51 protein-coding genes and 2 tRNA genes (2 of these 53 cut by a window edge) are annotated in these 57671 nt (G+C 40.9%); 30 read left to right on the plus strand and 23 right to left on the minus strand.

The genetic code is table 11. From position 1 onward, the window contains the following. The 8 genes from G3O08_RS05715 to miaB form a co-directional block, all read right to left on the minus strand. Window positions 1-2060: the 5' portion of a SusC/RagA family TonB-linked outer membrane protein gene (locus G3O08_RS05715; protein ID WP_163283772.1), read on the minus strand. 1069 nt of this gene lie to the left of the window's left edge; 2060 of the gene's 3129 nt are visible here — the first part of the coding sequence; it begins with the start codon at window positions 2058-2060; its stop codon lies off the left edge, out of view. Between the two features lie 257 nt (window positions 2061-2317). Continuing rightward, a complete protein-coding gene (gene groL, locus G3O08_RS05720; RefSeq protein WP_163283774.1) occupies window positions 2318-3964 on the minus strand; it encodes a chaperonin GroEL in 1647 nt (548 codons plus the stop codon). A gap of 279 nt (window positions 3965-4243) precedes the next feature. Next, window positions 4244-4540 (minus strand): co-chaperone GroES, encoded by a 297-nt coding sequence (locus tag G3O08_RS05725; protein ID WP_163283777.1) that lies wholly within the window; start codon window positions 4538-4540, stop codon window positions 4244-4246. A gap of 156 nt (window positions 4541-4696) precedes the next feature. Next, a complete protein-coding gene (secG, locus tag G3O08_RS05730; protein WP_163283779.1) occupies window positions 4697-5038 on the minus strand; it encodes a preprotein translocase subunit SecG in 342 nt (113 codons plus the stop codon). 5 nt (window positions 5039-5043) lie between these two features. Next, window positions 5044-5943, minus strand: coding sequence for a hypothetical protein (locus G3O08_RS05735; protein ID WP_163283781.1), 900 nt, complete (start codon window positions 5941-5943; stop codon window positions 5044-5046). 24 nt (window positions 5944-5967) lie between these two features. Beyond that, window positions 5968-6477: an LPS assembly lipoprotein LptE gene (gene lptE, locus G3O08_RS05740; protein WP_163283783.1), complete on the minus strand. Its 510-nt coding sequence runs from the start codon at window positions 6475-6477 to the stop codon at window positions 5968-5970. Window positions 6478-6481: 4 nt separating this feature from the next. Beyond that, entirely contained in the window at window positions 6482-7732 is a 1251-nt protein-coding gene (locus tag G3O08_RS05745) for a sigma-54 interaction domain-containing protein (RefSeq protein ID WP_163283785.1), read from the minus strand. A gap of 191 nt (window positions 7733-7923) precedes the next feature. Then, window positions 7924-9351, minus strand: coding sequence for a tRNA (N6-isopentenyl adenosine(37)-C2)-methylthiotransferase MiaB (gene miaB / locus G3O08_RS05750; protein WP_163283787.1), 1428 nt, complete (start codon window positions 9349-9351; stop codon window positions 7924-7926). 190 nt (window positions 9352-9541) lie between these two features. Between miaB and topA the strand changes: the two genes are divergently transcribed. The 11 genes from topA (at window position 9542) to G3O08_RS21825 (ending at window position 23682) form a co-directional block, all read left to right on the plus strand. Beyond that, window positions 9542-11941: a type I DNA topoisomerase gene (gene topA / locus G3O08_RS05755; protein WP_163283788.1), complete on the plus strand. Its 2400-nt coding sequence runs from the start codon at window positions 9542-9544 to the stop codon at window positions 11939-11941. An 11-nt stretch (window positions 11942-11952) separates the two neighbouring features. Beyond that, window positions 11953-13122, plus strand: a complete 1170-nt coding sequence (locus G3O08_RS05760) for a formimidoylglutamase (RefSeq protein ID WP_163283790.1) — start codon at window positions 11953-11955, stop codon at window positions 13120-13122. Window positions 13123-13282: 160 nt separating this feature from the next. Continuing rightward, the gene (locus G3O08_RS05765) at window positions 13283-14245 is read left to right on the plus strand and encodes a PorP/SprF family type IX secretion system membrane protein (protein WP_163283792.1); all 963 of its coding nucleotides are present in this window, start codon (window positions 13283-13285) and stop codon (window positions 14243-14245) included. 84 nt (window positions 14246-14329) lie between these two features. Beyond that, window positions 14330-15679: a T9SS ring complex lipoprotein PorK/GldK gene (gene porK / locus G3O08_RS05770; RefSeq protein ID WP_163283794.1), complete on the plus strand. Its 1350-nt coding sequence runs from the start codon at window positions 14330-14332 to the stop codon at window positions 15677-15679. Window positions 15680-15737: 58 nt separating this feature from the next. Then, a complete protein-coding gene (gene porL, locus G3O08_RS05775) occupies window positions 15738-16526 on the plus strand; it encodes a type IX secretion system motor protein PorL/GldL (RefSeq protein WP_163283796.1) in 789 nt (262 codons plus the stop codon). Between the two features lie 40 nt (window positions 16527-16566). Then, complete coding sequence (gene porM / locus G3O08_RS05780; protein ID WP_163283798.1) at window positions 16567-18249, plus strand: type IX secretion system motor protein PorM/GldM; 1683 nt, start codon at window positions 16567-16569, stop codon at window positions 18247-18249. Window positions 18250-18259: 10 nt separating this feature from the next. Next, window positions 18260-19117, plus strand: a complete 858-nt coding sequence (porN, locus tag G3O08_RS05785; protein ID WP_163283800.1) for a type IX secretion system ring subunit PorN/GldN — start codon at window positions 18260-18262, stop codon at window positions 19115-19117. Window positions 19118-19188: 71 nt separating this feature from the next. Beyond that, window positions 19189-21090 carry an ABC-F family ATP-binding cassette domain-containing protein gene (locus tag G3O08_RS05790; protein ID WP_163283802.1) on the plus strand — a complete coding sequence of 634 codons (1902 nt, stop codon included), beginning with the start codon at window positions 19189-19191 and terminating at the stop codon, window positions 21088-21090. Continuing rightward, window positions 21080-22381, plus strand: coding sequence for a polysaccharide deacetylase family protein (locus G3O08_RS05795; RefSeq protein WP_163283804.1), 1302 nt, complete (start codon window positions 21080-21082; stop codon window positions 22379-22381). Before G3O08_RS05790 ends, G3O08_RS05795 begins: the two co-directional genes overlap by 11 nt. After that, window positions 22382-23521, plus strand: a complete 1140-nt coding sequence (locus tag G3O08_RS05800; protein ID WP_163283805.1) for a glycosyltransferase — start codon at window positions 22382-22384, stop codon at window positions 23519-23521. Between the two features lie 5 nt (window positions 23522-23526). Further along, window positions 23527-23682 carry a malate:quinone oxidoreductase gene (locus tag G3O08_RS21825; RefSeq protein WP_163283926.1) on the plus strand — a complete coding sequence of 52 codons (156 nt, stop codon included), beginning with the start codon at window positions 23527-23529 and terminating at the stop codon, window positions 23680-23682. Between the two features lie 367 nt (window positions 23683-24049). Here G3O08_RS21825 and G3O08_RS05810 read toward each other — a convergent pair. Beyond that, window positions 24050-24122, minus strand: a tRNA-Met gene (locus G3O08_RS05810). A gap of 298 nt (window positions 24123-24420) precedes the next feature. On the opposite strand from G3O08_RS05810, the gene era reads away from it, so the two are divergent. Together era and der are read left to right on the plus strand one after the other, a co-directional pair. Beyond that, window positions 24421-25305, plus strand: a complete 885-nt coding sequence (era, locus tag G3O08_RS05815) for a GTPase Era (protein WP_163283807.1) — start codon at window positions 24421-24423, stop codon at window positions 25303-25305. Continuing rightward, window positions 25305-26609, plus strand: a complete 1305-nt coding sequence (der, locus tag G3O08_RS05820) for a ribosome biogenesis GTPase Der (RefSeq protein WP_163283809.1) — start codon at window positions 25305-25307, stop codon at window positions 26607-26609. Before era ends, der begins: the two co-directional genes overlap by 1 nt. Before the next feature lie 174 nt (window positions 26610-26783). On the opposite strand, the gene metK is transcribed toward der, so the two are convergent. Both metK and gldA read right to left on the minus strand, forming a co-directional pair. Further along, the gene (gene metK / locus G3O08_RS05825) at window positions 26784-28082 is read right to left on the minus strand and encodes a methionine adenosyltransferase (RefSeq protein ID WP_163283811.1); all 1299 of its coding nucleotides are present in this window, start codon (window positions 28080-28082) and stop codon (window positions 26784-26786) included. A 136-nt stretch (window positions 28083-28218) separates the two neighbouring features. Beyond that, a complete protein-coding gene (gldA, locus tag G3O08_RS05830) occupies window positions 28219-29121 on the minus strand; it encodes a gliding motility-associated ABC transporter ATP-binding subunit GldA (RefSeq protein ID WP_163283813.1) in 903 nt (300 codons plus the stop codon). A 112-nt stretch (window positions 29122-29233) separates the two neighbouring features. On the opposite strand from gldA, the gene rsgA reads away from it, so the two are divergent. From rsgA to G3O08_RS05845, 3 genes are read left to right on the plus strand one after another with little or no spacing between them, the layout of a single operon-like run. Beyond that, on the plus strand, window positions 29234-30157 hold the full coding sequence (gene rsgA, locus G3O08_RS05835; protein ID WP_163283815.1) for a ribosome small subunit-dependent GTPase A: 924 nt from the start codon (window positions 29234-29236) through the stop codon (window positions 30155-30157). Beyond that, entirely contained in the window at window positions 30157-30609 is a 453-nt protein-coding gene (dtd, locus tag G3O08_RS05840; RefSeq protein ID WP_163283817.1) for a D-aminoacyl-tRNA deacylase, read from the plus strand. The genes rsgA and dtd overlap by 1 nt, the downstream gene beginning before the upstream one ends. Before the next feature lie 2 nt (window positions 30610-30611). Beyond that, the gene (locus tag G3O08_RS05845) at window positions 30612-30941 is read left to right on the plus strand and encodes a nucleotide pyrophosphohydrolase (protein ID WP_163283819.1); all 330 of its coding nucleotides are present in this window, start codon (window positions 30612-30614) and stop codon (window positions 30939-30941) included. 235 nt (window positions 30942-31176) lie between these two features. On the opposite strand, the gene G3O08_RS05850 is transcribed toward G3O08_RS05845, so the two are convergent. The 3 genes from G3O08_RS05850 to atpD all read right to left on the minus strand — a co-directional run bounded on the left by G3O08_RS05850 (window position 31177) and on the right by atpD (window position 35845). Continuing rightward, window positions 31177-33465: an NADP-dependent malic enzyme gene (locus G3O08_RS05850; RefSeq protein WP_163283821.1), complete on the minus strand. Its 2289-nt coding sequence runs from the start codon at window positions 33463-33465 to the stop codon at window positions 31177-31179. 486 nt (window positions 33466-33951) lie between these two features. Beyond that, a complete protein-coding gene (gene atpC / locus G3O08_RS05855) occupies window positions 33952-34188 on the minus strand; it encodes an ATP synthase F1 subunit epsilon (protein ID WP_163283823.1) in 237 nt (78 codons plus the stop codon). A gap of 154 nt (window positions 34189-34342) precedes the next feature. Continuing rightward, complete coding sequence (gene atpD, locus G3O08_RS05860; RefSeq protein ID WP_163283825.1) at window positions 34343-35845, minus strand: F0F1 ATP synthase subunit beta; 1503 nt, start codon at window positions 35843-35845, stop codon at window positions 34343-34345. A 180-nt stretch (window positions 35846-36025) separates the two neighbouring features. Between atpD and G3O08_RS05865 the strand changes: the two genes are divergently transcribed. From G3O08_RS05865 to G3O08_RS05890, 6 genes are all read left to right on the plus strand, one after another. Further along, entirely contained in the window at window positions 36026-36979 is a 954-nt protein-coding gene (locus tag G3O08_RS05865) for a bifunctional riboflavin kinase/FAD synthetase (RefSeq protein ID WP_163283827.1), read from the plus strand. Next, complete coding sequence (locus tag G3O08_RS05870) at window positions 36921-37496, plus strand: leucine-rich repeat domain-containing protein (RefSeq protein ID WP_163283829.1); 576 nt, start codon at window positions 36921-36923, stop codon at window positions 37494-37496. Before G3O08_RS05865 ends, G3O08_RS05870 begins: the two co-directional genes overlap by 59 nt. Window positions 37497-37498: 2 nt before the next feature. Beyond that, window positions 37499-37765, plus strand: a complete 267-nt coding sequence (locus G3O08_RS05875) for a YkoF family thiamine/hydroxymethylpyrimidine-binding protein (RefSeq protein WP_163283831.1) — start codon at window positions 37499-37501, stop codon at window positions 37763-37765. Continuing rightward, a complete protein-coding gene (gene pnuC / locus G3O08_RS05880) occupies window positions 37758-38330 on the plus strand; it encodes a nicotinamide riboside transporter PnuC (protein ID WP_163283833.1) in 573 nt (190 codons plus the stop codon). The genes G3O08_RS05875 and pnuC overlap by 8 nt, the downstream gene beginning before the upstream one ends. Then, a complete protein-coding gene (locus G3O08_RS05885) occupies window positions 38330-38851 on the plus strand; it encodes an AAA family ATPase (RefSeq protein WP_163283835.1) in 522 nt (173 codons plus the stop codon). Before pnuC ends, G3O08_RS05885 begins: the two co-directional genes overlap by 1 nt. Before the next feature lie 541 nt (window positions 38852-39392). Beyond that, window positions 39393-41843, plus strand: coding sequence for a TonB-dependent receptor (locus G3O08_RS05890; protein WP_204336789.1), 2451 nt, complete (start codon window positions 39393-39395; stop codon window positions 41841-41843). A gap of 155 nt (window positions 41844-41998) precedes the next feature. On the opposite strand, the gene G3O08_RS05895 is transcribed toward G3O08_RS05890, so the two are convergent. Together G3O08_RS05895 and G3O08_RS05900 are read right to left on the minus strand one after the other, a co-directional pair. Continuing rightward, entirely contained in the window at window positions 41999-42916 is a 918-nt protein-coding gene (locus G3O08_RS05895) for a sensor histidine kinase (RefSeq protein WP_163283837.1), read from the minus strand. Window positions 42917-42931: 15 nt separating this feature from the next. Next, entirely contained in the window at window positions 42932-43369 is a 438-nt protein-coding gene (locus G3O08_RS05900) for a hypothetical protein (protein ID WP_163283839.1), read from the minus strand. Window positions 43370-43453: 84 nt separating this feature from the next. Between G3O08_RS05900 and G3O08_RS05905 the strand changes: the two genes are divergently transcribed. Next, a complete protein-coding gene (locus tag G3O08_RS05905; RefSeq protein WP_204336790.1) occupies window positions 43454-44218 on the plus strand; it encodes a class I SAM-dependent methyltransferase in 765 nt (254 codons plus the stop codon). 50 nt (window positions 44219-44268) lie between these two features. Here the strand turns inward: G3O08_RS05905 and G3O08_RS05910 are convergent. After that, window positions 44269-44341, minus strand: a tRNA-Phe gene (locus tag G3O08_RS05910). A 55-nt stretch (window positions 44342-44396) separates the two neighbouring features. On the opposite strand from G3O08_RS05910, the gene G3O08_RS05915 reads away from it, so the two are divergent. The 7 genes from G3O08_RS05915 to G3O08_RS05945 all read left to right on the plus strand — a co-directional run bounded on the left by G3O08_RS05915 (window position 44397) and on the right by G3O08_RS05945 (window position 52070). After that, the gene (locus G3O08_RS05915) at window positions 44397-45140 is read left to right on the plus strand and encodes a type III pantothenate kinase (protein WP_163283841.1); all 744 of its coding nucleotides are present in this window, start codon (window positions 44397-44399) and stop codon (window positions 45138-45140) included. After that, window positions 45112-46488 carry a PorV/PorQ family protein gene (locus tag G3O08_RS05920; protein ID WP_163283843.1) on the plus strand — a complete coding sequence of 459 codons (1377 nt, stop codon included), beginning with the start codon at window positions 45112-45114 and terminating at the stop codon, window positions 46486-46488. Before G3O08_RS05915 ends, G3O08_RS05920 begins: the two co-directional genes overlap by 29 nt. A 16-nt stretch (window positions 46489-46504) precedes the next feature. Then, complete coding sequence (locus G3O08_RS05925; protein WP_163283845.1) at window positions 46505-47833, plus strand: tetratricopeptide repeat protein; 1329 nt, start codon at window positions 46505-46507, stop codon at window positions 47831-47833. Between the two features lie 91 nt (window positions 47834-47924). Beyond that, entirely contained in the window at window positions 47925-48425 is a 501-nt protein-coding gene (lptC, locus tag G3O08_RS05930; RefSeq protein WP_163283847.1) for an LPS export ABC transporter periplasmic protein LptC, read from the plus strand. Beyond that, the gene (locus G3O08_RS05935; RefSeq protein WP_163283849.1) at window positions 48397-48633 is read left to right on the plus strand and encodes a hypothetical protein; all 237 of its coding nucleotides are present in this window, start codon (window positions 48397-48399) and stop codon (window positions 48631-48633) included. Before lptC ends, G3O08_RS05935 begins: the two co-directional genes overlap by 29 nt. Window positions 48634-48661: 28 nt before the next feature. Then, window positions 48662-49924 carry a hemolysin family protein gene (locus tag G3O08_RS05940; protein WP_163283851.1) on the plus strand — a complete coding sequence of 421 codons (1263 nt, stop codon included), beginning with the start codon at window positions 48662-48664 and terminating at the stop codon, window positions 49922-49924. A gap of 55 nt (window positions 49925-49979) precedes the next feature. Further along, complete coding sequence (locus G3O08_RS05945) at window positions 49980-52070, plus strand: peptidylprolyl isomerase (RefSeq protein WP_163283853.1); 2091 nt, start codon at window positions 49980-49982, stop codon at window positions 52068-52070. A gap of 118 nt (window positions 52071-52188) precedes the next feature. Here G3O08_RS05945 and G3O08_RS05950 read toward each other — a convergent pair whose 3' ends face one another. From G3O08_RS05950 to mreC, 6 genes are all read right to left on the minus strand, one after another. Then, complete coding sequence (locus tag G3O08_RS05950; RefSeq protein WP_163283683.1) at window positions 52189-52797, minus strand: hypothetical protein; 609 nt, start codon at window positions 52795-52797, stop codon at window positions 52189-52191. Next, window positions 52794-53132, minus strand: a complete 339-nt coding sequence (locus G3O08_RS05955) for a PadR family transcriptional regulator (RefSeq protein WP_163283855.1) — start codon at window positions 53130-53132, stop codon at window positions 52794-52796. The genes G3O08_RS05950 and G3O08_RS05955 overlap by 4 nt, the downstream gene beginning before the upstream one ends. A gap of 164 nt (window positions 53133-53296) precedes the next feature. Beyond that, window positions 53297-54616: a rod shape-determining protein RodA gene (rodA, locus tag G3O08_RS05960; protein WP_163283857.1), complete on the minus strand. Its 1320-nt coding sequence runs from the start codon at window positions 54614-54616 to the stop codon at window positions 53297-53299. Window position 54617: 1 nt separating this feature from the next. Then, window positions 54618-56426, minus strand: coding sequence for a penicillin-binding protein 2 (gene mrdA, locus G3O08_RS05965; RefSeq protein ID WP_163283859.1), 1809 nt, complete (start codon window positions 56424-56426; stop codon window positions 54618-54620). Next, complete coding sequence (mreD, locus tag G3O08_RS05970; protein WP_163283861.1) at window positions 56423-56950, minus strand: rod shape-determining protein MreD; 528 nt, start codon at window positions 56948-56950, stop codon at window positions 56423-56425. Before mreD ends, mrdA begins: the two co-directional genes overlap by 4 nt. Further along, window positions 56940-57671 carry the 3' portion of a rod shape-determining protein MreC gene (gene mreC / locus G3O08_RS05975; RefSeq protein WP_163283863.1) on the minus strand. The gene runs 105 nt beyond the window's last position, so 732 of the gene's 837 nt are visible here — the last part of the coding sequence; its start codon lies off the right edge, out of view — the gene reads right to left on this strand; the stop codon is at window positions 56940-56942. Before mreC ends, mreD begins: the two co-directional genes overlap by 11 nt.

Consider the following 57671-nt stretch of genomic DNA (forward strand, 5'->3'; position numbering starts at 1 on the left):
CCATCAGTATAAGTGGGAGTGTTATAGTATGTGCGTGTATTATATGGCGAAGCAGGAATACCCACTTGAGCAAATGAATACCGAACTTTACCAAACGAAAGCCAGTCAGGTTTTGAATCCCATATCTCTGTGAAAACGATGGAAGTACTAACCGAAGGATAGAAAAAATTGTTGTTATCTAATTCAAAAGATGACGCCCACTCATTTCTTCCAGTTAAGGTAAGGTAAAACCAACGATCATATTCAAACTCTACATTTCCAAAGAAGGCAAATGTTCTTAGGTTTTCGGTGAATTGTGAAGAGTATAAATCTGAAGTATTCGCCAGATTGTAAAAGTTCGGTATAGACATAATTCGACCTCTCGCGAAGACATCATCAAAATTATTCATAGTGAAGTTGTGTCCAACCTGAGCGGTTATATTCATCTTTTCAGTGAGCGATTTAGTATAACTCAGTATAAAGTCACCGTAAACTTGAGAACTTGTCAAGCGGTTTTCATTAATCTGACCAACTTGTCCGATATCATCGTTGTTTGAAGAAACTGCAAATATTTGAGTTCTTTCATCAGAGTATGAATCAATTCCAATACGGTAAGTTGCATTCCAGTTTTCTGCGAAATCCCATTTCACAAAGAAGTTACCGATCATTCTGTTTACGTCAGATGTAAAAGGATTTTCATAAACTGAATAAAGCGGATTGTCATAAGCGAAGAAATAAGAATTGTTATAGCCTAAGTTTGGAGTTCGGTAGTTCCGAACATCAAAATTGATAGGCATTCTGAACAACCCTAAACTTACACCTGATAAATTACTCCCATTTTGAGCCATGGTGCTGCTAGACTTTATGTAGTTAGCAGTTCCACCGAAAGAAAGCTTGTCAGTAAGATTCAAATCGGCAGTTAGGCGTACAGATGTTCTGTCAAAGTTGGTGTTGGGCACCATTCCTTCTGTTCTCGTATCTCCAATAGAAAGGCGTACAGCTGCGTTTTTAGAACCGCCAGATACTTCGACATTGTTATTAAAAGAGACACCGGTTTGGTAAAAGTTTTCAATATTGTCATAAGTTTCTAAGTCAAGGCTTGCAGCCGTAGGACCCCAGCTTCCCGATGTCCCGTATCCAATATCATCATTCGAAATGAAATAGGGAGCATTATCAAAACGCTCATCCGGTCCTGGATCTGCTGGTGGAGTGTAATTTCCGCCATTTCCTGAGACATATGTGTCTTGGAAGTCAGGAAGTTTGTTTACGGTAGTTAGTTCAACAGAACTTGAAACTCTAACACCAACTCCTTTACCCATCTTTCCTCTTTTGGTAGTGTAAATAATCGCTCCATTACCAGCTCTGGCTCCGTAAAGGGCTGCTGCAGCTGGTCCTTTCAAAATTGTTACCGACTCAACGTCATTCGGATTTATATCTATAGCTCTATTCGAGTTATTTACACCTTGTAGGTTGGAGTTGAAAGGGTAGTCTCTCGGTGAAGACTGTGTAGTGCTGTTGTCGATTGGAACACCATCAACAACAATTAGAGGTTGATTTTCACCAGTAAAAGAAGATGGGCCACGAATTAGTATTTTACTTGAAGCACCTGGTGTACCACCCGAACCTGTAACCTGGATTCCTGGAGCCTTCGCTGCCAAACCCTGAATTACATTTTGTTCTCCGGAACGACTCAATTCTTCACCGCTAACATCACTTACAGCATATCCAAGCGCTCGTTTTTCCCTCGAAATACCAAGAGCAGTAACAACAAACTCATCGAGATCAACTCCAGTTAACAATGAAACATTGTATACATTGGATTCTCCAATGTTAACCTTTTTGTCAGTCATACCAATGAAACTAATGACGAGCGTTTTGCCGACTTCGGTTTCAATGCTATACTTTCCATTAATGTCGGAGACGACTCCGGTGGTGGTACCTTCAATGACTACAGTTGCTCCAGGCAAGGACTCTCCCGAATCTTCTGAAGTAACAGTACCTGTTACGGTTTTTGACTGCCCAAAGAGCCAAGCTGATGATATTATCATCAGACCTGTGAGCAGCATTTTGCTAATTTTCATAGGCTAATTTTTTGGTGGATTTAGTGTTAATTTAGTCATCTGCACGCTTGCCGATGGAGTTAATTTAGCGTGAATGTAGAAATTATTAGGACAAATTAACACGAACTACCAAAAAAAATTAATTTTTGATTACAAATACTTAACAATGGAGTGCCTTAACTCATTTAGTATGAATGCATACGTTTGATAAAGGATAGTCTAAAAAAAATGCCCCGCATTTGCGGGGCATTTCAAAATTTGGAAAAAAAATGATGATCTTACATCATTCCGGGCATTCCTCCGCCCATTCCTCCCATGCCACCCATTCCGGCAGGAGAAGAGCCTTCTTCTTCAATGTCTGATATTACACATTCAGTAGTCAGCAACATTCCGGCAATTGATCCGGCGTTTTCAAGAGCTACACGTGCAACTTTGGTAGGATCGATTACTCCGGCAGCCAATAGGTTTTCAAACACATCGGTGCGGGCATTGTACCCAAAGTCATCTTTTCCATCGCGCACTTTCTGCACTACTACAGAGCCTTCGCCTCCGGCATTGGCTACGATTTGACGAAGCGGCTCTTCAAGCGCACGTCGCACAATCTGAATACCTGTGTTTTCGTCTTCATTCTCGCCAGTTAAATCTTTAAGACTTGCCAAAGCGCGAATGTACGCAACACCACCACCGGGAATAATTCCTTCCTCTACTGCTGCGCGAGTTGCATGAAGTGCATCGTCCACACGGTCTTTCTTCTCTTTCATCTCTACTTCCGTGGCAGCACCTACATATAGTACAGCTACACCACCGGCAAGTTTTGCAAGACGCTCTTGAAGTTTTTCCTTATCGTAGTCAGATGTTGTTGACTCAATTTGAGCTTTAATCTGATTTACACGTCCTTCAATGGCCGATTTTTCGCCTGCACCATTTACCAGAGTGGTATTGTCTTTATCAATAGATATTTTTTCGCAAGTACCAAGATCTTCAAGGGTAGCATCTTCCAGTTTGCGTCCTTGCTCTTCTGAAATTACATTACCACCGGTAAGAACGGCCAGATCTTCGAGCATTGCTTTTCTTCTATCTCCAAAGCCGGGCGCTTTAACTGCAGCAATTTTAAGCGATCCGCGTATTTTGTTTACCACAAGGGTAGCAAGAGCTTCGCCTTCTACATCTTCCGAAATAATTAGAAGCGGACGACCAGTCTGTGCTGCTTTTTCCAATACGGGAAGAAGGTCTTTCATATTAGAAATCTTCTTGTCGTATATAAGGATGTACGGATTCTCAAGCTCTGCAACCATCTTTTCAGTATTGGTTACAAAGTACGGAGAAAGGTAACCGCGGTCAAACTGCATACCTTCTACAATATCAACGTAGGTTTCAGTTCCTTTGGCTTCTTCAACGGTTATTACACCTTCTTTTTTTACTTTGGCCATAGCCTCAGCAATCAGTTTACCAATGGTGTTGTCGTTGTTTGCAGAAATAGTGGCAACCTGCTCAATTTTTGAGTTATCATCGCCTACTTCACTCGATATTTTGTGGAGATTTTTAACTACGGCTCCAACAGCTTTGTCTATTCCACGTTTTAAATCCATTGGGTTTGCACCTGCAGCTACGTTTTTCAAACCAGTAGTTACCATAGCTTGCGCCAATACGGTAGCTGTGGTCGTTCCATCACCGGCCATGTCGGCAGTTTTAGAAGCAACTTCTTTTACCATTTGAGCACCCATGTTTTCAATCGGGTCTTTAAGCTCAATTTCTTTAGCTACCGTAACACCATCTTTGGTTATCATAGGTGCGCCAAATTTTTTGTCAATAATTACATTTCGACCTTTTGGTCCCAATGTTACTTTTACAGCGTCAGCTAATGCATCAACTCCCTTTTTCAGTTTGTCGCGTGCAGCAACGTCAAATGTTATTTTCTTAGACATATTATTTACTTTTTATAATGTGTTTGTTATTGTTGTCTTTTTGATGGGAAATTTAATTCTATTTATACGATCCAGTTTCTGGATTAAAAAGTTCAATTTCCTATTTAATAGACTCTATGAGAGATTTGTATGTCTGAGCTAAAAAGTTCAATAAGCAAGTCTTCAGAACAAGCCGAAGGCATGAGCGCGCATTCTTTTAAAGACAATAAGTTGATATTTATCAATGATTGTTTAAGAGGGTGTGCAACGCCGTTAGTGGACTTTGTAGACAGACACTACTTAGTTTTTGCCGACTATTCCAAATATGTCAGCCTCTCTCATAATGAGAAACTTTTTGCCATCAAGCTTAATTTCGGTTCCGGCGTATTGGCCATAAAACACATTATCGCCTGCTTGAATTTTTGGCTTCTTTCCTTTCTCATCTTCGTCGCTAACAGAAATTACAGTTCCTTGTAGCGGTTTTTCTTTTGCGGTATCCGGAATATAAATTCCGCTGGCAGTTTTCTCTTCTGCAGGAGCAGATTCTACAACTACTCTGTTTTGAGATCCTGCAATTGGTTTAAAATTTATTGACATGGGTTTTAATTTTAAGATTTGATCTAATCTCTTTCATATAATGTGCCAATGGTAAATTGGGTGCCTGATTTACGCATTTTGGCATAGATCAAAAAAAAATGTCAGTGTGAAGTGACACACTGACATTTAATACAGTTTATTTAACTTAATTTCTTTTTAATCGCCAGATTCCTGATCGTCAAGCGGCATTTCTGCTGCCCCTTGATCTGCCGGTTGCTGCTGTTGCATTGGTTCAGCCTCTTGATAAATAGGAGCGGTAGATTTTACCACATTGCCGCGCTGCTGAATGCCAGCCGAAACAAGGCATAGTACAAAAAGCCCAATAGCTAGCGACCAAGTGCTTTTCTCCAAAAAGTCGGCTGTGCGTTTTACACCACCTATTTGGTTGGCAGATTGAAAACTAGAGTCAAGCCCACCACCTTTAGGATTTTGAATAAGGACTATAAGCGCCAAAAGAACGCATACAATTATGATGAGTACAAAAATGAAAACTTGCATAACAATTATTTTATTTGATCTTCCGCCTTTTTTTCAAGGTCTGCAAAGTAAATGCTTTTTTCTGGAAATTTCAACTTTAGATTTTTATAAGCTTTTGCAGCCTTTTTAAAATCTCCCTGGCGCTCATAAATCTTCGCAAGTGTTTCAGTTACAAATGATTCGTCTTCTACTAAACTCATTTTGCCCATTTGAGATGGCGAGAAGAAAGCGGTTTTAACAGGCGATATTTGGGGACTTTCCTGAATGAATTTGTCTATAATTTGCCTTTCTACAGGTGGGATTTTGCCTTTCGACTGGAAAGGAGTGCGTGTGTACGGCGAATCTTTTTGAAGCAACCAAGCTCCAAAACTCAAAGGCTCTGCATCCGCTTTTTCAGCTGAGGACCCTAGCTTGGTTTTATTTTCAGTATCTGAAGCCAATTCATGCAGGCGCATATCGCTTTCTATCTCGCCAAGGTGCGAAATAGCTTCACGCATAATCTGAACTTCGAGCGCCTCAGTTTTAAAGTGATCCTTGTTGAAGTTGTCATTTTCAATTGCAACCGAATGAGTTTCAGTGTTCTCTTCATGCAACTGGTCATCATCCGATTCGTTATCAGGTATTGCTTGTTCCGGTATTGGAAGAGTTGGCAAAGAAATTTCTTCTATTGTCTCTTCTTCCACTTCAGCAGAGCTGGCTTCAATTCTGCTTAGCAAATTCTCTTTTACTATATAATCGTATAGTTTAGACCGGTCTTGAATGGCAATGGCAGCGCGGTTGAGCTGGTTCTTAAAATCTATGCTGTCCTGCTCTTTGAGATCTATTGCACTTAGCACTTGAAATGTAGCGCAATACGGGTATTTATCTGCAAGCTTATGCAATCCTTGTGCATCGCCGATGCCCTGCACCCTGCGCGCATCAATCATTGCTATGATTTCTCTCTGCTGCATTTACCAGGCGCCAAGTGATGCGTCAAAAATATCTTGCGTAAGCTGACTGTTAATGTCAGTAATCAAATCTTTTTCTACTGTTGTTAAATCCTGACTAGAATTGTAGTCGGCAAACCGACTGAACGTTTTTTCAAAGTTCTTTTCACGCTCAAAAGTATTGATATACTTGATTTTAAGAGAAATAGTAAGCCGGTTTACACTTGTTACTTCCTCAGACGAAATGGCGGCATTGCCTATTTGGTATTGCGTTACAACTCCTTCGTATTGCAAATCACCGCGTTTTTCGGCAAGATCAAGCGATGTTTGCGAAAGCATTAAATCTTTCAAACTTTCTGTAATATCTAAATTGTAAGACGCAGGAGCAAGGGGCGTTGCCATTTGAAATTGCTTTACAGAAAATGTTTTTGCTTCCGCAGGAATATCTGCTCCGGTAAAAGAGTAGCCCACTGTGCACATCTGCATCGCCGGAAGGCAAAGAAGTACTATTAGTAAGATGAAAATGCGCTTCATGAAATTATTTCAAATTGTACTCTTTTATTTTTCGATAAAGGGTTCGCTCTGAGATTCCCAGCTCCTTTGCCGCATTTTTTCGGCGATTGTTATGCCTTCTCAATGCTTTTTGAATCAGCTCGCGCTCTGTGTCTTCCAGCGAAAGCGACTCTTCATATTCTTCGTGGTCAGCAATTTCTGTACCATTGTCTGGCTTCCCATATACATATGGCTGAGCCCTCTCGGAAGTAATAATCGCCGCTTCTTCCTCCGAATCCTGCGGTGAATCCTCGAAAAGTCTTTTTAGTGCAGCCGGATTGCTCGTATTTACCGAAGTGCCTCCTCTAGTCTGGTTTTGAAGAAGTTCTAAAACAATCGTTTTTAAGTCGCTTATGTCCTGACGCATTTCAAAAAGAAACTTGTATAGAATCTCCCTTTCGGTAAAGTCTCCACCGGCTTTGTGTTGATCTACAATCGCAGGTAAGTTACTTTTGTCAATATCGGGAAGATATTGTTTCAGTACTACAGCGCTAATACTCTGCGCAGCCTCAATTACTGATAATTGTTCAGTAATATTCTTTAGCTGCCTGATATTTCCGGGCCAGCGATAGTTTTCGAGAAGGCGTTCTGCATCATCTTCGAGTCTCGTGGTTGGCATTTTATATTTCTCAGCAAAGTCAACAGCAAATTTTCTGAAAAGCAAAGCAATATCTTCCTTTCTGTCGCGCAATGGCGGAAGGTAAATAGGTACCGAATTGAGACGATAAAATAAATCTTCGCGAAATTTTCCGTTGCGAATAGCCACGTTCATATCCACATTAGTGGCAGCAACAATTCGTACATCTGTTTTAATGACTTTTGAAGATCCCACACGAATAAATTCGCCAGACTCTAACACACGTAATAAGCGTGCCTGGGTTTGAATGGGCAGCTCTCCAACTTCATCAAGGAATATCGTACCGCCATTGGCCACTTCAAAGTATCCTTTTCGGGAATCGTGAGCGCCTGTAAATGAACCTTTTTCATGACCAAACAGCTCTGAATCAATAGTTCCTTCGGGAATCGCACCGCAGTTTACTGCAATATATGGCCCGTGCTTTCGCGCTGAAAGTTGGTGGATAATCTGCGGCATCGTTTCCTTACCAGTTCCACTCTCTCCATTAATAAGGACAGAAATATCAGTAGGAGCCACTTGGGTGGCAATATCAATGGCTCTATTTAGCGCCGGAGAATTACCAATTATTCCAAATCGCTGTTTTATCTGTTGAGTATCCATTAATGGTTCTTGGTTCTTAGTTCTTGGTAAAAAGGAATTACGAGATGCGAATTTCATCCGGGGCTTCGAGTTTGGTAACTGAGGCTCTCGACTTTCATCCACCTAACAATCTAATTCGTAATTAACCCATTCGTAATTCGTAATTCATTTTTCGTAATTCGTAATTCGTAATTAATCTAATTCGTAATTGATTAAACAACGTCTCCCATAAGTGTAGCCGAAGTGCAATCTGTAACTTTTACATTTACATACATGCCCGGCTTAAAGTCTCCTTTATCAAAAATTACAACAGCATTCTGGCTATTTCGTCCAAAAAGGTGTTCATCCGATTTTTTTGAAAAACCTTCAACCAATACTTCAAAGATTTGACCCACGCTTACCAAATTTCGCTTCAGCGAACTTGCTCTTTGAACGGCTACAACCTCTTCAAGCCGCGCTTGTTTAACTTCTTCAGGCACGTCATCTTCAAACTTTCTTTCGGCTAGTGTTTTTGGGCGCTCAGAATATTTGAACATATAGGCATATTCGTAATCAACTTCTTTCATAATCGATATCGTATCTTGATGATCCTGGTCAGTCTCTCCGCAAAATCCCGAAATCGTATCGGTACTAATTGCGCATTCAGGCATAATTCTGCGGATGGCGTCAATTCGTCCCATATACCATTCGCGTGAGTATCCGCGGTTCATTCGTTTCAATACTTCTGTGCTTCCGCTCTGCACAGGGAGGTGAATGTATTCGCAAATATTTTTGTACTTCGCCATGGTGTGAAGTACATCATCAGTCATATCTTTTGGGTGCGATGTAGAAAACCGAATACGAAGAAGAGGATTTACCAAAGCCACTTTTTCAAGCAATTGGGCAAAATTTACGGTTTCGGCATTGGGATCTGTTATTTCTCCTTTTTTGGTAATGTTCCATCTATATGAATCTACATTTTGACCTAGAAGAGTCACCTCGCGGTAGCCTTCCTGAAAAAGGTAGGATGCTTCGCGCACAATAGATTCCGGATCGCGACTTCTTTCGCGGCCACGCGTAAAAGGCACCACACAAAAGGCACACATATTATCGCAACCGCGCATAATAGAAATAAAAGCCGTAACCCCATTGCTGTTGAGCCTTATGGGATTAATCTCTGCATAGGTTTCCTCACGCGAAAGCAATACATTTACCGCTTTTCGTCCATCGGTTATTTCTTCGATAAGTCCCGGCAGCTCGCGATAGGCATCGGGGCCTACCACCATATCTACAAGATGTTCTTCCTCGAGAAGTTGCGATTTTAAACGCTCGGCCATGCAGCCCAAAATTCCAATCAGGAAATCGGGCTGGCGCTTTTTTATTCCATTAAAATGGTTTAGCCTGTTTCGGACCCTTTGCTCTGCGTTGTCGCGAATAGAGCAGGTATTGATCAATACCAGATTAGCTTCTTCGGCATTGCTTGTGGTTTCATATCCTTCTTTTGCCAAAATGGAAGCTACAATCTCACTATCAGCAAAATTCATCTGGCAGCCATAGCTTTCCAAATAGAGTTTCTTGCCATTTTTCTTCCATTCACCTTCTACAGTTGTAGCTTCTCCCTGACGGGTTTCGTCTAATACTTTATTTGAACCAGTAAGCATATTTTTTCTGAATTTAAAGGGGCAAAGGTACTTAATTTTGGCTTGTTCTGCCAAAATGACACGTTGATTTTCTAAGGCTGAAAATGAGAATTATAGCTACTCTTATTTTCAAAATTACCGTGATTAAAATTAAAGTGCTTTACTTTGTGCGCAAGAATCCCTTGAAACTATACCTTAAAAAGCTCCTTATATGTCAAAGAATTTAGTAATTGTTGAGTCACCAGCTAAGGCAAAAACGATAGAAGGATTTCTCGGTAAGGATTTTACCGTAAGATCGAGTTTCGGCCATGTGCGAGACCTTAAGAAAAAAGGTCTTTCGGTAGATGTGGACAATAATTTTGAGCCGGAATATGAGGTGTCGCCAGATAAGGTGAAGGTAATTGCTGAGTTAAAAGCGCTAGTAAAGAAAAGTGACGTAATATGGCTCGCAACTGACGAGGATCGAGAGGGGGAAGCTATTTCGTGGCATCTTGAAGAGTCATTAAACTTAAAAGATAAAGACACCAAGCGCATAGTTTTTCATGAGATTACAAAAAATGCGATTGCAAAAGCCATCGAAAATCCTCGAAAGATTGATTATCGCCTCGTAGATGCCCAGCAGGCGCGCAGAATACTCGACAGATTGGTGGGATTTGGAATTTCGCCCATTCTCTGGAAAAAAATAAAACCTTCGCTTAGCGCAGGGCGTGTACAATCTGTAACCGTACGCCTAATTGTGGAACGCGAACGCGATATTCAAAATTTTAAAGAGGAAGTATCGTATAGAGTAACCGGAGTGTTTGACATTAAAGGCAAATCGTTTAAAGCAGAGCTTTCAAAACGTTTTAAAGCGCTGGAAGAAGCGCGCGAATATATGCAGGCATGTGTTGATGCATCGTTTAGCGTTGGTGATCTGGAAGTAAAGCCGGCAAAGAAATCGCCAGCGGCACCATTTACCACATCTACTTTGCAGCAAGAGGCCGGACGAAAACTTGGTTTTTCGGTAGCTCGCACCATGACTGTAGCTCAAAAACTCTACGAAGAAGGAAACATAACCTATATGCGTACCGACAGTTTAAACCTTTCGGACACTGCTATAAATGCTGCCAAAGCCGAAATATCATCTAGCTATGGGGCAGAGTACTCCAACCCGCGAAAGTTTACTGCAAAAACCAAAGGAGCGCAGGAAGCTCACGAGGCTATTCGACCAGTTGATATGTCTCGTAAAGCTGTAAAAGGCGACAGCAGTGCCCAGCGGCTTTACGATCTTATCTGGAAAAGAACGCTGGCATCGCAAATGGCCGATGCCCAGCTTGAAAAAACCAAGGTGACCATTGATGCAAAAGGAAGTAACATTCTCAATACAGCCAGTTTTGTAGGTCGAGGTGAAGTAATAAAATTTGACGGTTTTCTAAAAGTATATATGGAAGGAACCGATGATGATCAAGAAGAGAAAGAGGCAGAAGGATTGCTGCCGGCAATGAATAAGGGAGATAGCCTCGGCAGACAGATTATTACTGCCACACAGCGCTTTAGCAACCATCCGCCGCGATACTCTGAAGCCAGCTTGGTAAAGAAACTTGAGGAACTCGGCATTGGCCGACCTTCTACGTATGCACCAACAATTAGTACCGTACAAAAGCGCGGATATGTTGTAAAAGAAGATCGTGAAGGTCATCAGCGCCAGTACAATCTTATAACACTTGACAATAAAGGTCTCAATGAATCTGTTGCCACAGAAACAACGGGCACAGAAAAGTCAAAACTCTTCCCCACAGATATTGGCATTGTTGTCAATGATTTTCTGGTTGAGAATTTTGATAAAATAATGGACTATGATTTTACGGCTTCGGTAGAAAAGCAATTTGATGATATTGCTGAAGGCCAATTGAAATGGACCACAATGCTCAAAGATTTCTATACAGGTTTTAATACCAGCCTGGAAGACGTTCTGGAAAATAGTGATCGCGCTACTGGTGAGCGCGAATTGGGCGAAGATCCAAAAACCGGAAAGCCGATTATTGCACGAATAGGTCGATACGGCCCGATGGTTCAAATTGGTAGCCCCGACGATGAAGAAAAACCGCAATTTGCAAGTCTTCGTGCAGAGCAAAGCATCACGAATATTACACTTGAAGAGGCACTGGACTTGTTTAAGCTTCCGCGAAAAGTGGGTATGTATGAAGATGCAGATATCACAGCAGCAGTGGGTCGATTTGGCCCTTACCTTCGTCACAAAAGTGCGTTTTACAGTATTAAGGAAGCAGATGGCGATGATCCTTTAAGTATAAAATTGGACAGATCTATAGAAGTAATTGAGGCTAAACGAAAGGCTGATAGAGAAAAGCTTATAAAAACTTTTGACGAAGATGCCGATATGCAGTTGCTCAACGGCCGCTGGGGGCCATACTTAAAAGTGGGTAAAAACAATTTCAAACTTCCAAAAGATACGGAACCTACCGAGCTGAGCTATGACGACTGCTTAAAGATAATGAAGGAAGCTCCCGAAAAAAAAGGTAGAGGAGCTAAAGCTGCCGCGCCAAAAGCTGCTGTAAAAAAGCCTGCAGCGAAAAAGAAAACGACAGCTAAAAAGAAACCCAAAAAGAAATAAGCTGACGCAGTATGAATTGGACTGACGATTTTGCTTACTTATTACAACCAGTGGGTATGCAGCCAGGCGCTGAAGGGAGCTCTCCACAATTATTAGCCAATTATATAGATGCTCATAGGGAAAATCATTTTCCCGATTTAGATGGAATAGATCTGGTAATACTGGGCGTCAACGAGTCACGCCGATCAGATAGCGTTACTATTCAAAGGGGAGCCGACGCCATTCGCGAAAAGCTTTATGCCCTTTATCAACACGGCCCTGATATTAAAATTGCAGATGTTGGAAATATTGATGCTGGCGAAACTCCACATGATACAGACCATGCCGTTAAGACAGTGGTCAAAAACCTAGTAGACAGGAATATTGCCGTAATTATACTAGGCGGATCTCAGGAGCTTACCTTTTCAAATTACGCAGCTTACGAAGTGTTGGAATCTACAGTAAATCTTGCGGTAATAGATTCTTCAATAGATCTCGGAGAGTTTCGTGAAGAGCTTTCTCCTTCAAATTATTTGAGTAAAATCGTACTTCACGATCCCAGCTATCTTTTTAATTTAAGTGTTTTGGGATATCAAACTTACCTTTCAGAGCCTGAAAGCATAAATTTAATTGAGAAGCTTTTCTTTGATGCGCATCGGCTTGGCACCCTTGCGGGCGATTTAAAAACTACCGAGCCACTTTTAAGAAATGCCGATATTGTAAGTTTTGATATAAATTCCATTCAAAACTCGTCAGCCCCGGGCACAGGCCAGCCCAATGGCTTTTCGGGAGAGCAGGCATGTCAAATGGCTCGATACGCCGGTATAAGTGATAAAACAACTTCCATAGGTTTCTATAATTACGATGTGGCGAAAGATACGCTCGGCCAAACAGCCATGCTTATAGCTCAGATGGTTTGGTGTGCCATTGATGGGTTTTGTTACCGGCAGAGAGAATTTCCACTGTTTAGCAAAAAAAATTTTTTAGAGTATAAAGTGCATCTTCCAGACGGCAAAGATGAGATGATTTTTTACAAAAGTAAGCGTACAGATAAGTGGTGGATGAACGTTCCTTATGCCGGTGGAGATCAGGGGAGATTGAGCAGACATCACTTAGTGCCATGTAGTTACAGCGATTACGAACAGGCCGGGCGAGGTGATGTTCCCGATATGTGGTGGCGTACTTATCAGAAGTTGGGTTAACGAATTTTAAGGCTTAGGAATCCTTTCCAAACTTGAAATTATAAACCCAACTTCGTTAAAAATTTTTGTGAGTATAAGAATTTAGCTATTTTAGCTGCGAGCTTAGCGTCAAATGACCCCAAAAATGGGGTTGTTTTTGTTAGTGAAATCAATTAACTGCATGAAAAAAATCTACTTACTTTTAATCGTAGCGAGCCTTGGCTCCGCGAGTCTATTTGGGCAGCAAGACCCCCAGTTTACCCAGTTTATGTATGATCGTCTTTCCATTAATCCCGGATCTGCCGGTAGTCAGGATGCGCTCTGTGCAACCCTGCTCGGACGGCAACAATGGTCTGGATTTACCGGTCAGCCAAATACAGCACTGTTGAATCTATCCGGTCCTATAGAGTCTATTAAGAGTGGTGTGGGTTTAAGTGTGTATCTCGACGAAATAGGTCCGCAGACCACAACTTCTGCAAGATTGAGCTATGCATACCACATAAAAGTAGGTGGAGCAACTAAGCTTGGCCTCGGTGTTTCGCTGGGTTTAATTAGCAGTTCATTAAACTATGATTGGATAGCCTACGATTTTAATAGCAATGGCAATGCCGGTATAGGAACCGGTATTGGCGACGATGGCATTCCAATAGGCGATCAGGCAGCAACTACTTTTGATGCATCATTTGGTGCATATCTATACAATCCTAAATATTATGTAGGTGCTTCTGTTGTTCATTTAAATGAAGGCGACCTTTCTGAAATGAATATACAAGTAGCTCGGCACCTGTATTTTATGGCAGGTTATAACTTTGAGCTAACTCCAAAACTGGTACTTACTCCACACGTTTTGGCGAAAACAGATTTGGCTTCTACACAATTAGATGTAAACGCCACCGTTATGTATGCCAATACTTTTTGGTTTGGGGTAAGTTATCGGCTTGAAGATGCCATAGCACCCATGGCTGGGTATCAATACGAATTTCCAAGTGGAAAAAGCACCTTGAGAATCGGATATTCGTATGATTATACAACTTCGGAATTGAATAATTATAGTACTGGTAGTCATGAGCTTATGCTCAGCTACTGCCTGAAGCTTGCCAAGCCTTTACCAAAACGTGTTTACAAAAACCCACGGTTTTTATAAAAGAACTTGAAACCATCTTGAATAAAGAACCGTAAACCACGGTTGCTGTAATTATTTTTAATGAGGATTAATAACCTGCACGATATGAAAAATTTGATTTTTTTCCTGGCCATAGGGGCTACTCTATTGAGTTGCGCCGGCGGCAATCGAGGTGAACTGGTTGGGGTACAGCCGCGAGAAGACTGGATTCAGTACAATCCTTACGGAATGAACTATATCCACTTCGGAAGTTATGTAATGGGTCCTGACGATCAGGATGTACCTTACGCCAACATCAACAATAAAAAACGTGTTACTGTATCTGCGTTCTATATGGACGATACCGAGATCAGTAATAACGAGTACCGACAGTTTGTACACTGGGTGCGCGATTCCATTGCGCACAGATACCTCGGCGAGGCCGGTATTGGTGAGCACGTTGTTGAAGAAGATGAGTACGGTGAAATTATTGATCCCCCTACCATTAACTGGGATGAAAGAATAGAATGGGAGGGAGAAGATGAGCGCGAAGAGCTCGCAGACCTGTTTCTTCCGGAGTACGAGCGTTTTTACCGTCGTAAAGAAATCGATACCCGTAAACTTAAATTTGAGTATTACTGGATAGATCTTCAGGCTGCCGCCGTGAAGGCAAACCGCGATCTTGACCTCTCATATACCAATATAAAGGGTCAGAACAACGCTATAAAGGGTCACTCTGATAGAAGTCAATTTATTATTCGTGAAATTATAAATGTTTATCCTGATACATTGGCATGGGTGCACGATTTTACCTACGCCTTTAACGAACCTATGACAGAAATGTATTTCTGGCATCCGGCATACGATGATTATCCGGTAGTAGGAGTTACCTGGAATCAAGCGAAAGCATTTAACGTGTGGAGAACACAATTAATCTCTACATGGAAACTGAATAACGGTGAAACCTTCGTTCAGCGCTTTAGATTGCCTACAGAAGCTGAATGGGAGTTTGCATCTCGCGGGGGTCTTGATCAGTCGCCTTACCCATGGGGTGGTCCTTATATCAGAAATATTTTGGGTTGTCCATTGGCCAACTTTAAGCCGCAGCGCGGTGATTATGTTGACGATGATGGATGCCAAACAGTTGATGTGCGCTCGTATGAGCCAAATGGTTATGGTCTTTTCTGTATGTCAGGAAATGTGGCCGAGTGGACAAATACTGCATTCGACGAGTCTGTATATGAGTTTTCACACGATTTAAATTCAGAGTACCAATACGATGCCTTGGCAGATGACCCACCGGCATTGAAAAGAAAAGTAATTCGCGGCGGATCTTGGAAAGATGTAATGTACTACCTGCAAAACGGTACACGATCATTTGAATACCAGGATACAGCTAAGAGTTATATCGGTTTCCGATCAGTAATGAGTTACCTCGGTAGAGGTAAAGCCGGAAATCCTGAAGATTGGAATTAATTCAGAGTACATAAATTAGCAAAGCAAAAACCATTTATTAAGTTAAAACAAGGAAAGTATGAAACCAGGTAGTAAAGGATGGAAAAAGTTTATGGCCAAGCTCTATGGGTGGGGAGCCTCCGTAGTAATTATTGGTGCATTATTTAAAATACAACACTGGCCGTTTGCAGGTCTTCTGTTAATTATCGGTTTGAGTACCGAGGCAGTTATATTCTTCTTCTCGGCATTTGAACCGTTGCATGAAGATATTGACTGGTCATTGGTTTATCCCGAATTGAGAAGCGGTGAGCCAGCGCGTGAAGCGGGTCTGAACAGAGCCGACGAAGGTTCGCTTACAGAGCAACTTGATCATATGCTTGAAGAAGCCAAAATTGAGCCTGAGCTGTTAGCAAGTCTTGGTGAAGGTATGAGAAATCTTAGTTCGCAAGCATCTAAACTTACTGATATTACAGATGCTTCTGTAGCGACCGGTGAATATACACAATCACTTCGTGGAGCATCTGAAAAAGTTACCCAATTAAGTTCTTCTTATGCTGAGGCATCAGAGGCGCTTACAGGTCTTACAGAAAGTCAGGCAGAAGGAGCTTCTACAGGTCAGCACTTGAGAAAAATGTCTGCAAATCTTGAGCAGCTTAACGGCATGTACGAAATGCAGCTAAAAGAATTGCAAACTTCATCTGAGCTTTACTCCGGTATTAGTGAATTGATGAAAAATCTTGCAGAATCTGTTGATGATACGCGCCGATACAAAGAGAATATCGCTGAATTGGCTACAAATCTTTCATCGTTGAATACGGTTTATGGTAACATGCTTTCTGCAATGAGCATGCCTGCCAGACAAGCGTAATTTTCCAAATTAGTCACATTTTATTTAAAAGAAACCATTCATGGCTGGAGGAAAAGAAACACCAAGACAGAAGATGATCGGTATGATGTACCTCGTACTCACCGCACTTCTGGCGCTTAACGTATCAAAAGAAATTTTGGACGCTTTCATTACTATCAATGATGGTCTTGAAACAACCAAAGTAACTTTTGACGGCAAACTTAACAATCAATATGCTGCCTTTGCAGCTTCATACAACGAGAACCCAACAAAATATGGGCCGGCGTATGAAAAAGCAAAAGTATTGCGCGACGAAGCAAACGCGCTTATAAAGCATATTGACCTGATTAAGGCTAAAACAATTGCTGAAACCGAAGGTTTGACTTTGGAACAGGTAATTGGTAAAGGGCCTTTAGGGCAAGACACTATCTTGAATCTTTCGTATGTAAATGGCAAGGACAATTACAACGCGAATACTAACATTATGATTGGCGCCGAGCCGGACAAGCCTTTGGATACCGACAATGCCGATGGAAACAACTATCGCGCTGCGGTATTAAAGCAGAAGCTCACCGACTATGGCCAATCTTTGAAAGGTATGGTGTCGGATAACCCATCACTTGTTGCAACTATAGATAGTCTTTTTACTTATCCTGAAAAGGTTAAAGATGCATCTGGTACAGTAACAAATTGGGAAGCGCTAAACTTTTACAGCGTTCCACTGGCGGCTACAACAACTATTTTGTCTAAATTACAATCAGATGTGCGTAATGCAGAGTCAGATGTACTGGGTCACCTTTTTGCCGATGTAGAAGCGGCATCTTTCAAATTTACAGAGCTTAGAGCGGTAGTTATTCCTGAAAAGACGTATGTTTTGGAAGGCGACTCGTTTCGAGCAAATGTATTTTTGGCGGCTTACGACAATACCAATCTTCCGGAAATTAACATTGCACCTGAAGGAGTTGAGATTGCAGAAGATGCAACCGAAATTCCAGGCGGAAAAGGAGATCTTGTACCTATGGGTGCAAATGGATATGGACGCGTTGCCATTCCTGCAAGGGGTCTTGGCGAAAAGAACTGGGAAGGTATCATCAAGTTTAAAAAACCGGATGGTTCTGGTTTCGTTTATAAAAAATACGATATCAATTACGAGGTTGCACGACCTTCTCTTGTTGTATCGCCTATTAAAATGAACGTTCTTTACCGTGGTATCGATAATCCAATTGCTATTTCGGTTCCTGGAGTATCTGCCGATGCTCTGAACCCTTCTATAAGCACAGGAACGTTGACTAAGCAATCTGACGGAACTTACATCGCGAGAGTTAAGTCTGGAAGTGAGGCTGTGGTAAGCGTTTCCGCTAATATGAACGGAGTGAATAAACCCATGGGTTCGTTTAAATTTCGATTGAAATCAGTTCCAGATCCGGTGGCGAAATTTGCCGGAAAAGGTCCATCTGACAATACGGTTAAGAAAGCTGAACTTACAGCGGCACTTGGTGTTATTGCCGATCTTGAAGACTTTGTTTTTGACCTTAAATTTCCTGTACGATCTTTTGATATTACAGTTATCATGGGTGGAGATGTAAAAACACTTGAATCAACGAGTAATCGACTTACGAGTCAACAGCAGGAATTGTTGAATCAAGTGCGTAGAAATCAGGTTGTAATTATTGAGAATATTAAGGCTACTGCGCCTGACGGATCTATTCGTAAGCTTGGTAGTATAAACCTTAGAATAATATAATTTCATAAATATGAAGAGGATCATTTGTATTTCGTTTTTTGGGATAATGGCCGCAATGGTCATTGCTCCTTCTGCTCAAAGCCAAACTGTACTTGATGGTGCCTGGATTAAGGAGCACAACAAAACAAAGAAAGTTGTGCAATATCCCTTTATTCGTGAGGCCGATGTAATGTGGTCAAAGCGTATTTGGCAAGATATTGATCTTCGCGAGAAGATGAACTTGCCACTATACTACCCTATGCAAGAGTCAAATGGCATGAAAAGTCTCTTTGATGTAATTAGAGATGCGCTTCTTATTGAAGGTTCTATTACGGCTTACAGCACTGGAGTAACTGGTCAGGAAGACGATTTTAGAACACCACTTCTAGTAAGTGATGTCAAATATATTCTTGAAAAACCTGACACTACTTCTACTGAAGATCCTGATACGGGTGAAATGATTGAAGTAATTCAGGTAGTAAAGATTACAGGCGATCAAATTACGCGTTACCGCATTAAAGAAGATTGGTTTTTTGATAAACAGCGCTCTGAACGCTATATCCGTATTATTGGTATTGCTCCTCAAAAAGAGCGTATTGGTAATGATGGTGAGCTCACAGGTGCCTACGAAACATTGTTTTGGCTTTACTTTCCAGAGTGCAGATATGTATTTGCAAATTGGGATTCGTTCAATAGATTTAATGATGCCGAGCGCAGATCTTTTGATGATTTATTTCAAAAGAGAATGTTTAGCTCTACAATCGTAAAAGAATCGAATGTGTATGACAGAAAGCTTGATGACGTGTATACAGGCCTTGACAGGTTGCTAAAATCTGAAGAGATTAAAGAGAAACTTTTCATTGCCGAACACGATCTTTGGAGTTACTAACATTTCATATTTTTAATCTAAAAAAGCACCCTATCTTTGGGTGCTTTTTTATTTATGCTTAATTACAATCAATGCTAAAGTTAAATCAGTTAAGGCTGGAGTTTGCCGACAGAGTGCTCTTCAATGATATAGATATATTTTTTGGAGAAGAACACAAAGTAGGCCTTGTAGGGAAGAATGGTGCGGGTAAGTCAACCCTGCTTAAAATTATAATGGGTCTGCAGAAACCTACAGGTGGGATGGTAATTAAACCTAAAGACTTCACTATAGGGTACCTGCCACAGGATCTTGATTTTGAATCTGACCTTTCTGTAAAAGACGAGGTAATGACAGCTTTTGAGATAACTCAAAGTCTTGACAGGCGAATTGAAGAAATTTCGCATCAGCTTACGGTGCGCACAGATTATGAATCAGATTCGTATATGGATTTGGCAGAAGAGCTTAATCACGTATCTGTGCAGCTTGGCCTTTACGACGTTGATCATCAAGAAGAACAGGTTGAAAGAGTGCTTCTGGGTTTAGGTTTTACGCGCGAAGATTTTACCCGACCAATGAATACCTTTAGTGGTGGTTGGAAGATGCGGATGGCTTTGGCCAAAATCCTTCTTCAACGTCCTAACTTGGTGCTCCTCGATGAGCCAACGAACCACCTGGATATCGATTCAGTAGAGTGGCTTGAAACTTATTTGAAGAATTATTCAGGAGGGGTTATTTTGATATCTCACGACCGGTATTTTCTCGATAGAGTAACCAACCGAACGGTTGAAATTATCAATGGTAAAACATTTGATTATCCTGCTGCCTACTCAAAGTTTGTTGAGCTACGCACTGATGTAATTCAAAAGCAAATTGATGCCAAGAAGAATCAGGACAAGGAAATAAAGCAGACCGAATTGCTTATCAATAAATTTCGCGCGAAAGCCAGCAAGGCATCTTTTGCCCAAAGCTTAATGAAGAAGCTTGATAAAATGGAGCTTGTTGAAATTGATGAAGAGGATGAATCGTCTATGCATTTTCGTTTCCCGCCTGCGCCACGATCTGGGCTTGTTGTTGTAAAGGCCGAAGGTCTTAGCAAGTCATATGGTGAGAAAAAGGTATTAAACAACCTTGATTTTGAAATTGTAAGAGGTGATCATGTTGCTCTTGTCGGTAAAAATGGTGTTGGAAAAACAACGCTTACTAAAATCATTGCGGGTCTTATTCCTTATGATGGTAAGTGCGAGCTTGGCACCCAGGTAGATTTGGGCTACTACAGCCAAAACCAGAGTGAGGAGCTTCCGGTAAAAGCTACTGTCCTTGATGTAATTGATGATGAGGCTACGGGCGAAATGCGAACTCGGATCAGAAGCCTTTTGGGAGCTTTTATGTTTCAGGGCGACGATGTATATAAGCAGGTGAGCGTTCTTTCCGGTGGGGAAAAGGCTCGGCTTGCACTTTGTAAAATGCTTTTGCATAAATATAACGTGTTGCTGCTTGATGAGCCGACAAACCACCTCGATATGCGTTCTAAAGATGTACTGAAGGCGGCTTTGAAAAAATTTGACGGTACCATGCTCGTTGTATCTCACGACCGTGAATTTCTGCATGGCCTTACCAGTAAGGTTATGGAAATTAAAGATGGCGTAATGAGTGTTTTTCCGGGTGATATAACTGAATTTCTTGCACAGAAAAAAGCCGCTTCCATTCGCGAGTTTGAGCGTGTAAGGGTAGAGAAAGTTGTAAAAGCCAAGCCAAAACCTGCTGTTTCTGAAAAGGAAAAATGGGTGCTGTCTAAAAAAGTAGGTACGCTTGAAAAGGAAATTGAAACACTGGAAGGGAAAATATCCGGCCAAAAGGAAGAGTCTGAAAAGCTTGATTTTAGTGATCATGCAAAAATTAAGTTGCACATGGAAAAGTTGAACGAGATGGAGGCGAAGCTTTTGGAAAAAATGAGCTCTTGGGAAAAACTATCTGATAAGCTAAATGCCGTCTAATGTTCAAATATATTCGCCGAAAAGCAGCGCTGCGTTAAGCTTTGTACTCGATTTTGTATTTGATGAATTTTATGGCTGCGGATACGAAATTATTTCTGAAGTCAACGACTTGGATCTCGATGGTGTAGTAATCAATTACTCAAAAGCCCAGATTGAAAATGCGATACAGATAATCCCTAATGACTACCTCTTTGCTTCAGATTTAAAAAGATTTCCTGAAGTTGAGATCGCACAATGGAAAGAGCTTCCCGTGTTTTTTGAAACCCAAGGTTCCGTTCCTTTCGATCTTTTTGGAGCTATATTTTTTCTGCTATCACGGATAGAGGAATATACGAACCGGAAAAGAGATGCTCACAACCGGTTCAGTGCCGGGATTTCAATTTTCTCAACTGATTTTATTCAACGACCCGTTATTGATGAATGGCTGGTTGAATTAAAAAATGAATTCCCGAATGGTGCAGGTCTTACATTCGCCGAAAGGCAGTTTAAATGGATTAATACCTACGATATTGATGTTGCTTATGCATATCGTTTTCGCACGTTTAAACATGTAATTTCAGCAGCGGGAAGAAATATTCTAAGAAGCGATTTCAATTCTTTTTTTACGCGTTTTAAAGTTCTTCTCGGAAATAAAAAAGATCCTTATGATACATTCGCCTTTCAAAGGGAAGTTTCTGAAAAATACGCTGATGAAACGATTTACTTTTTTCTGCTGGGTGATAGAAGTAAATACGACAGAAATCTTCCGTACCACAATAATGGAATGAAATCTTTAATTCAATCGAGTGAAAATTTTGCTCGTATTGGTATTCATCCTTCGTATGTATCTGGCGAAAAGCCGGGACAGCTTTCAGTAGAGATAAATCGGTTGAGTAATATTGCTTCAAAGGAGATAATGGCCAGCAGGCAGCACTTTTTGAGAATTAGTATGCCGTCAACGTTCCGAAACTTAATTGACAGCGGTATTTCTCAGGACTATTCAATGGGGTATGCAGATATGCCGGGATTTCGATCTGGCACGTGTACGCCCCATTATTTTTTCGATTTGGAGAGAAAATCTAAAACTACTTTAAAAATTTTTCCGCTGGTAGTAATGGAAGGTAGTTTGCGCGATTATTTAAAATTGGATCAATCGCAGGCTCAAACCATGATTAATATGCTAATGGATAGGGTGAAAGCGGTGAATGGAACTTTTATATCACTCTGGCACAACGATAGTCTAGCTGGTGAAGAGGGAAATTACTGGAAGGATTTATATCTTGAAATGGCGAAATCTTTAAAGCGTAAGTAGATGAACATTCTCTTTGTTGCCGCGTGGTATCCCTCTAAGCTAAATCCTAAAAATGGAAATTTCATTGAGCAGCATGCACTTGCGGTTAAGTCGATAGGATGCAATGTAATTGTCGCTCATCTTATTTACAGCAATCGCATTCTGGTACCGGAGATTAAAGTTGTTTTTCAAAATGAAATCATGGTTTACCAGGTTCAAATTCCACGGCTTCTCAAAAATTCTGAAAGAGTACAGGCTTTTATGTTTAAGAGATTGATTTCGAAATTGGATAATGTTGGGTTTGCTCCGGACATTATTCATGGACATGTGGTCTATCCCGCAGGCCAACTGGCACTGTTTCTGAAAAATCATTTTGAAGTTCCGCTGGTTTACACAGAACATTGGTCGGGATATAAAGCAGTCAATTCAGATCTTTTTACTGATGACGTTGCGGCGATGGCTACAGAAGTTTTGAGCAATACTGATTTGATACTTCCGGTGTCTGAAGATCTCGGAAAAAATATGATTGATAAAGGTTTTACGGGAAACTATTCTGTTGTAAACAATACGGTAAATACTTCTGTATTCTATCCCGAAAAACGTTATCAATCAGAAGTGTTTAGATTTCTTCATATTTCCAATTTTGAACCTAGAGCCAAAAATACAGAAGGTATTGTTAGTGCTTTTATCAAGGGAGAGTTTGAGGGCGCGACGCTCACCATAGCGGGAGATGGCGATATTGAAAAAATGCGCAAATATGCAGAATCTCTCGATGCAGATATTTCTCAAATAGAATTTATTGGAGCGCTTGAATATGAGGAAGTTGCGGATTTAATGCGCAATTCTGACTGTTTCGTATTGTTCAGTAATTTTGAAAACTTACCCTGTGTAATTGCAGAGGCGCATTGCTGTGGATTGCCGGTACTTGCGACGGATGTAGGCGGTATTCCTGAAATGATGGATGAAACCAATGGTTTTCTGATTGAACCGAATGATGAGCCAGGGTTAATTGCGGGAATGCAGAATATGGTTGAGAAAAAAATGCACTTTAACAGAATAGGCATATCAAATGTGGCCTCAAAGAGGTATTCTTTTGAAGCAATCGGTCGCGAATTCCTCAAACTCTATACGGCGCTTCTCCAGGGGCATCTACTTCTGTAAAAATTATGCTTGATGTTTTGCAAAAAGCGTTTCCGCAAATAGTGAAATCAAAAGAAGCGGCATCACGATTGATAGAGATGATACCTATCTGGAATGAGAAATTAGAGGAGAAAACTTTTAAACGTGCATTGGAGCATTCAAAGGTATCTTTGAAATTGTAGAGATCAATTTCCATAAGTAACCATGTCTGGAATAAGGAAAGTCCAAATTCAAAAGCATCGCGTCCTAATCGCAAATTATCCGACAGCGTATGAAAAAGGTCGTGTAATCCCAATAAATATTCTTGAACTTGGAGTAAGCCAAATGTCTCTATCTCATATGGATCGCTATTGCGATCCTCTTTTTCTAGTAGCGGGGACAGGACTACTCCTTTCAGTCGTGAGATCGTTTCACTAAGTTCGAACCTATGACCTCCCGTACGGGCGAGCGATCAACTGCTGCACCCCGCAATGTCAATTAAGAAATAATAATCGCAAAACTAAAATCTTAAACTAAAAAAGGATCGCAATTGCGATCCTCTTTTTCTAGTAGCGGGGACAGGACTCGAACCTATGACCTTCGGGTTATGAGCCCGACGAGCTACCAACTGCTCCACCCCGCAATGCTTTCTCGGATTGTACAAACAAGGCATGCCTTGTCTCTATCCCCCGCAATGCTTTCTCGGATTGTACAGACAAGGCATGCCTTGTCTCTATCCCCCGCAATGCTTTCTCGGATTGTACAAACAAGGCATGCCTTGTCTCTATCCCCCCGCAATACTTTCTCGGATTGTACAAACAAGGCATGCCTTGTCTCTATCCCCCGCAATTTATTTTGATGACTTTTAATAAGTCAGACGTTTCTGATTTAGGAGTGCAAATATATATTTTGTTTCTTTGATCTCAAAATTTATTTTCAATATGTCACATAAAGCAGGATTTGTTAACCTTATAGGCCGTCCAAACGCAGGAAAATCAACATTGATGAATCAATTAGTGGGCGAGCAGATGTCTATTATTACTCCAAAAGCTCAAACTACAAGGCATCGGATTGTCGGAATTGTGAATGAGGACGACTATCAAATAGTTTATAGCGATACTCCAGGCATGCTCGAGCCAAAATATGCGCTTCAGGCAAATATGATGACTTTTGTAAAAGAAGCATTAAAAGACGCAGATATTCTGATCTTGATAATTGATATAGCTGATAAGAATATGGAGTTCTTTGGTTTTGATAAAGCACTTACCGAAATGGAGACTCCAATGTTGATAGCTCTCAATAAAGTAGATATCTCTGATCAGACAGTTGTTGAAGCGGCGGTTGAACGACTTAAGCAAACTTTTCCAAACGCAGAGATAATGCCGGTTTCTGCATTACACGCCTTTGGAATTGACCATTTAAAAAACCGGGTACACGCTCTTTTACCCGAATCGCCACCTTATTATGAAAAAGATGCACTTACTGACAAACCAATGCGTTTCTTTGTGAGCGAAATTATTCGGGAACGAATACTAGAAAATTATCAAAAAGAAATTCCGTATTCTGTTCAGGTTGAGATAGAAGCGTACGTAGAAGAAGAAAATATTGTACGCATTTCGGCGGTGATTTATGTGGCCAGAAAGTCACAAAAGGGAATTATTATTGGCCATCAGGGTCAAAAATTGAAAACAGTAGGCACCGAAGCCCGCTTAAAAATGGAAGAGTTTATAGGCAAAAAAGTGTTTCTTGAAATGCATGTAAAGGTAGATGAAGACTGGCGCAACAAGGATAGAAGTTTAAAGGCTTACGGATATAAAAAATCATAATGGGAAATATAGTTGCAATAGTTGGACGACCAAATGTTGGTAAATCCACACTTTTTAATCGATTGACAGAACGGCGCGATGCCATTGTAGATTCTACAAGCGGTGTTACAAGAGACCGTCATTACGGAAAGGCTGAATGGATTGGTATTGAGTTTTCAGTGATAGACACTGGAGGCTATACTGTAAATTCGGATGATATTTTTGAAGACGAAATCAAAAAACAAGTAGAATTGGCAATTGATGAGGCCACCACAATTGTTTTTCTTCTCGATGTTACTACAGGGATTACAGATCACGATGAAGCCATAGCCGGATTTTTGCGAAAATCGGATAAACCAATTATTGTTGTGGCAAACAAAGTAGATACCAACGATCGCATATTGCCGGCCAGCGAGTTTTATAGTTTTGGGTTGGGCGATGTGTATTGCATCTCATCATCAAATGGTGGTGGAACGGGTGACATGCTTGATGCGCTTGTAGCAACTTTCCCTACAAAAGACCCACTACCTGAAATCGATATTCCGAAAATTGCTGTTGTGGGCAAGCCAAATGTTGGGAAGTCGTCGCTAATTAATGCATTGCTGGGCGAAACACGAAATATTGTGAATGAAGAAGCAGGTACAACGCGCGATTCTTTGTTAACCAGATACCAGGCATTTGATTTTGACTTTTTCCTAGTAGATACCGCCGGAATTAGAAAGCGCAGCAAGGTGCATGAAGATATAGAGTATTACTCTGTTTTAAGGTCTATAAGAGCCATAGAAGAAAGTGATGTATGCCTGATGATGATCGATGCGCGGGAAGGTATGCAAAAGCAGGATTTGAATATTTTTTACACGGTAGAGAAGAACTCAAAAGGGTTGGTGATTTTGGTTAATAAATGGGATTTAATAGAGAAGGAAACCCAGACAACTAAAGAGTTTGAAGACGAGATTCGGGAGCGTATCGCACCGTTTACGAATGTGCCAATAGTATTTATTTCAGCCTTGACTAAGCAGCGGATTCACAAAGCGGTAGAAAAGGCTATTGAAGTTTACGAATCTATCAAAACGCGAATACCTACTTCGAAGCTCAATGAAGTTTTTCAACCGATTCTCGAGCGCAATCCACCACCGAGCACCAAGGGCAAATTTGTGAAAATTAAATATGTAATGCAGTTGCCGACTCACAAACCGGCCTTTGCATTTTATTGCAATTTGCCTCAATATATTAAAGATCCCTATAAGCGCTTTTTGGAAAATAAATTGCGTGAGAATTTTAATCTGGAAGGGGTACCGGTAAAGATTTTCTTTCGGAAGAAATAATCGAGATATTCTAAATACTCCAAACGCTCATTTGCATTTCTCAGAGTAGGGCAGTTGCCAGAGCACCCAGAAAGGGATCTGATAAAAAGCGATTGCTTTCTTCAATGCATAAAAAAACCACTTAGCTTTTATAAACTAAGTGGTTAAAACTATGGTTTAGGACTTGTTGTCTTTTTAAATACCAAAAGCAGCCTTAACTTTATCTACATAATCGGTTTTCTCCCAGGTAAACAATTCTACCTCAATATCTTTCTGCTCAATACCTTGGTGATTGTTTCTGTAGAAAGTTTTGGTGACTGTTTGTGGTTTGCGGCCCATGTGACCGTAAGCAGCAGTTTCGCGGTAAATTGGAGCGCGCAGTTTTAAATTGCGCTCAATGATTCCCGGACGAAGATCGAAAATACCTTTCACCTTTTCTGCTATTTCGCTATCAGTCATATCTACTTTTGCTGTGCCGTAAGTGTCAACAAAAACACCCATAGGTTCTACCACTCCAATAGCGTAAGATACCTGAACAAGAATTTGATCTGAAACACCGGCAGCGACTAGATTTTTTGCAATATGGCGTGCAGCGTAAGCTCCCGAACGGTCAACCTTGCTCGGATCTTTTCCCGAAAAGGCACCACCACCGTGTGCTCCCTTACCACCGTAAGTATCAACAATAATTTTACGACCGGTTAAGCCTGCATCTCCATGAGGTCCACCTATTACAAACTTACCTGTAGGATTTACGTGGTAGGTAATTTCGTCATTAAAAAGCTTTTGAATATGCCCGGGTAATTGCGCAATAACACGTGGCATCAAGATGTTTTTTACGTCATCGGCAATCTTCTTGCACATATCAGCTTCTGCCTTGTCTTGTGCCGCTTGCGATTTGTCTTCTGACTTAATAAACTCATCGTGCTGGGTAGAAACTACTATTGTTTCAATGCGCTGCGGAGTGTGATCGTCAGAATACTGAATGGTAACCTGCGACTTGGCATCCGGACGTAAATACTTAACGTCATTGTTTTCGCGGCGAATCGCAGCGAGTTCTCGCAGAATTTTATGCGATAGATCCAAAGCCAGTGGCATGTGATTTTCGGTTTCGTTGCTGGCGAATCCAAACATCATACCCTGATCTCCAGCGCCCTGATCTTCAGGGTTTCCACGATCTACACCACGATTTATGTCAGGGCTTTGCTCGTGAAGCGCGCTAAGGACACCACAAGAGTTTCCTTCAAACATGTATTCACCTTTGGTGTAACCAATTTCGTTGATCACATCGCGGGCTATTTGCTGCACATCTACGTAAGTGTTTGATTTTATCTCTCCCGCAAGCATCACCTGTCCGGTGGTTACCATCGTTTCGCACGCCACTTTTGAATAAGGGTCGAAAGCGAGAAAATTATCGAGAATAGCGTCAGAAATCTGATCGGCAATTTTATCAGGATGTCCTTCTGATACGGATTCTGAGGTAAATGAATAAGGCATTTTAAGTTTTTTTTAAATCAATTAATAAGAAGCCTTAAAAAAGTATAGAATACCTTTTTAGCATTGTTTTGAGTGGTTGCAATAGGCCAAATAAAGCGGCACAAAAATAGAAAAATTTAAATGTGAAATTCCTTATTTAACGAGTAAGTGTTTTAAACACGTCTTCGAGGCTGCGCTCTTCTTTTCGAAGCTCTTCCACATCAGCATTTTCCAGCGTCGCAAGAGCATTTAACTTAGACAGTACAGCCTTTCCTTTTTCGGCAGTAATGCGGTATTTCCCTTTTTCTATGGTTTGCGTTTTTTCTACTCCGTCTATGGCATTGATCTTTTCAATATTTATAGATTTATTCAAGTGCAATATCAAAATTTCGGTATTTGAATCTTCTTTAATACTGCTCACGGGGCTGTCGGCAACGATTTTTCCCTTTTTGATAATAATTACCCTGCTGCAGATAGCTTCTACTTCTTGCATTATATGGGTGCTAAGCAATACCGTTTTTTCTTTTCCAATTTCGCGAATCAACTTGCGCACGTCGTCAAGCTGGTTGGGGTCAAGCCCCGATGTTGGCTCATCGAGAATAAGTACTTCCGGATCGTGTATAAGCGCTTGCGCCAATCCCACTCGCTGGCGGTAACCCTTTGATAAGGCGTTGATTTTCTTGTGACTTTCGGGCGTAAGACCAACCATTTTAATAATCTCTTCTACCCGTTTTTTTTTATTCTTTACGCCGTACAATCCTGCAACAAAGTTTAAATATTCGCGAATGTACATTTCGGGATATAACGGATTCGTTTCGGGAAGGTACCCTACTTTTTTGCGCACATTGAGCGAATCGTCGATAATATCGTGGCCCGCAACTTTTACATCGCCTTTGCTCGGGGGCAAATAGCAGGTTATAATTTTCATCATTGTTGACTTTCCGGCACCATTTGGTCCCAAAAAACCTACAATCTCTCCGCGTTTTACAGAGAAGCTCACACCGCCGAGCGCGGCTTGCTCTCCATAAAATTTCGTAACATTTTTAGCTTCTATTGACATAAGAATATTCTGATTGCGAATTTATGCATTAAAATTGGCAAGCACGAGTGGTTAGCATGATTTAGGAAACAGAGATTATTCAACTCAGGTTGCTACCTTAGCGCATTGAATAATGGAACGCGGAAGAGTCATAAAAAGTACTGGGAGCTGGTACACTGTTGAAAGAGAAAACGGTGAGCTTATTGAATGCCGTGTGCGCGGAAAATTCAGACAGCGGAATATCAAATCGACAAACCCCGTAGCGGTAGGCGATTGGGTGAGGTTTTATGGTGAGACCAACGAATATGTCATTTCCGATATTGATGAACGAAAAAATTATATCGTTCGTAAATCGGTCAATCTATCAAAGCAAAGCCATATTATAGCCTCAAATTTAGATCAGGCCGTGCTGGTTGCCACGCTCAAAAACCCGGTTACTTTCCCCACTTTTATTGATCGGTTTTGCGTTGCAGCCGAAGCCTACCACATTTCGGTGGTTATAGTATTCAATAAAATTGACCTCTTTGACGAGGAAGAACGCGAAATGGTTGAGGCATTTCGCAGTGTATACACTGATTTAGGCTATGTTACCGCTGTTTGTTCGGCAGAAACCGGCGAAGGATTAGATGAATTTAAATCCATATTAAAAGATAAAGTTTCTCTTCTTTCAGGACATTCAGGAGTTGGCAAATCAACGCTTATTAATGCCATTGATAAAAATATTAAGATAAAGACCGGAGCAATAAGCGAGGCACATTACACCGGCCAACATACCACCACATTTGCAGAAATGCACAAGCTCGACTTTGGTGGATACATTGTAGATACACCCGGTATTCGCGGATTTGGATTAGTTGATATTGAAAAGGAAGAAATGGCCGGCTACTTTCCCGAAATGCGTGAACTTTTACCCGATTGCAAATTTTACAATTGTGTGCATATCAGCGAGCCGGGTTGCGCTGTGAAAGAAGGAATTAAAACAGGGAAAGTCGCCGAAACTCGCTATAAAAGTTATCTGAATATGTATCAAAATAGCGACGAAGAACACTATAGATAATGAGGGCAGTAATACAAAGAGTTATCAAGGCGAGCGTAGAAATTGAAGAAAAAGTGGAAGGCGAAATAGCCGTCGGTTTGCTTGTACTGGTTGGAATTGAAGATGCCGATACCGAAGAAGACGCCGAATGGCTTGCTCGAAAAATTGGAACCATTCGCATATTTGATGATGGAGAGGGTGTTATGAATCTTTCGGTAAATGAAGCGGGCGGGAAAGTGCTGGTAATAAGCCAGTTTACGCTTCATGCTAAAACGAAAAAAGGCACACGTCCCTCGTATATCCACGCCGCAAAACCCCATTTAGCAATCCCGATGTACGAAAAGTTCAAACTCCTCCTTTCGGCAAATGTGGACAAGGGAATCGAGAGTGGTGTTTTTGGAGCCGACATGAAAGTCTCTCTCGTAAATGATGGCCCGGTAACTATAATTATCGATACAAAAAACAAAGCATAGCCATGACAATAGAAGCATTGCAAAAAGAAGTGGACCAGTGGATTAACACTATTGGAGTGCGCTATTTTGGCGAGCTGACCAATATGGCAATCCTTACCGAAGAAGTTGGAGAGTTGGCGCGGATAATGGCACGCCGCTACGGCGAACAGTCTGAAAAAGAATCAGATAAAAACAAAGACCTTGGCGATGAAATGGCCGATGTACTTTGGGTTTTGGTTTGCCTCGCCAATCAAACTGGGGTAGACCTGGAAGAGGCAATCAAGAAAAACTTTGAGAAAAAGACCTTGCGCGACAAGGACCGGCATAAGAATAATCCGAAGCTGGAAAATTAGCTTCAAGTCTTAAGCCGCAAGCTTCAAGAATCTTAAAGCTTGCGGCAATAATTATAGATTAAAAAGTTTTGAGTTCTGAAGCTAAGCTTACTTAAGTCTCAATATATAATTCCAACAAATCAATACTCAATGTACCTCGCGAATTGCGACCAAAGGCGCGCGACTCTTTTCTCCCCGCACTTCTCCCCGCACTTCTCCCTCGAGACTAGCGACTCGTGTGACTCGCGACCCAATACTACCCCTTCCCATTCTTCCGCTGCTGCGCATCTACGGCCGCAATGGAGGCCATATTTACAATTTCTCGTACGCCACTTCCCATTTGCAATACGTGAGCGCTCTTGTCAAGCCCAACAAGCAAAGGCCCGATAGCTTCAGCAGATCCGTATGATTGCAAAAGTTTGTAAGCAATGTTTCCGGATGCTAGGTCTGGGAAAATGAGTGCATTCGGTTTATTGCCAACGAGTGTGCTAAACGGGAACATTTCTTCCAGGAGTTTATTGTTCATCGCAAAATTGGCTTGCATTTCACCGTCTACAATTAGATCAGGATATTTTTTGCGAACCAATTTGGTGGCAGCTTCCATTCTATCCGGAATCCTTCCTTTATTTGATCCGAAGTTGGAATAACTTAGAATTGCAATTTTTGGTATTAAACCCAGTTTTCGAATTGCTTCGGCAGTGTTTTCTACTATTTCAACAATATCTTCTACGCTTGGATCGGTGTTGATTGTAGTGTCGGCAAGAAATAAGGGGCCGTCTTTTGTCAGAATTATATAAACTCCTGCTGCTTTATTTACTCCAGCCTTGCGGCCGATAATTTCGAAAATCGGTTTTATGGCTGAAGGATATTTTAAGGCCAATCCTGTTAGTAATACATCAGCCTTGCCGGTTTTTACCATCATACTGCCGTAATATCCTCGGGTAATCATGTTTTTGCGCGCTTCGTATTCGGTGGCTCCACTACGCTTGCGGGCTTCGTAATAAATATCGGTAAACTCGGCCACTGTTTCAGGATGCTCATTTATATCCTCAATTTCAATACCTTCAAGGCTCAAGGCATATTTCTCAACGAGTTCGTCAATTTTATTTCTGCGCCCCAGAACGATTGGTTTTGCAATACCGTCATCGGCTAGAATTTGAGCTGCCTTCAGCACCTTGTATGTTTCTCCATCAGCAAAAACAATGCGTTGCGGATCTGATTTGGCTTTTTCCATAACGACGCGGATAAACTTATCGTCGCGTCCGAGTTTTGTAATAAGGTGGTCTTCGTAATTTTTCCAATTTCTTATTGGTCGCCTTGCCACACCGCTCTCCATAGCAGCTTTGGCAACAGCCGGAGCTACTGTAATAATAAGACGCGGGTCAAATGGTTTTGGAATAATATATTCTTTCCCGAAAGAAAGATCGCGCCTATTGTAAGCGAGGTTTACTACTTCGGGCACTGTTTCTCTTGCTAAATCTGCAATGGCTTTTACAGCGGCGAGTTTCATTTCTTCATTAATGCTGGTGGCGCGCACATCTAGTGCTCCTCTAAAAATATAAGGAAAGCCCAAAACGTTGTTGACCATATTGGGATTGTCTGATCTTCCCGTGGCCATAATAATGTCTTTGCGGGCGGCAGTTGCATCCTTATAACTTATTTCCGGATCGGGATTTGCCAAAGCGAAAACGATTGGGTTGGGAGCCATGCTTTTAACCATCTTTTGGTTCACCACTCCACCTTTTGAAAGTCCCACAAATACATCGGCATCTTTAATCATTTCTGCAAGTGTCTCAATATCTGTATCTTGCGCAAATTTCTCTTTCTCTTTATTCAAATTTTCTCTTCTCGTGGTAATAACACCTTTGCTGTCAAGCATAAAGAGGTTTTTAGGATTCACGCCAAGAGAAATGTAAAGCGTGGCGCACGAAATGGCGCTGGCGCCTGCTCCATTGAAAACAACTTTTACATCTCCTATTTTTTTTTCTGCTAAATCAAGCGCGTTGAGCAAGGCAGCCCCGGTAATTATAGCTGTTCCGTGCTGGTCGTCATGCATAACCGGAATATCCAGCTCATCGCGAAGGCGGCGCTCTATTTCAAAGCATTCAGGGGCTTTTATATCTTCGAGATTTATTCCACCAAAAGTGGGAGCAACGATTTTAACGGTTTGTATAAACTTCTCTACGTCAGTAGTGTCTAGTTCCAGGTCAAATACATCGATATCTGCAAAGATTTTGAATAGCACGCCCTTTCCTTCCATTACCGGTTTTGAGGCCAATGCACCTATATCGCCAAGTCCGAGTACGGCGGTTCCGTTAGAAATTACTGCAACAAGGTTTGCCTTTGCCGTATAGCGGTAAGCCGCTTCGGGGTCGTTTTGAATTTCCTTGCAGGGCTCTGCCACGCCGGGTGAATATGCAATAGATAAATCGCGCTGACTGTTAGAGGGTTTTGTAGGAATAACTTCAATTTTTCCCGGTCTATCGTTCTCGTGGTACTCCAAAATGTCTTTTTTTCGGAGGCCTGTACTTTTCTTTTGTGTCATAATTCAATTAAAGGCGTAAAGCTAACCAATCTAAAAGCGTATTGGTAAAATGCGCAATTTGATCTTGCTAAAAGTTGAAAAAAAGAATTTTTGAAAATTTGAAACCCTTATTTCTAAATCCCGTAGAAGTTTAAAGTGCAGGGCGTTAAGCCATCTCCTTAAATGCACCATTACTCCTCAGCAGCACAAAGCCTTCGATATTTTTTCGAGGGCTTTTTTAGTTGAGTTCTGTTAAAGATGGAAATTGATACCAGTTTACTTTGAATAACCTGGCGAGACGCCAGTATAGGCCATCCTCGCCCCCAACTTCGTTGTTTACGGGCACGGCAAGATGCCACGCTAAAAAGCTTGGTGAACGGGGCGTGTGCGCGCAACAAAAGCTAAGCCAAATTGAGATTGATGTGACTCTTCCCCTGCGAGAGAAAAAACAAAAAAAAAGCCACTTTGATTTCTCAAAGTGGCTCTGCTTGAAATAAGTATTCTGTTTTACTCAGCCAGAATAATCACTTTATTATTAAGTACTTCAGCTACGCCGCCTTTAATATCGAAGAACACTTCCTCATTATTGGCATTTGTAACTTTTACCTTTCCTTCTTTTAGCGCGGTAATCAATGGCGCGTGATTATTTAAAATCCCCAGGCTCCCATCAATTCCGGGTACTGTAACGCCTTTTGCTTCGCCTTTAAAAAGAGATTTGTCAGGTGTAATGATTTCAATAGTCATAGTTGATATGTCTTAATCAATGTGCTTCAGTGGTTGATCCATGATGTTCGATAGCGAGGCGCAAGCAGTATTGAAAATAAGGATTTGACTTTTGTCAATGACTGTTTTCAATACAATTGCAACGCCGATAGCGGACATTAAGGACAATCACTAATTAGTTTTGGGCGAGCATCTTCTCCCCAGCTTCAATTACTTCTTCTATGCTACCCTTCAGGTTAAAAGCTGCTTCAGGATACTTATCTAACTCACCATCAAGAATCATATTAAATCCTTTAATGCATTCTTCAATCGGTACAAGAACTCCTTTAAGGCCTGTAAACTGCTCGGCAACGTGAAATGGCTGTGAAAGGAAGCGCTGAATACGACGCGCGCGGTGAACCGCTTGCTTATCTTCTTCGCTCAATTCGTCCATTCCAAGAATGGCAATAATATCTTGTAGCTCTTTGTATCGCTGTAGGTTTTCTTTTACGCGCTGTGCACAGTTATAGTGCTCGTGCCCTACTACGTGTGGAGACAAAATACGCGATGTTGAATCCAATGGATCAACCGCAGGATAAATACCAAGCTCTGCAATTTTACGAGACAATACAGTTGTCGCATCCAGGTGGGCAAATGTCGTTGCAGGAGCGGGGTCAGTCAAGTCATCTGCAGGAACGTAAACCGCCTGTACAGATGTAATAGACCCACGATTTGTAGACGTAATACGCTCTTGCATCGCACCCATCTCTGTGGCGAGTGTAGGCTGGTAACCTACCGCCGATGGCATACGTCCAAGAAGTGCAGAAACCTCAGAACCGGCTTGTGTAAATCGGAAGATATTGTCGATAAAGAATAGAATATCTCTACCGCCAGAATCTGCGTCACCATCGCGGAAATACTCTGCAAGAGTAAGACCAGATAATGCAACACGTGCTCTCGCTCCGGGAGGCTCATTCATCTGTCCGAATACGAACGATGCTTGAGATTCAAGCAGAGCATTTTTATCTACTTTGCTAAGATCCCATCCGCCGGCTTCCATAGAATGGGCAAATTCTTCACCATAAGAGATAATTCCTGATTCCAGCATCTCGCGCAAAAGGTCATTCCCTTCACGTGTGCGCTCACCAACTCCTGCAAAAACAGAAAGTCCTGAATATCCTTTGGCGATATTATTAATAAGTTCTTGAATCAATACGGTTTTACCTACTCCCGCACCACCAAACAGACCAATTTTACCACCTTTTGAATAAGGCTCAATCAAGTCAATTACTTTAATACCGGTGTAAAGAATCTCTTCACTGGTAGAAAGATCGGCAAATTTTGGAGCTTCGCGGTGAATGGGCCATCCACCTTCTTTTGACAACTCTCCAATGCCATCTATGGTATCGCCTGTTACGTTAAATAGACGCCCTTTTACCTTATCGCCTACTGGCATAATAATAGGGCTTCCGGTATTGATTACTTCGGTGCCGCGCGACAATCCGTCGGTGGCATCCATGGCGATTGCTCTAACGGCACCTTCACCAATGTGTTTTTGGCACTCAAGTACCAATTCAGATCCATCTGATTTTTTGATGACCAATGAATCATAAATGTTGGGAAGGCTTTGCGCATCGGCAAAACTCACATCCACAACCGGCCCTATGACCTGTACTACTTTACCAGTATTGTTTGACATTTTACTGTACTTAAAGGTTGGTATTTGCTTTCTTTTTTCGAGGTGCAAAACTAAGATTTAATCCTTGTAATACCAATGTAATGTGCTTATTTAATTTTCATAATTTTGAACCCACGCAAACCAAAGCGATAATAATGTAAGTTTGCTTAATAAAAACGGGTATTTCAAAGAGTTGACCTATTGAAAGTTTACAGAAAATTATCTGAGTTTAAGCCGCAAGCCAAGGCGATTGTTACAGTAGGAACTTTTGATGGTGTACATATTGGCCATCAAAAATTGCTTTCTACGATTAATGATTTAGCGAAAGCTGAAGATGGCGAATCGGTGCTTTTAACCTTTTCACCTCATCCCAGATTGGTTCTTTTTCCGGAAGATAACGACCTGAAATTGCTTTCCACACTTGATGAGCGTATTGAGAGATTGCGAAAGTCGGGTCTTGACCATTTAATTGTACATCCGTTTACAATTGATTTTAGTCGGATTACTGCAATAGATTATGTGAGCGAAATTCTCGTTAATCAGCTCGGTGTCCATAAGCTCGTAATTGGCTACGACCATCATTTTGGGCGTAACCGCGAAGGAAATCTAGAGTATTTAAAGAAAGTGGCACCCGAGTGTGGTTTTGAAATAGTAGAAATTCCCGCTCAGGAAATTGACGATGTAAATGTGAGTTCCACAAAAATAAGAAAGGCTCTTGTAGAAGGAAAAGTAAGTCTGGCAAATGAATATCTAGGCTACGAATACGGCATAGATGGCACAGTAGTGAATGGAAATAAGATAGGTAGAACCATGGGGTTTCCTACAGCCAATATAAAGCCGCTTGACAAATATAAGCTTGTGCCGGGGAGTGGAGTTTATGCCGTTTTGTTTAGAATTGATGATGTATGGTATAAAGGAATGGCCAATATTGGCACCCGTCCCACCGTTACAAATTCTCCAAAATCGGTAATAGAAGTAAATGTTTTCAATTTTGATGGTGACCTTTACGGCAAAAAGGTGCGTGTAGTTTTTGTTAGTCGCCTGCGCAACGAGGTGAAGTTTGAAAATATGGCAGAGCTTGCAAAACAAATGGAAAATGATGCAGACAATACCGAAATGGCTCTCGCTGATCGCTCTATGGATTTTATGGACTAGCTTTACAATCCCTGTCAATCAGAGCATTTGCGAACGCATTGATAAGAACGGAAAGCTTCAAATAAAAAATACCGACTTAAATAATCTCGGTGCAATATGCAGCTGTGAAAATATAAGATCACTATCTTTTAAAAAGTGCAATTTTGTAGCTTTGCCGGAATGCGTTTCGACGACTAAGGAGTGCGAATGTACCGCGAATGGAGGGGTAGAGTCTATCTCATTCTCAAAAGCCAATATTCAGCGCCTTCCTGAGGGGCTCGAAAATTTTAATAATCTGCAAAACCTCGATTTATCATTTACAGATATTGTTTTTCTACCTGAAGATCTCTATCAATTTTATGAGTTAAAAACGCTCAATCTGCGCGGAACGGGCATTGTGAGTCTGCCCGATGGATTAGAAAATCTTGAAATGATAGATATGCGCATGATTGATTTGAGCCGCGATGATCAGGAGGCAATTTACGCACAGTATCCAGAAGTTAAAATATATTTTTCGTCACCTTGTCAATGTAAATAAGTATGGAAATAACTCTAGAAATATCTATGTATCCCTTGCGGGAAGATTACGAAGTTCAAATTCTCAATTTCATTTCAAAACTTGAAAATAATCCAGATTTTACATTGCATGTAAATGCGCTAAGTACACAAATACAAGGTGATCAAAAAGTGATCATGGATGCCGTAAATAAAGCGATTGCTGAGGTGTATAAAAGCGGAATAAAGGCCACATTTGTAATGAAGGTGCTTCCTGGAGGAATAGATTTGGCATACGAGCACAATGCTTGAAGCAATTGAAATTATCGCAGTGGCCTTTAATATTGGCTACATCATTTTAGCAGCGCGCGGGAATGCGTGGTGTTGGCCGCTCGGCATAATCGGTTCTTTATTAAGTATTTGGCTTTTTGTAGAGATTAAACTCTATGCCGAGTCAGTGCTTTTTACCTATTATGTTATAATTGGTTTTTATGGATGGTATCAATGGAAAAAGCAACGTACCGACATTGATAATTTACAAATCAGAAACTGGGATTTGAAAAATCATCTATTCTTATTGGCTGGAGGCTATCTTTCTACCTGGCTGCTCTTTTTATTATTGCAGCATTATACCGATGCCGAAATGCCTTTGCTCGATTCGTTTACAACGATGTTTAGCTTCATTGCTACCTGGCTCACAGCAAAGCGGTATATCGAAAACTGGCTTTACTGGATTGCACTTAATCTGCTGACAATCTATCTTTATTTTTCGCGCGATTTGCAAGTCTATGCTGTACTTTCAATGGTATATGCAGTTATGGCGATTTACGGATATTATAGTTGGAATAGAGATTTTAAAGAGCAGGAACTTCTATAATGTCTATTCTGAAAATAGCGATAACGGGCCCTGAGTCATCGGGTAAATCAGCGCTAAGCAAATCTCTTGCGGCTTATTACAGCACTAGCTACGCGCCAGAATATGCCCGAACTTTCCTTGAGAAAACGGGTGGTGAATACGATTTTAATGACCTGATTTTGATTGCAAAAGGTCAGGTAGCCAATGAAAAAAAGGCTTTAGCCAAAGCAGAGAAAGTTTGTTTTTTTGATACAGATATGCTCGTGCTGAAAGTTTGGGCAGAATTTCGTTTTGGCAAGGTCCCTGAATTTATCGAAACCGCTTTTCAGCGAAAGCGTTATGACCACTACCTGCTCTGTAAGCCCGATTTAACTTGGGAAGCTGATGCTTTCCGGGAAAGCCCAAACCAGGCAGAACGTGATTTGCTTTTTAAGATTTATGTTGAAGAGTTGGAAAAAATTGGTGCAACTTACCATATTATAAGTGGGTTGGGAGAGGAGAGATTAAAGTCGGGCGTTGAGTATTTGAAACGTTATATTTAGCGGTTGTGGGTTATTCTAAAGCGTTGAAAGCGGAAATCAATTTCAATGTGAAACTTGAAAATGAATATATACAACTTGTTCAAAGCGACCTCAAAGTTTTAATCTTAGAATACGCAGCGCTCTCACGTGGTTATTGAGCGCAGTCGAACTTAACGTAGTGATCTCATGACCGCAGGGAATAAATGCAGCGAAGCAACTGATCGAAGCGATCACTTTAACACCTTGAAAAATTAACACGAGCGAAAAGCTAAATCTTTGAGGTCTGACCGACATATTGTTGTGAATTCAATTTTCGAGCAATCTAAGAACCAAAAACCAAAAACCCTTTGCTGTTACCAAAAAAGAAATACCTTTGCCGCATCTCACAGGGGTGCCTATATCTAAAAGCCAAACGTGGTTTTAAGACAGGCTGAGATCATACCCTACAAGCAATAAGTTTATTGACTTGTACACCTGATCCGGTTAATGCCGGCGTAGGGAGGAAAATTAGTTGGCTTGCGCTCTCCCCGAGTGGCAACCATTACTAAAAAACAAAATCTAAATGTTGATCAAATTGAAGTATGCTGCAATGGCGGCAATGCTCTATGCGCTACCAATTGCAGCGCAGAGTCAAATTAATGGAGTGGTAACTAGCAATACGGGCGGAGCCCTCGGTGGAGCCCATGTAGTATTAAACGGATACGAACGAGCAGTTTACACGAGTTTTAACGGTGAATTTGAATTCGGAAATCTGAAACCGGAAAAGTACGCGCTAAGGGTTAGTTATATTGGGTATCAGACTTATTATGATACGCTTGAAGCCGGTAGAAATGGAGAGAATTTGAAAATAATTCTTGAACCTTCTCGGTTTCTAACCGACGAAGTGGTGGTGAGCGCTACGCGGCTTTCGCAAAAAGCCCCGGCAACTTTCAAAAACATCAGTAAACGCGAAATCGAAGAACGAAATCTCGGTCAGGATTTGCCCATGCTTTTAAATTATACCCCATCACTAGTTGCAACGAGCGATGCAGGAGCAGGTGTTGGCTATACCAGCATGCGTATTCGAGGAAGCGACCAAACCCGAATAAATGTGACCGTAAATGGAATCCCGATCAATGACCCCGAATCACAGGGTGTGTTTTGGGTAAATATGCCCGATATTTCCAGTAGTTTGTCGAGTATTCAGATTCAGCGTGGTTTGGGAACTTCTACAAATGGATCGGGTGCTTTTGGAGCTTCTATAAATATGGAAACCAATACATTGGATCAGGGCGCTGGAGGAATGATTTCAAATAGCTTTGGCTCTTTCAATACAAGAAAACACACCGTGCAGTTTAATTCGGGACTCCTGAATAATGGCTTTGCCGTGGAAGGCCGACTTTCTGAAATAGCCAGCGACGGATATATTGACAGAGCGTCGAGCAATCTCCGTAGCTATTATCTTTCCGGTGGTTATTACGGTGAAAAAACTGTTGTAAAGGCTATTACATTTTCCGGAACGGAACGCACTTATCAAAGTTGGTACGGTACACCTCAGTCGCGGTTGAACAATGATGTGGATGGAATGCTTACTCATGCTGCCAATGAAGGTTATAGCGAAGCACAGACCCAAAATTTACTCAACTCGGGACGCACATACAACTATTACACTTACGATAATCAAGTTGATGATTATGAGCAAACGCATTACCAACTCCATCTTATTCAGAAATTTGCGCCGAATTTAAGCCTTACTCTGGCGGGTCACTATACCAAAGGACAGGGATTTTTTGAAGAGTACAAACCACGAGCTAAATTTATTGATTACGGAAAGCCGAATGCGATAATAGGTGGAGATACAATCTCCAGAACCGATATTATTCGGCGAAGATGGCTCGACAATGATTTTTACGGAGGAACATTCTCACTTAATTACGAGAAGAATAATCACAACTTAACTCTCGGAGGGGGAGCTCACTTTTATCGTGGCAATCACTTTGGCGAAATCGTCTGGGCTGAGGTATCCACCACAGTTGATCACTTGGAAGAGTATTATAGGAATATTGGTGATAAAGACGAAGTAAACATTTACGGAAAGTGGGACTACAGCCTGGAAAAATGGACTTTTATGGCCGATTTGCAAATTCGATCTGTGAATTATATCACGAACGGCATTGACAATGATCAATTGAATATTGATGTAAGCGAGCAGTTTTTATTTGTGAATCCTAAAGTGGGTGCTCGCTATAAGCTGAACTCCCGCAGTAGCATATATGGATATGCCGGACGCGGAAACCGTGAGCCGGTTCGAAATGATTTTATAGACGCTCCCGAAGGTACTAAGCCACGCGCTGAGACATTGAATAATTTTGAGGCTGGCTACGCGCTTATCGATGATAAATTAAACCTGACTTTTAATGGGTTTTATATGGATTACGAAAACCAGCTGGTGCTTACCGGCGAGCTGAATGATGTGGGCTCATCTGTGCGCCGAAATGTGGATAAGAGCTACAGGGCAGGCGTGGAGATAGATGGAACTTACATGTTCCTTAAAGAGTTTGGGGTGAATGCCAACGCCGCTTTTAGCCGGAATAAGATTGAAAACTTTAATGAGGTGATTTATGATTACGATGAAATTAATGGAGGTATTTTGAATAAAAACTACAATGATGTTGACATTAGTTTCAGCCCGACGGTGGTAGCCTCAGGAATGCTTATAATTAAACCGCTTAAAAACCTGGAGATTAACTTTATGTCTAAATATGTGAGCAAACAATATTTGGATAATACGGCCAGCGATGTGAGATCTATTGATGCATACTGGGTTAATGATTTAAGAATAGGTTATGGAATCGACGATTTAGTATTTGATAGAATTGAATTCAATTTGCTCATTAACAATATTTTCGATGCTAAATATTCGTCAAATGGATACACCTATTCTTATGCCTTCGGCGGTGACTTAACGACCGAGAATTTTTATTATCCGCAGGCTGGAACTAATTTCCTAATTGGGCTTAATTTGGTTTTTTAATATTTTCCGCGCGATAAATCGCGCGTTAAAAGGAGGGTTTCTCTGGTTTCCGCGCGATAAATCGCGCTTTAAAAGGAGGGTTTCTCTGGTTTCCGCGCGATAAATCGCGCGTTAAAAGGAAGGTTTCTCTGGTTTCCGCGCGATAAATCGCGCGGCTACAGGGGTAATTCGACGATAAATTTACTGCCAGTTGGCGAATTATCTTCGATATGAATTTTTCCGCCGGTCATGCTCACCAATTCTTTTACGATGTACAAGCCGAGACCCGTACCTTTTTGGGTGCGGGTTTCTTCATTTTCGGCGCGATAAAATTTGTCAAAAACCCGGTTCTTTAATTCATTCGGAATGCCCATGCCATAATCTGAAACCACCAGAGTAGCTTTTGAATTTTGGGTAGATAGTTTTACTTCAATAGCTTGATCTCCACCGTATTTTAATGCGTTTTCAATTAAATTGATCACTATAGACTCATAATTGTGCATATCTGTATAGCCGATAATGCCAGAATCAATAGCGGTGTTTATTTCAGATTTTCCCGATGTTTGAGCAATTCGGGATACGAGTTTTTTGGTAAGCTCGCTTAAGTTTATTTCAGATTTGTCGAGGGTGTCTTTCCCATTTTCAATTCGTGTAGCGAGTAGTACATTTTCTATGAGCAAACTTAGCCGTTCTGTATTCTCTCGCACATTATTTTGCAGTAAGTTGCGCTGTTCTACATCTAAATTCTCGCGTTTTGCAAGTGTGTCCATACACAGTTGAATTGCTGCCAGAGGTGTTTTAAGCTCGTGTGTTATAGAGAGTAGAAAATTTCGCTGCTGGCGCACGAGTTTTATTTCTTTGTTAATTGTGCGCTGTGTAATGAAAATGCCGGCGAGGAGGAATATAAAAAAAACCGATCCCTCACCAATGATCATCCATACTTTTAGATTACCCAGACCGGGATCTGCCGATGCGTAGTGCTCAATATTGAGCTTGATAAGCAAATACGCCCACCAAAAAAATTGAAGAAGTATATAAATAGTAAGCAGGTAAAAAAGTATGCTTACTCTTTTACCTGCTTTCGTAGATTGCATGACTTATTTGCGAAATTAATACTCCACTTTAGTACGGAAGTAATATTTCATTAGCTTCCCTTCTTTTCCAGGATGATTTGTCACAGAAATTAATTCTAGCTTTTGCTGCGCCATAAGGTTTAATAGATCTGTTTCAGACATTACCATTCTTGCAGCATCCTGCATTTTGAGACCCATTTCCTTTGCACGTTCTAACTTATCATCACCAGTTTTGTTTTCGCTTTCTTCAAATTTGATGGTGAAGTTTTTGTCTTCAATAATGACGGTCGCTACAGAATAAACCCATCTGTATTCAGGCTCTTTTACAGAATCGTCGGTAGTGGAGGTTTGAGAAACGCTCGTTTCAACTTGACTCTTATCCGTTTTTTTAGTTTTTTGCGCAGATGCAACATTGATGCAAAGAGCGAATGCAACGGACAGAACGAGGGTTTTTAAGATTGTTGAATTATTCATATTTGTGTTGATTTTTTTTCAAAGATAGAAAAATCGCAATGTAGCCCGTTTAAAAAACCTATTTTTGAACTTGTTTTTTAAATTATGAGTCTTTACAGATACGCTCTTCAAAATTTACCACGGCCATTACTAATTCGTGCAAGTTATGTTTTCAGGCTTTTTGCGCCTTTATTATACAGGGGCAATGATGTAGAATGTCCTGTTTGCAAGCGACACTTCAGCAAGTTTTTGTCTTATGGCTCAAATCAGGCCTTACGGCAAAATGTGCTCTGCCCGCATTGTCTTTCGCTTGAGCGGCACCGATTGCTTTGGATATACCTGAATCAAAAAACAAATTTTTTTAGCAAGCAGCACGATGTATTGCATATTGCGCCCGAGCAGTGTTTTCATGAACGATTTAAAAAATTAAAGAATATTACTTATTTCACCGGCGATCTGGAGTCTCCGTTGGCCGAGTATCATTTTGATTTGCATCAAATTCCGTTTGATGACAATAAATTTGATGTGATATTATGCAACCACGTATTAGAGCATGTGGAAGATTACGCCCGATGTATGCGTGAACTTTACCGTGTTTTAAAACCGGGAGGATGGGCTATAATGCAAGTGCCCATAGATTATAACCGTGAACTTACTTATGAAGATAAAACAATAACCAGCCCAGAGGAGCGTGAGAAGCACTTTTGGCAAAAAGACCACCTACGGCTTTTTGGTAAGGACTATCCCCAGCATTTGGAAAAGGCTGGTTTTAAGGTTAAAAGTGACACTTTTGTAAAGAATTTGAAACCCGAATTACGCCAGAAATTCAGGCTTCAAAATGAAGAAATAATTTATCTGGCACAAAAATAAACAGCCCAAAAACAAAAAATCCCACTGCCGAAGCAATGGGATTTTAGAAGTGGTGATGGACGGAATCGAACCGCCGACACAAGGATTTTCAGTCCTTTGCTCTACCGACTGAGCTACATCACCAACTTTGCAGGGCGCAAATATAATATAAATTCTATATCACAACCAAAACTTAAAAATGAGTGTGCAAAAATCAAATATGATTATCGATATTGGCAATACCCGGATGAAGGTGGCGTTGTATGTCAGAAATCAACTTGATGGTGTGCTCACTTTTTCAAACCGGGCACACAGACAGGTATCAGAATTAATTGAAAATACCCAGGCAGAGTACGCCATAATTAGTAATGTTACCAATTTACCTCAGCCATTGACAGAAGTCTTTCAGGAAAACTTGAACATTATAGAATTTGACGGCACAACACCAATACCAATAAAACTGGACTATAAAACCCCAAACACCCTCGGTACCGATAGAATTGCCAATGCTGTAGGTGCTCAAAAGAACTATCCGGGGCAAAATGTGCTGATAATCGACTTTGGAACATGCATAAAATTTGATGTACTTTCGGCCGATGGTATTTATAGAGGTGGCGCCATTTCGCCCGGTGTGAAGATGCGTTTTAAAAGTATGCACCAAATGACTGGCAAGCTCCCATACATTAAAGACTGGCATGAAGATGAAGAAATTTGGCCGGGGCTTGATACGAGATCGAGCATGGTTAGTGGTGTAATTCAGGGAGTACAGGCTGAAATACTGCGGTATATCGATATCTCAAACGAACATTACAATAATTTAACGGTTATTGCCACCGGAGGCGATTTTGCATTTTTTGATAAAGCATTTAAAAATATCATCTTTGCAAATCCTTATCTCACCCTTCAGGGCTTACATGAAATCTTACTATACAACATTGATTAAACTTGGAACCGCGGCAGCATTGCTTATTTTTATTACGACTCATTCCTTTGCCCAGTCTGATCTATCATCGCCGTATTCCCTTTTTGGACCGGGTATCCCGTCGCCCAATCTTTCTGTAAGCCAGTATGGTATGGGAGGAAGTGGGGTGGCACTCATAGACCAGTATAAAATGAACTTTGCCAATCCCGCGGCTCTGGCTTATTATTTGGAACCCATTTTTGAAACATCGGGTGCCGGAACATTTTCTACCTTCAAAACAAATACGGGAAGTTTTGAAAATCAGAATTTTATTCTCAATAACTTAAGCCTTAGTTTTCCGATTAAGCGTGGAGTATGGGGCCTTACCGTGGGGCTTAAACCGTATACTACGGTGGGCTATGATGTAAATACAACTACTCCAAATCCCGACCTGTCTTCAGATGCAGTAACTGAGTATTCTGGTGATGGCGGAATTAATCAGGGCTATCTGGGCATGGCTTATAAAGTTTACAGCAAAACTGACTCTGCAGGGAATACCTCGACTTTGGCTATTGGTTCAAATTTTAATTTCAATTTTGGCACAATTGACAATAACCGGCAAATTTATTTTCCCACCAATAGGGAAACACTGGGTTTGCGGATTCAAGAAAGCGTTCTTATACGCGATGTGAATTTTGACTTTGGAGTACATTATCAGACCAATCTTATTGGCAAATCTGCCGTAAGTTCAAATTATTTAAAGTTTTTGGCCGGTGCCACAATATCTACGAGTGCAGATTTAAAAGCACAGAAAAATGCTACTGCTTTCAATTTTTTGGGTAGCTATTTACTTCCCGGCGATACGCTTTCTTCTGTAGTGAGGCAAGATGGTAGAGTGAATTTACCTATGCGCGTTACGGCGGGTATCGGGCTTGATTATATTACTGAAAAGCGTCGTCGGTTCCGTTTTGCATTAGATTATACTACACAAGAGTGGTCAGCGTATAGCGAGAAGTTTGGCGATGATGTCACTACATTCAACTTTCAGAATAGCCACATTATTAGCACCGGTCTGGAATATACACCGCAACTAGGTGCTTCAAAATATCTGCGATCTGTTGAATACCGTGCTGGTTTTAAGTATGAAAAAACCAACTTAAATATCAATGGTACAGACGTTAACGATATTGGCATGAGTTTTGGTTTATCTTTGCCGTTGCATCACAGACGCGGTCTCACCAAATCGGCGTTTCACATCTCTGGGCAATACGGAACTTATGGAACTACAGACAGTGAACTCATTCAGGAAGACTACTTCAAAATATTTGTGGGCTTTTCGTTTACGCCTCATTTCAGGAACCGCTGGTTCGTTCAACCTAAATATGATTAATAATTATAAGTTAACTATGAAGAATGTAATTTTCAGCCTCATGGCTGCTATGCTAATGGTATTTTCGGCAAATGCTCAAACAGATTCAACCAAATACGGGAATACGCCTGAGGAACAGAAAGAATGTAAGGAGTGTATATCACTTTATCGGGAGTATCGCGATCAAAATATGCAAAAAGATGCCTTGCCCTACTGGCGATGCGCTTTTAGAACCTGCCCTCAAAGTGCCAAGACCTTATATACAGATGGTGCGAAATTTTACGGGACTATTCTCGATGGTATTTATGAGGATTCCACTAAAGCCGATATGAGGAATGCGCACTTAGACACTTTAATGATGATCTACGATAAGCGAATTGAATATTTTGGTGAAGAAGGTAAGGTGTTGACGTACAAGGCGAACGACTTGTTTAATTACGACAACATGCGTGCTGAAGAAGCTAATTCTATGCTTAAAAGATCTATGGAGCTGGAGGGTATGAATAGCGATGCGGTTGCTGCTTCAAAGTATTATCAAACGCTTTACGAGATGTATAAAGTAGATAAGGCAACCAAGTCTGATCTTTTGGTAGAATATATGCCTGTACTGGAAATTTTGGATTACAATATTGCACGGCTTGATAGTGCGGAGGGAGTGCGCTATGAAAAGGCTAAGAATAACCTGGATGCGTTTTTTATTAAAATTGCTGAATGCGACGATATTTATAGAATTCTTGGCGAGCGACTCGCGGAAACGCCAAACGATATAGACCTCAATAAAAAGGCGCTCGCGGTAATGAATAAGCGAGATTGTACAGATAGCGATCTTTATCTTCAAGTTGCAGAGCGCGTATATCAGGATAAGCCAACTCCAGATGCTGCTTATTCTATAGGAATTCAAAAGCTTAAAGCCAAAGATTATACTCAGGCACTTAAATATTTTGAAGAAGCGGCAGACCTTTGCGGCGATTGTATAGATTTGAATAAATACTATTTGCGAGCTGGGCAAACGGCCAGTATTTTAGGTCAGACTTCAAAAGTGCGTTCGATAGCTAATAAGATGATTCAGAATAATCCTAAGAGCGGAGATGCATACTTGCTTCTGGGCGATGCAATTGCGGCTGCTGCAAAATCGTGCGACGATGGTAAACTTGGCAGTTATGGTGCGTACTGGCTTGCTACCGATTATTTTGCGAAAGCAAAATCTGCAGATAGATCTGTAGCTGACAAGGCAAATCAAAAAATTGCCAGTTACTCAAAGCAATTTCCGCTAAAGATTGATATTTTCTTTAACAATTTAGATAATGGAGATTCTTATACGGTTGCCTGCTTTGGTGAAACCACCACTGTGCGATCTAGAGACTAAGCCTAAACCCCTGAAAACTTTTCTTAAAATAAAATTTATAACACCGGCTGTTCTCGCAGCCGGTGTTATGTTTTCTTGTACCTCCAATGAATTGGAAAAAGTACTTGAGTTTTCAGATTATGATTCGCCCCCTATACGCAGTACGCTAGATGCGTATTACACTTACACAGATTCCGGAAATGTCAAAAATACCTTGAGAGCCGGAAAGCTGGATCAATATCAAACGCCCGACTCTACGTACAGCAAGATTTCGAAAGGGTTTGAACTTACCTTTTACGATGCAAATGCAGAGTTTGATGGTCGGCTTACTGCAAAAAACGGGTATATTAGCGGCGATAATTCCATGATGATTGCGCGCGATTCAGTCGTATTTACAAACAAAGAAAAAGAAACACTTCACACCGAAGAATTATTCTGGTATCAGGATTCGGCTAAGGTTTATACCGATAAGTTTGTGACAATTGAGCGCGCCGATGCGGTAATTTATGGAAAGGGATTAACTTCGAACCAGAATTTTACCAATTACGTAATTAAGGACGTAACGGGTGTTATAAATATTGAAGATGAACCAGAAGAACAAAAAGAACAATAATATGCGTGGTGTAAGTCTGTTTATGGAAAAATTTTGGCTGGCTCTTGCTATTGCATCTTTTGTGGTGGTGGTTTATATTTTTATAAGTGATGGCGGCTTTACGCGCGAAAATGCGCAGTACATTGTTTTTCCGCTTCTTGCGGGTCTTATGTATGGTTTTAGAACCTATGTAAGGAAACGGATGGAAAAAAATCAAGATTCAGAATGATTTCATTCTATCTCTGTACATTTGATCGATGGATTTAATAGTTCTTATCGCCATATCATTATTCTTTTCCGCCTTTTTTTCAGGTATGGAAATAGCCTTCTTGACTTCCAATAAGTTAAAGATTGAATTGAATAATAAACAAGGAGCTTTCTCGGCTCGGTTGTTATCAGGATTTTTACAGCATCCTTCTCGCTTTATCGGAACCATGCTGGTAGGTAATAATATTGCCCTTGTACTATATGGTATTTTGATGGCGCGCATGCTCGAGCCGGTGTTTTATAATTGGGGACTTACAAGTGCTAGTGTATTGCTTCTTCAAACTATTGTATCTACGCTAATTATATTGTTTGCTGGTGAGTTTTTGCCCAAAACACTTTTTCGAATCAATTCTAATTTTATTCTCAACCTTTTTGCCGTTCCATTAAAGATTATTTACTTTATTTTATGGATACCGATGTACGTTATGGTTGGGTTGTCAGAGCTCATTTTGCGTCTCTTTTTTGGTGTTGATACAAGTAAGCAACAAGTTGTTTTTGGCCGACTTGATCTGAGCAATTATGTGCGTGAAATAACCCAAACAGCAGAAGGTACTGAAGAAGAACTTGAGCATGAAATACAGATTTTTCAGAATGCTCTAGATTTTTCTAAAGTCAAGGCGCGCGATTGTATGGTGCCGCGAACAGAGATTGCTGCGGTATCGGTTGATGATGATTTGAAAAAATTACGTGAGGTATTTATCGATACCGGATTTTCGAAGGCACTCGTGTATCGCGATAATATTGACCACATTATTGGTTATGTAAACTCTTCGGAGCTGTTTAATAATCCCGATTCTATTAAGCGAATGATTGTACCGGTTATCATTATTCCCGAAACGATATCGGCAAAAGAAGTGCTTGAACTTTTTATTAAACAGAATAAAAGTATTGCCGTGGTGGTAGATGAGTTTGGTGGCACAAGCGGAATACTTACAATTGAAGATATAATTGAAGAAATATTTGGCGATATAGAAGATGAACATGACCTGGAAGAATTTCTTGAAGAAAAAATTGACGACCATACATATCATTTCGCCGCAAGGCTCGAAATAGATTATATAAATGATAAGTACAAGCTTAATCTACCCGAAAGTGATGAATATGAGACACTTGCTGGATTTATTATTCATACTTATGCTGATATTCCCGAATTAAACACCGTAATAAAAGTGGATGATTTTAGTTTTAAAATCACCGCAGTGACTAATGTTCGAATAGAAACCGTTCTCTTACAGATAATAGAAGAGAAATAGTTCGTTTCGATCGTAGATATTTGTATATTCGCAACCTTCAAAAAAAGTACATTTAATGGCAGCTATTGGAAAAATTAGAGAACAATCAACACTATTATTGATTGTAATAGGCGGGGCTATGGTAGCCTTCGTTTTAGGTGATATTTTTTCTAACCGTGGTGGTTCCGGACAAGGAGACCAGTACGTAGGAGAAGTATTTGGCGAAGAAATTAATCTCGTAGAATACGAGAAGCGCGTTGAGGCCGAAAAGCAGAGTATGGCCAGTATTGGTCAGGGAGCTGCGAGCAGTCAGGATCAGCAAATTAGAAATCAGGTTTGGAATGACATGGTTCAGGAAAAGGTGATGTACACCGAGATGAACAAAATAGGCTTACGCCTGGGTCAGGATGAGTTTGACGACATTAGATTTGGTGAAAACGTACGCGAAGATTTTATGGGAAACCAGAATTTTCAAGATCCACAAACAGGTCAATTCGACCCGAAACTCGTACAGAATTATTTTTCTGTAATTCAAACCCAGTATCCACTTTTCTACGAGGCACAGGTTAATCGCATAGTTAACGAGCGGCTTTATGAAAAGTACAATGCACTGGTAAAAAATGGTGCGTTTGTAAATGTGCTCGAGGCAAAAGACGAATATTACCGTCAGGAGCAACAGGTAAATTTTAACTATGTGGGTCGCGAATATGCAAATATTGCTGACAGCACTGTAGCAATTAGCGACGATGAATTGCGCGCTTATTACAACGAGCACAAAGAAGAAGACCGCTTTGATCGCGATGCTTCAGCAAATATAAAGTTTGTTGCTTTTGATGTACAGCCTACAGAAGAGGATAAAGTAGCCATAAAGGAAGAGCTAAGTGGTTTGAAAAATGACTTCAGCAAAGCGAAAAGCGATTCTCTTTTTGTATTAAAATTCAGCAGTTCGAGAAATGCAAATCAGATTGACTTAAAAGGCGCCGACAATCCGGACCTTCAGGGAATGATTGACAATGCTGAGAACGGCGATGTAATAGGCCCTTTTCAAATGGGAGAGAAATTTGCAATTGCAAAGATCAAAAATAAAGGAACTGAAGAGCGTGCATCAGCGCGTCATATTTTGCTCTCAAATCAATCAGAGGCTGATATGAAAGTACTGATGGCTCGTGCCGACAGCATCAAAAAAGTGATTCAAAAGAATGACAATTTTGAAGAAATGGTTACAAAGTTTAGCGAAGATCCCGGTTCGATTCAAAACGGCGGTAAATACGAAGATTTTGATCGTAAAATGATGGTTGCAGAATTTACTGAAGCCGCATTTGATAAGCCTGTAGGATCAATCAATATTGTAGAAACTACTTATGGAGTGCATATCGTTGAGCCACTTGAGCATAATGATGTAAATGTTGTAAAAGCTCTTGTAGTAGATGAGCCTATCATTCCTTCTAACCGCACTTTTAATGAGGCCTATGACGAGGCTAATACTTTTTCTATTGATGCAAAAGATGCTGCCGGACTGGTTAAACTTGCTGAAGAGAAAGGCTTTAAAGTTGAGGAGGGTAATAAAGTTACGACACAGGCGCGTACTATTCCGGGTATTGCCGGTTCGGTAGAGGCCGTAAGATGGGCACATAATGTAGACAAGACCAATGTAGGTCAGGTAAGCCAACCATTCGAATTTGATAGAAAGATTGTGGTCGTGGGTCTCGATAAGAGAACGTCATCTGGCCTTGCTTCATTCGAAGATGCTAAGGAGGATATTAAGCCTGACGCAATTCGCGAGAAGAAAATAGAAATATTTAAAGCAGAGATGAAGGATAAATCGCTTGAAGATTTGAAAGCGGAATTTAATCTTGAAATTAAAAACGCGGTAAACGTTTCTGAAAAGAGACCTAGCCTGCCGGGTGGTGCTAATGAAGGATACATTGTTGGTTACGCGCTTTCTATGAAAGAAGGAGACTTAAGCCAGCCTTTAGAAGGAAACAGAGGTGTTTATGTTGTTAAGCTTAATAGCAAAACAGAAGTAGAGCCGAGAGAAGATTATACAACATACCGTGACGAACTTTTACAAAACAAGCAAAACGGTGTAAAAACCTATACTATAGGAGTTTATCGCGCGCTTAAAGATTTTGCGAAAGTTAAAGACGAACGTTCGCGGTCGTTTTAATTCCATAGCTAATTGAATTTTAAAAAAAATGGTCTGCATGAATTGCAGACCATTTTTTTGTGGGCTTTGTGGATGTGAAGATGGTTCAGAAAAGGAGCTTGATATACATGGGAGCCACCTATGACATCGAATTCTTATACATAGTAAAGAATAAGAAAGGTAAGAATCCAAAGGCGAAAAGAAAAGTTCCCAATACTAGAAGTATATTTGCTCCCTGCAAATGAAAGAACTTAAACAAGATTGAAATTCCTATAATCGCTACAGAGGAAAAACCCAATATAAATTTCATTTTCTCAGTCAATGTTCGAGAAATTGCTACTTTATAGCGATCCAAAGCTAGGAGTGGCATGAACACCAAAAACAACAGAACAAGGCCTGTAATAGATAGCACATTGGCCAAAGGATAATGAAGTAGTTTAAAGGTAATGCCAATAGTTAAAATTAATGCACCGATAAATCCGATGCTGTACATGAGCTTTTTCATAATAATGATACGGTTTGAGTTAAGTAAAAAAAGAGTACGATTTTCTAATTGCTTTAAGCCATGCGGCGCGAGGTCATTTATGGCTTCATTTAAAAGTTGATCAAAGGACTTTCCTCTTCCGTGTTGGGTTTCTATTACGCAACATAGATGATCAACAATATCGTTTTGTAAAGACTCCATGCCAACGCCTGCAGTCTTTACTGTGTTATAGACATATTCTTCCTGTTCAACAGTGAGTTTCATGCAAACTTTGTTTCGTTAAATACCAGTACATTCAGCGTAGCCATAAAGTCCTTTAGCTCCTTCAGGTATGTTATTTTTTCTTCATTTCCTTTGGGAGTAAGGGTATAATACTTTCGCACCCGTTTGCCAATGTACTCTTCTTCAAAAGTGACTAGCCCGTCTTTGGTCATTTTCTGCAAAGCGGGATACAATGAGCCGTCTTTCAGCAATACCTTGTCATCAGACAGCTCCTTCACAATTTGAGAAATTTCATATCCATACATTCTCTTATTTTCCGATAGTAGATTAAGAATAATGGCTGATAAGGTACCTTTTAATAGTTCTTTTGAATACATAGGACAAATATATATAGAATAGTAATACATCACAAATCTATGTATTATATTTTTCAGAATATTTAACTTTGAAATGAATAAATCATTGAAAAACAAACTGTTAAATAAAATTGTTAATTCGATAATAAAATTTGATATGGGAATCGATTGATTGAATTTGTATTCTATCGCAAAACAACCAATCGCTCAGTATCCAGCTTAAGCAAGAAAAAGAGTAAAATGGTAAAGCCCCAAAGCGATGACCCTCCGTAGCTGAAAAAGGGAAGCGGAATGCCGATAACGGGAGCCAAACCTATGGCCATACCTACATTTATAAGCAGGTGCATGAAGAATATACAAGCTACTGAATAACCGTAAATCCGGGTAAAATTAGATCGTTGCCTTTCAGCGATAAAAATTAGCCGCAGCATGAGCGTTACAAAAACAGCTATTACAAATGTGCTTCCCAAAAAACCCCACTCTTCGCCAATAGTGCAAAAGATAAAATCTGTGCTCTGCATGGGCACATACTTAAATTTGGTGAGCGTACCATCTAAATATCCTTTTCCTGAAAAACCGCCCGAACCGATAGCCGTTTTAGATTGCTTTACATTGTATCCCGCACCTTGCGGATCTTCGGCGAGACCAAGCAAAATGTTGATTCTGATTTTTTGGTGCGGCTCTAAAACATTTTCGAAAACCTGATCTAAGGTTCCTATAAAGAGCAGGCTGCCGGCCACTGTTCCTATTAAGAGTAAATAGTTTCTTCGGCGAAAGCGTGGAAGTACAAAGCGCCTGATGCCAAAGAAAATCAGCACGGCAGCAATCACCAGGAATATCATTAGAAAATAATGACCCGGTAGTTCAAGCCCAAAATACGATAGGGTAGTGGCTTTGAGCACGAGAGAGAGCACAGCCAGCACAATCGCTAAAAGCCCTAGTAGCAAAATATTTCCCGAAAGGCCTTCACGATACATTACAAAAATATAGGCCGTAAATACAAGGACAGTTCCTGTATCTGGCTGAAGCATAATAAGAAGAGTAGGGAGTATGAGAATTGCTACCGCTGTAAGCTTGGTCTTAAAATCGACGATTTTAATATTGACCTGGCTGAGGTAATAGGCCAGCATAAGGCTTATACCGAGCTTTGAAAACTCACTTGGTTGAATACCAAAGCTTCCAAAACCAAACCACGCCTTTGCTCCATTTACTTCTTTCCCAAAAATGAGTACCAGAACCAGCAATAAGGTTGTTATCCCATAAATAACAGGTGATGCCCGCCTGATAAACTCTCCGTCAAAAAGCATAATTAAGAAAGCGAGCACACAGGCTGTGATTATCCAGATAAACTGTTTTCCATATTCTTGCGAGGCATCAAACATAGACTGATGGTCTGCATTATAGCTGGCAGAATAAATATTAAACCAGCCCATAAGCATTAAGCCCACGTAAAGCAATACGGTGAACCAATCCAAATTTCTAAGTACGTTTCCTTTTCTGTGCATATTAATGATTATGGAGCAGGTCTGCCTCGAGCATTCTTGTTTCTATTCTCGGGCGAGTTATCGTATCGGTAAGATATTGTTCAATCATTAGGCTCGTAATTGGCGCAGCCCATGTAGATCCAAAACCTACGTTTTCTACATATACGGCTATAGCAATTTTAGGGTCATCTTTTGGCGCGAAAGCTATAAATATCGAATGGTCTTTTCCATGCGGATTCTGTGCAGTTCCCGTCTTTCCGCATACTTCTATATCTTTACTAAAACGCACCCCCCTTCCGGTTCCAGATTCTATTACGCGGTACATTCCTTCTATTACCATTTCAAAATTTTCTTTCGAAATTCCGGTTACGTGTTTCTGGGTGTAAATACTGTCGGTAATTGCTTCGCCATCTATTTCTTTGATTACGTGCGGAGTATAATACCAGCCACGATTTGCAATAGCCGCCGTAAAATTGGCCACTTGCAATGGAGTAATCCCGAGTTCTCCCTGCCCAATTGCGAGAGAAATAACGGTATGAGCATTCCATCTGTTTCTTCCGTAAAACTTGTCGTAATAGGTAGAGGCGGGAACAAATCCACTTACCTCGCTCGTCATATCTACCATAAGTCTCGATCCGAGGCCAAACTTGGCTAAGTGTTCTCGCCATATCGTATAGCCTTCTTCGCTGGTGGGATACTTGTCGAGTATTCGCTTGAATACGTTGCAGTAATAAGCATTGCAACTTGTCTGAATAGAAAAGAGTAAGCTTACGGGCGATGCATGGGCATGGCATCCCAACCTTCTACCCGCATAATAATAGCCACCGTGGCACGAGAAAGATGTGTTTTCGTCAATTACTTTTTCGTCGAGTCCTATTAAACCTTGTAAAAGTTTGAAAGTGGAGCCTGGCGGATACCGCGCCATCAATGCCCGGTTGAATAAGGGTTTTAAGGTATCTTCGCTCAATGCCTTATAGTTTTTTCCGCGTACGCGACCCACCAAAAGGTTTGGGTCATAATTTGGATTGGTAATCAAACAAAGAATTTCTCCCGTGGCGGGCTCAATTGCCACAATACTTCCGCGTTTGTTTTTCATCAGCTTTTCGCCATAAGCCTGCAGCTGAAGATCAAGGCTAGATGTTAAATTTTTTCCCACTGTAGCTAACGTATCATATTGTCCGTCGGCAAAGCTTCCCTGCTCATTGTTGTGTACATCTACCAGCACCAATCTCTTTCCGCGTTTGCCGCGAAGAGGTTCTTCGTAAATACTTTCTATTCCATTGGCACCAATGTAATCTCCGCGTTGGTAGTAATTGTTTTTCTCAATTATCGAAGGCGTTACTTCGCTTACGTAACCCATGGTGTGAGCGGCTATAGGTTCGGGATAATAGCGAAGTGTACGCGGCTGCCCGTAAAAGCCAGGAAACCGATATAGATTTTCAGCAATATCAACATATAGCGCAGCAGGTATTTGCTTGGCAAATGCGGTGGGCTTATATCTGCTGTATTTTCGGGCAGCGTTGATTTTGGCATTAAATTCTGCGGTGTCTATTTCCAGAAGCGCACAGAAAGCTAGCGTATCAATATTTTTCATATCGCGCGGTATCACCATCAGGTCATACACTGCCGTATTTGACACGAGCAGCTCGCCATTTCTATCGTAAATAAGACCCCTTGCGGGATATTCTGTTATAACCCGCTCTGAAGCACTTGCCGCCATAACTTTCCATTCCTCATCTACTACCTGAAGAAAAAATAGGCGCAGGGAAAAGATGAGGCCTATGGTGATAAAGATTATGACAATTACAAATTTTCTGTCACTCAGATTCATATCTGTCTTGATGACCTTTTGGTCACTATAAAGTATTGACTAATAATGGTTAAGAGCAAGGTGAAGATTGTGCTCAATACGACGCGCAAAAAGGTATTAAAAAACCCTTTGAACGAATATACCTCAACGAAAAATAACCATAAATGGTGTATGAGAATTAAAACTGCGGCATATTTTATAAACCAGGTTAGTCCAAAATCTTGAATTCCCGGTCTCTGGCCGTATTCATATCCGTCGCGCGGTGCAATTCCTTTTAGGTATAGCGGGCGAATGTATGCAATCAGAACACAAGCTGATGCGTGAATACCCAGCGTATTTGTAAACATATCTATAGTGAGGCCAAGCACCAAACCGATAAGAAGCTCAAGCCAGCGTGGCGTTTCCAGAGGCAGCATAAGCAAAAACAGAATATATAAATAAGGGATTGCCATTCCCTGCCAAAGGTTTACCTCGTTTAGAATTAATCCTTGAAGCAAAACAAGAAATACAAATCGACCGATATTTTTTAGAATCTCACTGGCCATCTTCTTCTGTTGTTGCTTCTATTTCGAGTTGCTCTTCTTTGAGCAGGTTTTCAACGACATATACATAGCGAATCTTGCTAAAGTCATTGAAAAGTTCAATGCGTATTTTGTGAAAATTAGTTCCCTCCTTGGCTTCTACATCGCTAACGATCCCCACGCTTATACCGCGCGGATATATGGCTGAAGAGCCTCTTGTAATAATAGTATCGCCTATATGGACGTCGGCATGTCGAGGTACATCATTCAGGTATGCATAGCGAAAATCTCTACCATCCCAGCGAAGTAATCCGAAATTTCCGGTACGCTGAAGCTCCGCACTTGCAGTAAACTTTAGGTTTATGATGGGCAAAACGGTGCTAAAATGCTCTGACACATCCTTTACCACACCAACGAGGCCTCGTTTATTCACCACACCCATTTCCGGTTTTAAACCTTCTACCCTGCCCTTGTTAATGGTAAGGTAATTGAGTTGCTTATTGATAGAACTGTTAACTACCTGTGCAGATTTTGATCGGTATTTTCGCTCGCGCAATGTATCGTTGATCATTACAAAATGATCATTTACGTTAACAAAATTACTCTTGAGTCTATTGCGTAGTTCTTCGTTTTCAGCAGAGAGTTCGTCGTTTTCTCGCTGCAATTCAATATATTCAGTAACATTTCCTTTCCATTTATAAATCGTTCCAATCAATCTGTTTGACGAATTTACAAAGCTGGCCTC

This window comes from Cryomorpha ignava (assembly GCF_010686655.1).
Classification (GTDB): Bacteria; Bacteroidota; Bacteroidia; order Flavobacteriales_D; family Cryomorphaceae; genus Cryomorpha; species Cryomorpha ignava.

Excerpts from the sequence above, each read along its gene's own strand:
- groL (WP_163283774.1), bottom strand. The coding sequence starts at position 3,964 with ATGTCTAAGAAAATAACATTTGACGTTGCTGCACGCGACAAACTGAAA.
- G3O08_RS05725 (WP_163283777.1), bottom strand. The coding sequence starts at position 4,540 with ATGTCAATAAATTTTAAACCAATTGCAGGATCTCAAAACAGAGTAGTT.
- secG (WP_163283779.1), bottom strand. The coding sequence starts at position 5,038 with ATGCAAGTTTTCATTTTTGTACTCATCATAATTGTATGCGTTCTTTTG.
- G3O08_RS05735 (WP_163283781.1), bottom strand. The coding sequence starts at position 5,943 with ATGATTGATGCGCGCAGGGTGCAGGGCATCGGCGATGCACAAGGATTG.
- lptE (WP_163283783.1), bottom strand. The coding sequence starts at position 6,477 with ATGAAGCGCATTTTCATCTTACTAATAGTACTTCTTTGCCTTCCGGCG.
- G3O08_RS05745 (WP_163283785.1), bottom strand. The coding sequence starts at position 7,732 with ATGGATACTCAACAGATAAAACAGCGATTTGGAATAATTGGTAATTCT.
- miaB (WP_163283787.1), bottom strand. The coding sequence starts at position 9,351 with ATGCTTACTGGTTCAAATAAAGTATTAGACGAAACCCGTCAGGGAGAA.
- topA (WP_163283788.1), top strand. The coding sequence starts at position 9,542 with ATGTCAAAGAATTTAGTAATTGTTGAGTCACCAGCTAAGGCAAAAACG.
- G3O08_RS05760 (WP_163283790.1), top strand. The coding sequence starts at position 11,953 with ATGAATTGGACTGACGATTTTGCTTACTTATTACAACCAGTGGGTATG.
- G3O08_RS05765 (WP_163283792.1), top strand. The coding sequence starts at position 13,283 with ATGAAAAAAATCTACTTACTTTTAATCGTAGCGAGCCTTGGCTCCGCG.
- porK (WP_163283794.1), top strand. The coding sequence starts at position 14,330 with ATGAAAAATTTGATTTTTTTCCTGGCCATAGGGGCTACTCTATTGAGT.
- porL (WP_163283796.1), top strand. The coding sequence starts at position 15,738 with ATGAAACCAGGTAGTAAAGGATGGAAAAAGTTTATGGCCAAGCTCTAT.
- porM (WP_163283798.1), top strand. The coding sequence starts at position 16,567 with ATGGCTGGAGGAAAAGAAACACCAAGACAGAAGATGATCGGTATGATG.
- porN (WP_163283800.1), top strand. The coding sequence starts at position 18,260 with ATGAAGAGGATCATTTGTATTTCGTTTTTTGGGATAATGGCCGCAATG.
- G3O08_RS05790 (WP_163283802.1), top strand. The coding sequence starts at position 19,189 with ATGCTAAAGTTAAATCAGTTAAGGCTGGAGTTTGCCGACAGAGTGCTC.
- G3O08_RS05795 (WP_163283804.1), top strand. The coding sequence starts at position 21,080 with ATGCCGTCTAATGTTCAAATATATTCGCCGAAAAGCAGCGCTGCGTTA.
- G3O08_RS05800 (WP_163283805.1), top strand. The coding sequence starts at position 22,382 with ATGAACATTCTCTTTGTTGCCGCGTGGTATCCCTCTAAGCTAAATCCT.
- G3O08_RS21825 (WP_163283926.1), top strand. The coding sequence starts at position 23,527 with ATGCTTGATGTTTTGCAAAAAGCGTTTCCGCAAATAGTGAAATCAAAA.
- era (WP_163283807.1), top strand. The coding sequence starts at position 24,421 with ATGTCACATAAAGCAGGATTTGTTAACCTTATAGGCCGTCCAAACGCA.
- der (WP_163283809.1), top strand. The coding sequence starts at position 25,305 with ATGGGAAATATAGTTGCAATAGTTGGACGACCAAATGTTGGTAAATCC.
- metK (WP_163283811.1), bottom strand. The coding sequence starts at position 28,082 with ATGCCTTATTCATTTACCTCAGAATCCGTATCAGAAGGACATCCTGAT.
- gldA (WP_163283813.1), bottom strand. The coding sequence starts at position 29,121 with ATGTCAATAGAAGCTAAAAATGTTACGAAATTTTATGGAGAGCAAGCC.
- rsgA (WP_163283815.1), top strand. The coding sequence starts at position 29,234 with ATGGAACGCGGAAGAGTCATAAAAAGTACTGGGAGCTGGTACACTGTT.
- dtd (WP_163283817.1), top strand. The coding sequence starts at position 30,157 with ATGAGGGCAGTAATACAAAGAGTTATCAAGGCGAGCGTAGAAATTGAA.
- G3O08_RS05845 (WP_163283819.1), top strand. The coding sequence starts at position 30,612 with ATGACAATAGAAGCATTGCAAAAAGAAGTGGACCAGTGGATTAACACT.
- G3O08_RS05850 (WP_163283821.1), bottom strand. The coding sequence starts at position 33,465 with ATGACACAAAAGAAAAGTACAGGCCTCCGAAAAAAAGACATTTTGGAG.
- atpC (WP_163283823.1), bottom strand. The coding sequence starts at position 34,188 with ATGACTATTGAAATCATTACACCTGACAAATCTCTTTTTAAAGGCGAA.
- atpD (WP_163283825.1), bottom strand. The coding sequence starts at position 35,845 with ATGTCAAACAATACTGGTAAAGTAGTACAGGTCATAGGGCCGGTTGTG.
- G3O08_RS05870 (WP_163283829.1), top strand. The coding sequence starts at position 36,921 with ATGATGCAGACAATACCGAAATGGCTCTCGCTGATCGCTCTATGGATT.
- G3O08_RS05875 (WP_163283831.1), top strand. The coding sequence starts at position 37,499 with ATGGAAATAACTCTAGAAATATCTATGTATCCCTTGCGGGAAGATTAC.
- pnuC (WP_163283833.1), top strand. The coding sequence starts at position 37,758 with ATGCTTGAAGCAATTGAAATTATCGCAGTGGCCTTTAATATTGGCTAC.
- G3O08_RS05885 (WP_163283835.1), top strand. The coding sequence starts at position 38,330 with ATGTCTATTCTGAAAATAGCGATAACGGGCCCTGAGTCATCGGGTAAA.
- G3O08_RS05890 (WP_204336789.1), top strand. The coding sequence starts at position 39,393 with ATGTTGATCAAATTGAAGTATGCTGCAATGGCGGCAATGCTCTATGCG.
- G3O08_RS05895 (WP_163283837.1), bottom strand. The coding sequence starts at position 42,916 with ATGCAATCTACGAAAGCAGGTAAAAGAGTAAGCATACTTTTTTACCTG.
- G3O08_RS05900 (WP_163283839.1), bottom strand. The coding sequence starts at position 43,369 with ATGAATAATTCAACAATCTTAAAAACCCTCGTTCTGTCCGTTGCATTC.
- G3O08_RS05905 (WP_204336790.1), top strand. The coding sequence starts at position 43,454 with ATGAGTCTTTACAGATACGCTCTTCAAAATTTACCACGGCCATTACTA.
- G3O08_RS05915 (WP_163283841.1), top strand. The coding sequence starts at position 44,397 with ATGAGTGTGCAAAAATCAAATATGATTATCGATATTGGCAATACCCGG.
- G3O08_RS05920 (WP_163283843.1), top strand. The coding sequence starts at position 45,112 with ATGAAATCTTACTATACAACATTGATTAAACTTGGAACCGCGGCAGCA.
- G3O08_RS05925 (WP_163283845.1), top strand. The coding sequence starts at position 46,505 with ATGAAGAATGTAATTTTCAGCCTCATGGCTGCTATGCTAATGGTATTT.
- G3O08_RS05935 (WP_163283849.1), top strand. The coding sequence starts at position 48,397 with ATGAACCAGAAGAACAAAAAGAACAATAATATGCGTGGTGTAAGTCTG.
- G3O08_RS05940 (WP_163283851.1), top strand. The coding sequence starts at position 48,662 with ATGGATTTAATAGTTCTTATCGCCATATCATTATTCTTTTCCGCCTTT.
- G3O08_RS05945 (WP_163283853.1), top strand. The coding sequence starts at position 49,980 with ATGGCAGCTATTGGAAAAATTAGAGAACAATCAACACTATTATTGATT.
- G3O08_RS05950 (WP_163283683.1), bottom strand. The coding sequence starts at position 52,797 with ATGAAACTCACTGTTGAACAGGAAGAATATGTCTATAACACAGTAAAG.
- G3O08_RS05955 (WP_163283855.1), bottom strand. The coding sequence starts at position 53,132 with ATGTATTCAAAAGAACTATTAAAAGGTACCTTATCAGCCATTATTCTT.
- rodA (WP_163283857.1), bottom strand. The coding sequence starts at position 54,616 with ATGCACAGAAAAGGAAACGTACTTAGAAATTTGGATTGGTTCACCGTA.
- mrdA (WP_163283859.1), bottom strand. The coding sequence starts at position 56,426 with ATGAATCTGAGTGACAGAAAATTTGTAATTGTCATAATCTTTATCACC.
- mreD (WP_163283861.1), bottom strand. The coding sequence starts at position 56,950 with ATGGCCAGTGAGATTCTAAAAAATATCGGTCGATTTGTATTTCTTGTT.